Source organism: Micromonospora sp. NPDC085948 (assembly GCF_040686315.1).
Lineage (GTDB): Bacteria > Actinomycetota > Actinomycetes > Mycobacteriales > Micromonosporaceae > Micromonospora.
Genome location: NZ_JBFBJW010000015.1, coordinates 1 through 57,338, shown reverse-complemented (window position 1 = coordinate 57,338; position 57,338 = coordinate 1). Strand labels below are relative to the sequence as shown.

Below are 57,338 nucleotides of genomic sequence, written 5' to 3'. Positions count from 1 at the left end.
GCCTGGCCGTCGGGGGTTTCGTGGCCTCGACGGCCGGTGAGTCGCCGACGCAGCCGGACGCGGCGCTGGCGGCGGTCCGCTACGGCTTCGGGGTGCTGCCGGCGGTGGCGATGCTCGCGGCGCTGCTGCTGCAACGCCGCTACACCCTGGACGCGAGCGCCCGCGCCGCGAGCTGACCCCGCCGCGGTGCGCCGGGCGGCGCCGCCCGGCACTAGACTGCCACCTCGATGGACGCCCAGCCCACCACCACCGAGACCCGCCCGTGCGCCCACTGTGGACTGCCGGTGCCGCAGCGTGTCGGCGCGGGCCGACCGTTTCGGTACTGCCGGGACAACGACGGCGCCTGCCAGCGCGCCTCCCGCAACAGCCGGATGCGCCACCGCAACGCCCCCGGCCTGCCGGGGCAGGTGGCCCGCACCTGGGAGGCGGTGGACCGCCTCGACCAGATCGTCGAGACGTTGACCGAGTCCCTGCACGCCGAGTTGTCACCGGTGGGTGTGCAGCGCCAGATCGCCCAGGCTCGCGCGGAGGCCGCCACCGAGGTCGCGGCGGCGCAGACCGAACGCGACGAGGCCCGCGACGACGCCGAGGCCGCCGCCGCCGACGCGGCGCGGGCCCGGGAGCAGGCCCGCACGGCTCTCGCCGACGCCGACGAGGCCCGGCGACGCGCCGAGCAGGCCACCGAGGCCACCGAGCGGGCGCACCAGCAGGCCACCGCTGCCGACGAGCGGGCGCGGCACGCCGAGGCCGCCCGCGACCAGGCCCGCCACGACGTCAGCGCCGCCGAGGCGTTGCGCGCCCAGGCCGAACGCGACCGGGACCAGGCCCGCGCCGAGGTGCGGGATCTGCGCACGCAACGCGACGCCGAGCGGCAGCGGGCGGCCGACCTGACCGCTGAACGCGACGCGGTCCGCGCCGACGCCGAACGAGCCACCCGGGTCGCCGCCGACGCGACCGAACGGGCCGGCCGGTGGCAGGCCGAGGTGCAGGACGTGCGCCGCCAGATCGAGCAGGCCCGCGCCGACGCCGCGCGCGCCCGCGCCGAGGCCGCCGACGCCACGCGGGCGCGGGAGCAGGCCGACCGGGCCCGCGAGCGCGCCCAGGTCGCCGCCCGCGAGGTCGACGACGCCCGGCAGGAGGTCGCGCAGGTGGCGGCACGGCTGCGCGCGGAACTGGCGGCCACCGAAGCCCAGCGCGACACGCTCACCGCCGAGCTGACCGCCGCCCGGCAGGCGGCGGCCACCGCCGAGAGCCAGGTCACCGCCCTGACGGTACGACTCGACGCGGCTGAAGGCGGCCGGGACCTGGCTCAGCAGCGGGTGGCGCAGCTCGGTGACCAGGTCAGCGACCTGGCGGCGGCGCTGGCCCGGCTCGGCTCGGTGCCGACAACCGGTTGAGCCGCCCGGGGGCGCAACTTCCGCCGCCCCCGGGCGGTTAACCTCCCCGGTGGCAGCGGATCCACACCCCCGTTGCGACAGGCCTGGGGATCACCCGGCCGGGTGCGTGTCCCGGCCGGCTACCCTTGGTCGCGGCCCCACCCGTGGACGCCTCACGCCCTCGGGCGGGAATGGCTCGACGGGAACGCGCCGTTACACCCAGAAGACCAGCACCACGAACGAGGGGAAGTCGATCATGGGCGAGCGTATGCTGCGCGGAAGCCGCCTTGGCGCGGTGAGCTACGAATCCGACCGCAACACGGAGCTCGCGCCGCGTCAGACCCGCGAGTACCTCTGCGCCAAGGGCCATCAGTTCGAGGTGCCGTTCGCCGTCGACGCCGAGGTCCCGATGACCTGGGAATGCAAGTTCGACGGCAGCGTCGCCCGACTCGTCGACGGCAACGAGCCGGAGCAGAAGAAGGCCAAGCCGCCGCGTACCCACTGGGACATGCTGCTGGAGCGGCGTTCGATCGCCGAGCTCGAGGACATCCTCGAGGAGCGTCTGCAGGAGGTTCGGACCCGCCGCGGCCGCGCCTGAGCCGCACGACACACGGCGCCCCCGGGATCATCCCGGGGGCGCCGTCGTGTCCGCGTGTGATGCTGAGGCTAGCGACCGGGCTCGATGATCTCGCCCTCGATGGCCCGACCGCCGTCGACGACCACCGGCTGCTGCGGCTGCGGGGCCGGTTGCGGCGCACCCTGGCGCACCCGCACCGTGCGGGGGCCGAACAGGTCACCGGCGACCATCGACGACACCCGCCGCTCGGTGGCACGTCGCACCCCCGCGCGGGCCAGTCGACGCACCGGAGGCACCAGCAGCAGCAACCCGATCAGCCCGCTGACCAGCCCGGGCGCCGCCAGCAACAGGGCGCCGCCCAACCCGACGAGCCCGTCGGTCACCTGCCCACCCGGTGGTTGCCCGGCCGCCGCGGCGGAGCGGAAACCACGCCAGGCGCGCATCCCCTCCCGGCGCAGCAGCACCAGGCCCAGCAGGGACGCGGCGAACACCAGCAGCACCGCCGCCCCGAACCCCAGCGCCCGTCCGACTCCGACGAACACCGCCAACTCCAGCACCACCGCCAGCAACAGGGCCAACGGCACGAACCTCAGTCCTCGGCGCATCTCACCTCATCGCCATTCCCGCGACACCATGGACGTGTCCCGCTCATCCAGCATGACACGGCCGCGCTCACGACCATCGCGCCTGCGGCGCCTCACGGCCACCGCGCCTGACCGGTGGTGGTGCCATGTAGGCCACGGCGTACCGCCTGCCGCCGGTCCTGCACACCCCAGGCGGTGATCCGCCACAGCGCCTCGGCCACGATCCGCGGGCTCATCTTGCTGTCCCCGTGTTCCCGTTCGGCGAAGGTGATCGGCACCTCCACGATCCGCACCCCGGCCCGGTGCGCCAGCCGAGACAGCTCCACCTGGAACGAGTACCCCTGCGACGTCACCGACTCCAGGTCGATGGCGTCCAACGCGCTGATCCGGTACACCCGGTAACCGCCGGTGGCGTCCGAGACGGGCATGCCCAGGGCGAGGCGCGCGTACAGGTTGCCGCCGCGCGACAGCAGCAGCCGCCGCAGCGGCCAGTTGAGCACCCGCGCGCCGCTGGTCCACCGTGACCCGATCACCACGTCGGCGTCGCGGGCGGCCTCCAGCAGCGCCGGCAGGTCCTCCGGCGCGTGCGAGCCGTCGGCGTCCATCTCCACGACCGCCTGGTAGTCGCGCTCACGCGCCCACCCGAACCCCGCCAGGTACGCCGCTCCGAGGCCCTGCTTGCCCCGGCGGTGCAACACCTGCACGTGCGCGTCGCCGTCGGCGAGGGCGTCGGCGATCGCGCCGGTGCCGTCGGGGCTGTTGTCATCGGCGATGAGGATCCGCACCGCCGGGACGGCACGTCGGACCCGACCCACGATCGAGGCGATGTTGGCCGCCTCGTTGTAGGTGGGGATCACCACCAGCACCCGGCCCACGCCCGGCACCTCGTCCGGGCGTCGGATCGTATCGGTCGCCTGGATCATGGTTCCTCCGCTCCCGCCGGCGTACCGGCTGTTGCTACCCGGGCATGACCCGCTGCCGCCGGCGCAGCACCGCCGCGCCGACCAGGGCCGCCACGGCCAGCGCGGCGAGCGTCACCTCCGGCCACCAGCCGAGGCGGGTGGCGAGGGTACGTCCGTCGTCGAGCCGCAACTGCCGCACCACGACCTCCCGGGTGTTGAACCCGGTGGCATCGCTTACCCGCCCGTCGGGTGCGACGAACCCGGACACGCCGACCGTGGACGCCATCAACGCCGGTCGGCCGTGCTCCACCGCCCGCAGCCGCACCATGGCCATCTGCTGGCGGGCCTCCGCCACGTTGAAGGTGGCGTTGTTGGTCTGCACGACCAGCAGCTGCGCGCCGCCGTCGACGGTGTCGCGGACCACGTGGTCGTAGGCGACCTCGAAGCAGATCACGTCGCCGAGCACGGCCGGGCCGGCGCGTACCACGCCCGGGGTGCTTCCGGGCACGAAGTCGCTGCGGATCAGGTCGACCTGCTTGCTGACCATCCGGGCGATGTCGCGCAGCGGCACGTACTCGGCGAACGGCACGGGGTGGCGTTTGGTGTACAGCTGGTCCAGGTCGGCGCCGGTGCCGGGGTGCCACAGGATGCCCGCGTTGCGGACCTGCCCGGGGCCGGGGCCGAGCAGCACTGCCCCGACGAGGATCGGCGCGCCGATCGTGTCGGCGGCCTGGGAGATCCGCGCGCCGGCCGTGGGGTTGCGCAGCGGGTCGATGTCGCTGGAGTTCTCCGGCCACACCACCAGGTCGGGGCGACGTTCCTGACCGGCGGCGACCCGCGCGGCCAGCTCGATGGTGGCGTCGACGTGGTTGTTGAGCACCGCCTGCCGTTGGGCGTTGAAGTCCAGGCCCAGCCGCGGCACGTTGCCCTGCACGATCGCCACGGTGGTGGTGGCGCCCGACCCGGCGGTGGCGACCGGCACGAGCAGGCCCCCAGCGGTCAGCGCGAGGGCCACGGCGGCCGGTGCGGCCACCGGCGCCCAGAGGCGAGCCGACGTGACCCCCCGCCCGCCGTCGGCGTCCTGGGAGCCCTCAGCGGGCGAGGTGGGGGGACGGGCGGCGGCCCAGCCCCGCCACGCGGCGGTGACCAGCAACCCGCCCACGAGCGCCGTCGTGAAGGTCACCAGCGGCGCGCCGCCCAGCGCGGCCAGACGCAGCAGCGGGGAGGTGTCCTGACTGAACGCCAACCGCCCCCACGGGAACCCACCGAACGGGGTGCGGTCGCGCAGCGCCTCCTGCCCCACCCACAGCAGCCCGGTCAGCACCGGCCACGCCCAGCGGACCCGGTCGGCCAGCGGCGACACCCAGGCGGTGGCCACGCCCAGCAGCGCCAGGTAACCGGCCTGCAGCAACGACAGCAGCACCCACGGCAGGTAACCGGTGTGCAGGTTCGTCCAGGCCAACAGCGGGGCGAACAACGCCACCCCGGTCAGGAAGCCCAGGCCGGCGCCGGCGCGCAACCGCCGCCGGTGTGCGGCGGCGGCCAGCAACGCCACCCCGACCGGCGCGAGCGGCCACACCCCGTACGGGGGGAACGCCACCAGCAGGGCCAGCCCGGCGGCCACGGCCAGGGGCACGGCGACCCGCAGCGGCAGCGGCCGACCGGTCCCGACCGGCTGACTCGGCGCGGCCGGGCTGTGGGTGTCGTCCCGGTCCAGAATCGTCACCGCTTCACCTCGATCACGGGGCGAAGGCTACCTGGCTGGCCTGCGAACCGACCGCATCGGGCCGGCCGGCACAGACCGCCCAGCGGACATGAAATCGGGGCGCGGCTCACGCCGCGCCCCGATGCTCCCAGGCCCTTCCCGGCCGGTGTGGCGAGGATGGGGTACGACGACCTTCGGACCGACCGGACGTGGACTGGCTGCCCCCGCCGGGCCGTTGTCTACTGGCCGTGCACCTCACCCTGCCCGTACACCGGTAACCGCGGCCGGTTCGCGCCGCCCCGCCGACCCCCGCCCGCTGGACCTGGCCGCCGCGACGATGACGCTGAAAATGTCGCTCGGCCAGCGGACGAGAGGACGAAGCGAACAACAGCCGCTTCCCGTGGTAGGACTCAAAGACGGTACGTGCCGACCCCCGTCGGTTGTCAACCCACCCCCGGCCTGTCGTGTGTTGCGACACGGCGTGTCGGGTCGGCGAGTCTCAATGCGTGCGTAGATGGTGGCGCAACAGCGCCCCCGCCGCCGCCCGGTGCTCCTCGGCGAGCAACCCCCCGGCGGCCAGCACGTACTCGGTGTCGACGACCGCGGCGGCGGCGCGCGGCAACGCCCACCCGCCGGCGTGGTCGGCCAGCACCGCCGCCAACACCTGCGCGGACGTGTCCGCCGAGGCGTGCCGCAGCACCCCACCGGAACCCACCAGCAACCGCACGTCGCGCAGGTCCCGCCCGGCCCGTTCACCGGTGGCGGCGCCGCGGGCGTGGCGGCGCAACGCCACCGTCGCCGCGAGGGTGGCGATCCGCCGGTCCACGGCCCGCTCGATGTCGTCGACAGCCAGAAACGCCGGGTCCGCGGCCCGACCCGCCGCGGCGGCGCTCAGGTCGTCGGCCTCGTCCGGGGTGAGCAGCCGCTCCTCGACGGCGGCCCGCACCACCCCGGGCGCACTCCACCGCATGCCCAGGTCACCCTCCACGGTACGGGCCCGCCACAGGTTCCCGGCGACCTGCCGCGCCGGCCCGCTGGCCCGCTCGTCGGGGGTGAGCACCGAGTACACGTCGGTGGTGGCACCACCCACGTCGACCACGGCGAGGTCACCGCCGAGGGTGTCGGCGAGCACCTCCACACCGGTGAGCACCGCGTCCGGGGTGGCCGCGCGCACCAGGCGCGCGAACCGGGTGCCCCTCGACAGTCGTTTGCCCCCGATGACGTGGCGTAGGAACACCGCGCGGATCGCCGCCCGCGCCGACGCCGGGGCGAGCACCCCGATGCGGGGCAGGACGTTCTCCGCGCCGGTCACCGGCACCCCGGCGGCCTCCAGCAACCCGGTCAGCTCGGCGCGCACGTCGGCGTTGCCCGCGTACACCACCGGGACCCGCCACCGGGCGCGGGCCAGGCGGGTCGCGTTGTGGGTGACCGTCTCGGCGTCACCGCCGTCGGTGCCACCGACGAGCAGCACCACGTCCGGGCGGGCCGCCCGCATCGCCGCCAGGTCCACCGCGCCGAGCCGACCGGCCGCCACGTGCACCACGTGCGCGCCGGCGGACAACCCGACCCGCCGGCCCGCCTGCGCGGTGACCAGCGGCTCGTAGCCGACCACGGCCAGCCGCAGCCCACCACCGGCCGACGAGCACACGTACCACGGCGCGTCGCGCACCCCCAGTCCGGCGGTGGCCGCCGCGACCGCGGCGTCCAGGCCGTGCAGCACGTCGGTGCCCACCGTGGTCGGCGCCGCCGCCGCGCCGACCAGCACACCGGCGGCCAGGTCCACCACCGCCACCTTCGTGTACGTGGAACCGACGTCCGCGCAGACCGCCAGGGTCACGAGCCGGCGGGAACGACCACGGTGCCGGTCGCGGTGACCGCCACGATCGGCGGGTCGAGGACCTCGGCGGCGGACGCGGAGCGCTCCGGTCGGCCCCGGCACACCACCGCACAGCTCAACTCCAGGGTGCGGCTGCGGGTGCCCACCCGCGACACCTGGGCGGTGACCTCGATGACGTCACCGGCGTGGATGGGCGCGTGGAAGCGCACGTCGGCGTAGCCGGCGAACAGGCCCTCGTCGCCGTCGGTGCGGATACACACCTCCGTGGCGACGTCGCCGAACAACCCGAGGGCGTACGCCCCGTCGACGAGGTTGCCGGCGTAGTGGGCGTGCGAGTACGGCACATACCGCCGGTGCGTCACCGTCAACCCGAGCCGTGCGTCGGTCATGCGTTCACCTTCCGTTGCGTGATCAGGGCGTGCACGAGGTAACTGGCCACCTCGCCGGGCGTGGTGCCCCGACCGAAGATCCGGTCCACGCCCAACTCGTCGGTCATCGACTCGTCGAACCGGGGACCACCGACGATCAACAGGGGCCGCCGGCCCGCCGGCATCGCCTCCCGGAACGCCGCCGACATCTCCCGGGTGTTGTGCAGGTGCGCATCGCGTTGCGTGACGACCTGCGACACGAGCACCGCGTCGGCCTTCTCCACCCTCGCTGCCTCCACCAACTCCGGCACACTGACCTGCGCGCCCAGGTTGGTGACCTTCAACTCCCGGTAGTACTCCAGGCCCTTCTCCCCCGCGATGCCCTTGACGTTGAGGATCGCGTCGATGCCCACGGTGTGCGCGTCGGTGCCGATGCACGCCCCGACGACGGACAGCTTGCGCCGCAACCGCTGCTTGACCACCGTGTTGACCTCCTTCGCCGACAGCAGCGCGAAGTCCCGTTCCACCACCTGCACCGCGTTCAGGTCGACCAGGTGGTTGACCCGCCCGTAGACCACGAAGAACGTGAACCCGTCACCCATCGGCTTGGCGTGCACCACCATCGCCGGGTCGATGCCCATCTTGTTGGCCAGCTGCACCGCCGCGCCCTCGGCCCGCTTGTCGTGGGCCACCGGCAGGGTGAACGACACCTGCACCATCCCGTCACCGGTGGTGTCCCCGTACGGGCGCACGATCTGCTTGCCGGTTCGCTCGCTGCGCTCGCTCACGCCGCCGCCTCCAGGATGTCGGTGGCCGGATTGCAGTAGTCCGCCTCGTGCGCGGCCACTCCCGACAGGCCCTTGCCCCGGTCCGCGGGCCGCTTCATGATCCCGAAGGTGCCCTCGGCGATGGCCGTGAGCAACGTCTGCTCCCCGATGCGCTCCAGCAGGTCCAGCGCCTCACCGAGAACCTGGTTGGCGCGGCGGCGGATGAACCCATCCGGCGCCGGCACGAAGTCCTCGTGCAGCCCACCGGCGGCGCCCAGCACGTACCGCACGTTCTGCAACGCGATGTCCCGATCCGACAACCACGGTGTCACCACCGCCTCGGTCATCATCCCCACCAGCAGGATGCCCTGACCGGTCAGCGCGCCCGCCAGGTTGAAGAACCCGTCGAGCAGGTTGCCCCGGAACACGTCACCGGTCATGTGCTTCGTCGGCGGCATCCACTTCAACGGCGCGTCCGGGAACAACTCCCGGGCCAGCAGGGCGTGCGCCAACTCCAGGCGGAACGACTCCGGCACGTCCGGGTTGATCTCGAACGCGTGCCCCAACCCCAACTGCCAGTCCGCCAACCCCGCCTCGTGCGCGAAGAACTCGTTGAGCAGCTGCGACACCGTCACCGTGTGCGCCTCGTCGACCGCGTCGGCGGTGGTCAGGTAGTTGTCCTCACCGGTGTTGATGATGATCCCGGCGCGGGCGTGCACCTGCCGGGAGAACCGCTGGTCGACGAACGTGCGCACCGGGTTGATGTCGCGGAACAGGATCCCGTACATCGAGTCGTTCAACATCATGTCGAGGCGTTCCAGCCCGGCCAGGGTCGCCATCTCCGGCATGCACAACCCCGACGCGTAGTTGGTCAACCGCACGTAGCGGCCCACCTCCCTCGACGACTCGTCCAACGCCGCCCGCATCAGCCGGAAGTTCTCCTGCGTGGCGTACGTGCCGGCGAACCCCTCCCGGGTCGCACCCTCGGGCACGTAGTCCAGCAACGACTGACCGGTGGAGCGGATCACCGCGATCACGTCCGCGCCCGCCCGCGCGGCGGCCTGCGCCTGCGGGATGTCCTCGTAGATGTCCCCGGTGGCCACGATCAAATAGATCCACGGCCGCTGCTTCGGGTCACCGTGGCGCTTGATCAGCCGGTCCCGCTCGGCGCGCCGCCGGTCGATGCGCCGAATGCCCGCGCCGACGGCCCTGCGCGCCGCCGACCGGGCGGCCGTGGCGGCCCGCCCGGTCGGCAGGTCGAACCGCACCGACCCGGCGGCGGCCTTCTGCGCCAGCAACGTCACGTCGGTGCCGCCCTCGCGGGCCAGGGCGTCGAACACCGGCACCGCGACCCCGTGACCCAACCCGACGTCCGCGGCAACCGCGTCGACGAGCCGGTTCACCCACGGAATCCCGTCCGGGTCCGCACCGGTCACCCCGGCCAACCGCAGCACCGCCCGCTCCACCGACACGGTGGTGTGGCTGCGGGCCAGGTCCACCACCGGCTGCCCGGCCCGACGCGCCAACTCCCGCGCCCGTGCCACCAGCACCGGATCAAGATCAAGCTTCCCGGTCATGATGACCCTTCCTCGTAGATGACCTCACCGCGCAGCACCAGCCGCCGGCACACCGGCAACGGCGTCGGGTCGTCCGGACCCCGCACCTCCGGATCCTCGGCCAGCAACACCGGCAGTCCCCGCTGCACCCCCGCCGGCGTCGACCACACCGCGAACGTCGCCGGCGCGCCCAACGCGAGGACCCCCTCGACGTCCAGGTGCACCGCCCGCCACCCACCACGGGTGTGCGCGGCGAACGCCGAACGCACACTCATCCGCTGCGTCGGGTTGTGGTGCGCCGCCGCCGCCCGCACCGACCCCCACGGATCCAACGGCGTCACCGGCGAATCCGACCCGAACGCCAACGCCACACCCACCGAGTGCATCGCGCCCATCGGGTTCGACTCCAACGACCGGTCCAACCCCAACCGCGACTCGTACATCCGGCCCGCGCCGCCCCACAACCTGTCGAACGCCGGCTGCATGCTCGCCACCACCCCGAACTCCACGAACCGCGCGATCAACCGCTTGTTCATGATCTCCGCGTGCTCGATGCGGTGCCGGGCCGCGCGCAGCCGCTCCACACCCAACGTCGCCGCCGCCGCCGCGAACCCGTCCAGCACCGTGCCGATCGCCGCGTCACCGATCGCGTGGAACCCACCCTGCACACCGTGCGCCGCGCAGTCCAACAGGTGATCGCGCACCTGCTGGGTCGTCAGGTACCCGTGCCCGCACCCGGCGCCGTCGCCGTACTCCTGGGACAGATGCGCCGTCCGCGAGCCCAACGCGCCATCGGCGAACAGGTCACCACCGGCGCCCACCGCACCCAACTCCCGGGCCCGCGCCGCGCCACCCAACTCACCCCAGTACCCGTACACCTCCGGCAACCCCGCACCCGAGATGCCCAGCAGGCCGGTGAAGTCCTCCTCGTCGGAGATCTCCGGCCCACCACACTCGTGCACCGCCGCGATCCCCAACGACGCCGCGTGCGACAGGGCCACCCGCTGCGCGGCGACCCGCTGCGCCCGACTCACCGACCCCTGCGCCGCGGCCCGCACCACGTGGTGCGCGTCGCGGCGCAACCAGCCCGACGCGTCGTAACCGACCGCCCCGACCACCTCCGGGCACGCCGCCAGCATCGCCGACGACACCAACGCCGAATGCAGCGACGCCTGCGACAGATACACCCGCCGTCCACCAGCCGCCCGGCCCACCGCCGCCGCGTCCGGCAACGTCGCATCCGACCAGCCCGACTCGTCCCAGCCGTGCCCCAGCACCACCGCGTCCGCCGGCAGACCCGCCGCGAACCCGGCCACCGCGTCCAGCAACTGCCCCGCCGACCGCACCCCGGCCACATCCAGCCCGGCCAACGCCAACCCGGTGTCCGTGGCGTGCACGTGCGCGTCGACGAACGCCGGCGTCACCAGCGCCCCACCCAGATCCACCACCCGGTCGGCCGGCGGCGCGTCACCGTCGGTCCCCAACCAGGTGATCCGCCCACCGGACACCAGCAGCGCGGTGGCGCTCGGGTCGGCGGGGCAGTGCAGCACACCGCCGCGGTACAACGTCGAGGGGTTCGTCATGACTCTCAGTCTGCCGCGATCCGCGCCGCGAAAAGCTGACGCACGCCCGGCTCGGCCCGCAACAGGCCCAGCGCCAACTCCGCGTGCCCCGGCACGTACCCGTTGCCCACCAGCATCGTCACGTCCGCCGCCAACCCCTCGGCGCCCAACGCCGCCGCGGAGAAGCTCGTCGCCATCGAGAAAAAGATCACCGTGCCGCCGTCCGCGGTGGCCAACACCGCCCCGTGCTCACACCCCGGCACGTCCACGCACACCACCGTGACGTCCGCCGGCGCCCCCAGGGCCGTGGTCACCGCCGTGGACAACCCCACCGGGTCCCGCGCGTCGGCCAACGCCACCACCGACGCCAGGCCGGCAGCCGTCAGCGCGTCGCGCTCCGCCGCCACCGGCACCACCCCGACGGTACGCGCGGCACCGGCCCGCCGCGCCGCGGCGAGCGACAGCGACCCACTCTTGCCCGCCCCGCCGATCACCGCGACCCGCACCGGCGTCGGGTCACCGAGGCGACCGCGCTCCTCGACGTAGCGCGACACCACCCGGGCGGTCAGCGCGGGCGCCCCGCACACGTCCAGCACCGCCAGGGACAACTGCGGATCCTCGTCGTCGGGCAGCACCGCGGCGATGGACCGCGCGAACAGGATCGCCCACCCGTCACAGGGCACCTGCTCGCTGCGCCCGTCCCAGCGGGCCAACCCGTCGGTGATCACCAGGGGCGTCAGCGTCAACGACACCAGGGTCGCGACCCGCTCCCCCGCCCTGAGCCCGAGCGGGGAACGCCGGCCGGCCTCCTCGACCGTGCCGATCAGCATGCCGCCGGACCCGGTCACCGGGTTCTGCATCTTCCCCCGGGTGGAGATGATCTCCAACACCTCGGCGCGGACCGCGGCGCCGTCCCCACCGTGCTTCTCCGACAACTGCCGGAAGCTCGCCGCGTCCAGGTTGAGCCGCTGCACCCGGATCCGCACCTCGTTCGGCCCGATCGCCGCCGACGCGTCCAGGCGCCACGCCGCCTGCGGCAGCACCCCCGCCGGTTGCACGACACGGTGCAAGCCCACCGGTGACGTCACGCCAACCTCCCCCAGCCGCCGCCCGAAGCCCCCCGGTCAAGGCTCGCGTAACGGGAAAACTTACGGCAGACTAGTTTCTGCACCGAATATTTTCCAGTAGCCTTCGGGCCTTGCTGATCAGCCGTAACACCGAGGAGGGGCCGTGACCCAGACCCAACCGGTTGAGACCATCCCTCAACCCCGTCACGCCCCGGTCGCCGTACCGACCGCCGGGCAGCCCTACGAATACCACCGCCGCCCCCTGGTCGAACCGGACTGGACCCGCTTCCCCGGCTGGCGCCACATCACCCGCGACCAGTGGGAATCCGCCCAGTGGCAACGCGTCAACTGCGTCAAGAACACCAAGCAGCTCCGCGCCGTCCTCGGCGACCTCGTCGACGACACCTTCTACGCCGACCTCGAGGCCGACCAGCAGGCCATGGCCACCATGTCCATGCTGGTGCCACCCCAAATGATCAACACGATGGTGCCGTTCGCGACCCCCACCACCGAGGCGCTGCTCGCCGACCCCATCCGCCGCTACATGATCCCGGTCGCCTCCGACCGACGCACCGACTGGCCCTCACACCCCTACGCCAGCCGCGACAGCCTCCACGAGCACGACATGTGGGTCGCCGAAGGCCTCACCCACCGCTACCCCACCAAGGTCCTCGCCGAACTGCTCTCCACCTGCCCCCAGTACTGCGGGCACTGCACCCGCATGGACCTCGTCGGCAACTCCACCCCCGCCGTCGACAAACTCAAGCTCACCCTCAAGCCCGTCGACCGCTACGACGCCCACATCGCCTACCTCAAGGCCCACCCCGGCGTCCGCGACGTGGTCGTCTCCGGCGGCGACGTCGCCAACGTCCCCTGGCGCAACCTCGAGTCGTACCTCATGCGCCTGCTGGAACTGGAAACGGTCCGCGACATCCGGCTCGCCACCAAAGCCCTCATGGGCCTCCCCCAGCACTGGCTGCAACCCGACGTCGTCGAAGGCCTGGAACGCGTCGCCCGCACCGCCGCCCGCCGCGGCGTCAACCTCGCCATCCACACCCACGTCAACCACGCCCAGTCGCTCACCCCACTGGTCGCCAGGGCCGCCCAGACCGCCCTCGACGTCGGCGTCCGCGACGTCCGCAACCAGGGCGTCCTCATGCGCGGCGTCAACGCCACCACCCCGGAACTGCTCGACCTCTGCTTCGCCCTCCAGGGCGAAGCCGGGATCCTGCCGTACTACTTCTACATGTGCGACATGATCCCCAACGCCGAACACTGGCGGGTTCCGGTCTGGCACGCCCAGCAACTCCAGCACGACATCATGGGCTACCTCCCCGGCTACGCCACCCCCCGCATCGTCTGCGACGTGCCCTTCGTCGGCAAACGCTGGGTGCACATGCTCACCGACTACGACCGCGAGCGCGGCATCTCCTACTGGACCAAGAACTACCGCACCTCCATCGAATCCGCCGACCTGGAGGCGCTCAACAAGCGCTACGCCTACTACGACCCGATCGACACCCTCCCGGCCGACGGCCAGCAGTGGTGGACCGCCCACCGCGACGACTGACGACCGTCAGGCACGGATACCGGCGACGACGAGGTCCGCCACCAGACCGATCACCCGGACGCTCGTCGTCGCCGGCAACCGCCGAAGCGACGCGATGGCCAGCAGCCCGGCCCGGACCTCGTCCGCGCCGACGCCGTCGCGCAGCACACCCGCGGCCCGCGCCCGCACCACCAGCACGTTCAACGCCTGCGCGTGCTCCCGCCGCTCCCGCTGAAACGCCGCACCCAACTCACCCGGCCCCAACAGCACCTCGTTGAGCTCCCGGTCATGGATCTGCCGCTCAGCGAACTCGCGCACCACGCCGGACAACGCCCGCCACGGGTCCGGGTCGTCGAGCGCCCGGCGCATCCGCACACCGCAGTCGTCCACCCGCTCGGCCAGGACCGCCGCCACCAACTCCGTACGCGTCGGGAAGTGCCGGTACAGGGTCGCCACACCAACCCCCGCCCGTCGCGCCACCTCCCGCATGGGCACCTCGAGCCCCGCCGACGCGAACGCCTCCCGAGCCGCCGCCATCACCCGATCACGGTTGAACCGGGCATCAGCACGCCGTATCTGAGACATCCCCGATTCGCCCCACTCTCACTTGACCCCACAGCGGAACAGCTGCTCCGTTTCCGGCCTACGGTACGACTACCACCATGTCAACCAGGCAGAGGAGCCCCTGATGTTCGCCGTGCAGTACAACCAGTTCGGCGGTCCCGACGTACTCCACCTCGGCACCACCGACGCGCCACAACCGCGGGCCGACCAGATCCGCATCCGTGTCCACGCCGCCGGGGTCTCCCCCGTCGACGTCGGCCTCCGCTCCGGCCGCACCCCGATGAGCGCCCAGCTACCGTTGCCACACATCCCCGGCGTCGACGCGGCCGGAATCGTCGACGAGATCGGCGACGACGTCGACGGCGTGACAGTCGGCGACCACGTCTTCGGCATCGTCGAACTGGCCCGGCTCGGCGGCGCCAGTGCACAGTTCGCGGTACTCCAGCTCTGGGCGCACAAGCCCACCGCCATGCCGTGGGCCCAGGCGGGCGCCGCGGGCACCAGCATCGAGACCGCCACCCGGGCCCTCGACCTGCTGGACCTGCGGCCCGGCATGACGCTCCTCCTCGACGGCGCCGCCGGCGGTGTCGGCAGCATCGCCGTCCAACTCGCCGCCGCCCGTGGCGTCCACGTCATCGGCACCGCCCGCGCCGAGAACCACGATTTCCTCCGCCAGCTCGGGGCGACACCGGTCACCTACGGCCCCGACCTCACCAACCGCCTCGACGCCCTGGGAGTGACCCGGATCGACCGCGCCCTCGACGTCGCCGGCGCCGGGTCCCTGAGCGAACTGCTCCGCCTCACCGACGACCCCACAGCAGTGGTCACCCTCGCCGACTTCACCGCCCCCACGTACGGCATCCGCCTGTCCATGGGCCAACTGGCCGGTGAGCCCGACGGCCGGCACGGTCTCGGCGCCGTCGCCGAACTGTTCGCCGAGGACCGGTTCAGGGTGCCGATCGAGGCGACCTTCCCCCTGGAGAAGGCGGCCGACGCACACCAGACGGCCGAGCGCGGATCCCGCCGCGGCAAGATCGTCCTGACCGTCGACGACGTACCGGAAAGCTGAGCCTCAGCCCTTCGCCAGCACCTCGGACAACGGCGCCGGCACCAGCCCGCGCTCCCGCAGCCCGGCCAGGATGTGCGGCAACGCCTCATCGGTCATCGCCGCGTTCGCCTCGGTCACATGCATGATCACGACCGACCCGGGGCGGACGTGGTCCAGGACCGCCCGCACCAGCGGCTTCCACGCGGTCGCGAACGGATCGCCGCTGACCACGTCCCCGTCGACGACAGTCACACCCAGCGGCGCCAGGGCATCCAGGGTCGCCGCGTCGTGGCACAACCCCGGAAAACGGAAGTACCGGGTCTGCCGACCCCCGTACGGCTTGATCACCTCGAACGTCTTCGCCACGTCGGCGGCCAACTTGTCCACCGGCAGCGAGGGCAGGTCGTAGCAGTCAGCGGTGAACGCCGCGTGCCCGTAGGTGTGGTTGGCCAACTCGAAGCGCGGATTGCCGGCGATCCGCCGCGCCACATCCGGATACCGCTGCACCCACTTGCCGGTCAGGAAGAACGTCGCCGGCACCTCTTCCCGCTCCAGCAGGTCGAGGATGCGCAGGTTCGCGTACGACTTCACGCGGCCGGCCCGCAGGCTGGCCAGCATGCCGTCGGTCATGTCCGCGTCGAAGGTCAACGCGACCTTGGCGCCGGTACGCGGGCCGTGATCCACCACCGGTGCCCGGGTCCCCACCCGCGTCGCACCCGGGACAGCCGGTGCGGCGGCGCTGGCCGACGGGGCCGCAGTGGTGGCGGACGAGCCGACGAAGGCCGGGCGCTCCGTCGGGGGCACCCGGGACGCCGAGCACGCGGCGCTGCCGAGGACAGCCGCCGCCACCAGTACGCCCCACCGGAAGCGAAGCCGAGGTCGATTCACGCCGCCGATCATCGCAGAAGCGAAGAACGCTCACCGTCCCCGAAGCGCAGGGCGGCAAGGGTCTCAGGTACCGCGGGGGGCGTACATGATGACCGCCACGCCGAGCAGGCACAGCGCCGCACCGGCCAGGTCCCACCGGTCCGGACGGAAACCGTCGACCACCATCGCCCAGCCCAACGAGCCGGCCACGAACACCCCGCCGTACGCGGCCAGAATCCGGCCGAAGTTCGCGTCCGGCTGGAACGTGGCGACGAAGCCGTAACAGCCCAGCGCCACCACGCCGGCGGCGATCCACCACAGCCCACGCTGCTCCCGCCAGCCCTGCCAGACCAGCCAGGCGCCGCCGATCTCGGCCACCGCGGCCAGCGCGAACAACACCAGGGAACGCAGCACGGTCACCGGCCGACACTAACCGCAGCACGCGACAGGTCCCCGGGCGGTCATGCCGCCCGGGGACCCGTGGACCGCTCAGGTCACTTCGTGAAGGAGTCCTTCATGTTGCGACCGGCGTCCTTGACGTTCTGACCGGCCTGCTTGGCGCGCGCGTCGCTCTCCTGGCTGGCGCCCTCGCCACGCATCCGCTCGTTGTCGGTCATGTCGCCGACGCGCTCACGTGCTGCGCCGGCCATCTGCTCGACCTTGTTCTTGGCCTTCTCGGTGAAGCTCATCGCGCCTCCTCGGTCTGGCGGTTGTCCTCGTTCGCTTGCCCGGTCTCCGGGTGCCGAAACCGGTGGTGCCGGTCGGCACACCCGCTCAGGCATCCTAGGAAGATAGGTTGAGGGAGGGTCGCCTGCCGGCAACGGCCGCGATGGTTAACTGGCCGTATGGGAGAGCTCCTGCTGATCCGGCACGGCGAGACCACCTGGAGCGCCAGCCTCCGGCACACCTCGTACACCGACCTCGAGCTGACCCCCGACGGCGAGCGGCAGGCCCGCACCCTCGCCGCGTTCCTCGCCGGCCGGCGGTTCGCGACAGTGCTGGCCAGCCCCCGCGCCCGGGCGCTGCGCACCGCGCAGCTGGCCGGGCTCACCGTCGACGGGGTCGACGAGGACCTCAGCGAGTGGAACTACGGCGAGTACGAGGGCCGCACCACCGTCGACATCCACGCCGACGACCCGCACTGGAACATCTGGACCGACGGCTGCCCCGGCGGAGAGTCACCCGCGCAGGTGGGCGAACGGCTCGACCGGGTGCTGGCCCGGGTCACCCCACTGCTCGACCGTGGCACCGTCGCGCTTGTCGGCCACGCGCACAGCCTGCGCGTGCTCGGCGCTCGCTGGATCGGCCTGCCCCCGTCCGCCGGCGGACGACTGCGCCTGGAAACCGCCACGGTCAGCGCGCTCGGTCACGAGCACGGCCGGCAGGTCATCCTGCGGTGGAACCAGCCGGCTCCTCCGGCGCCCGGGACCGCGACCGACTCGATACCGCAGCGGTGACCTTCGGCGGCCGGTTCTCGTACGGGGTGGACAGCACCACGGTCGTCCGGGTCGTCACGTTGGCCGAGGTGCGGATCTCCTGCAGCAACCGCTCCAGGTCGGTGGGGCTGGCCACCCGCACCAACAACATGTAGAAGTCCTCCCCCGCCACGGAGTAGCAGGAGTCGATCTCGGGCAGGTGCGCGAGACGCTCCGGCGCGTCGTCCGGCTGCGACGGGTCGAACGGGCGGATCGCCACGAACGCCGTCAGGGGCAGGTCCAGCGCCTCGAACGACACCCGCGCGGCGTACCCCTTGATCACCTCACGCTGCTCCAGCCGGCGCACCCGCTGGTGCACGGCGGACACCGACAGCCCCACCTTCTCGGCCAGGTCGGTGTACGACAGTCGGCCGTCGGCGGTCAGCGCGGCGACGATAGCGCGGTCGATCTCCTCCACGGCGTGCAACCTACCGGGAAAACCGCCGCACGGCGACGCAGCGCCCTACGCGGCACCCGAGCGGCGGGCCGCGGCGGCTTCGCCGCGGCCCCACCAGCACAGGCCGACCTCAGCCCTGGGCGAGGGCCCGGGAGATCACCAGGCGCTGGATCTGGTTGGTGCCCTCCACGATCTGCAACACCTTGGCCTCACGCATGTACCGCTCCACCGGGTGATCGGCCACGTAGCCTGCGCCGCCGAGCACCTGCACCGCGTCGGTGGTCACCCGCATCGCCATGTCGGTGGCGAAGAGCTTCGCCTTGGCCGCCTCGATCGCGTACGGGCGGCCGGCGTCGCGCAGCCGGGCCGCGGCGAGGGTCAACGCGCGGGCGGCGGAGATCTGGGTGGCCGCGTCGGCGAGGAGGAACCCGAGGCCCTGGAAGTCGATGATGGAGCGGCCGAACTGCTGCCGCTCCCGGGCGTAGGACACCGCGTAGTCCAGCGCCGCCTGGGCCAGCCCCACCGCGCAGGCGGCGATGCCCAGGCGACCGGAGTCGAGCGCGGACATGGCGATGGTGAAGCCGGCGCCCTCGCCGCCGATCAGCCGGTCCGCCGGCACCCGCGCCTCGTCGAAGACGATCTGCGCCACCGGCGAGGCGCGCAGTCCCATCGTCCGCTCGGCGGCCTGTGGCTGAATGCCGGCCGTGCCCGCGTCGGCGAGCAGGCAGGAGATCCCCTTCGGCCCGGGTCCCCCGGTGCGGCAGAAGATGTTGTAGAAGTCGGCCGTCCCCGCGTGGGTGATCCACGCCTTGGTGCCGGACACCAGGTACGCGTCCCCGTCGCGAACCGCCCGGGTGCTCAACGCGGCCGCGTCCGAGCCGCCCTGCGGCTCGGAGAGGCAGTACGCGCCCAGCAGCTCGCCGCCGATCATGTCCGGCAGCAGTTTGCGCTGTTCGTCGGTGCCGAACGCGAACACCGGGTAACAGGACAGGGTGTGCACGCTGACCGCCTCGGCGACCGCGAGCCAGCGGCTGGCCAGGATCTCCAGCACCTGCAGGTAGACCTCGTAGGGCTGGGCCGCGCCGCCGTACTCCTCGGGGTAGGGCAGGCCGAGCAGGCCGGCGCGGCCCAGGGTCCGGAGTACGCCGCGGGGGAATTCGGCGCGCTCCTCGAAGGCGGTGGCGTTCGGCGCGAGCTCGCGGTCGGCGAGCTCGGTGGCGAGACCCAGCAGGTCGTGGGCCTCGTCGGTGGGGAGGATCCGGTCGACAGTCATAGCGCGATGAGCTCCGTGGGGGTGGTGTTGAGCCGTTGCACGCCGTCTGTGGTGCAGACGACGATGTCCTCGATGCGGGCGCCGTGCCGGCCCGCCAGGTAGACGCCCGGCTCGATGGAGAACGCCATCCCCGCCTCGATCGGGCGGTCGTTGCCCGCCACCAGGTAGGGCTCCTCGTGACCGTCCAGACCGATGCCGTGGCCGGTGCGGTGCAGGAACGCGCGGCCGTAGCCGGCGGCGGCGATCGGGTCCCGGGCCGCGGCGTCGGCGGCCGTCGCGGTGATCCCAGGCCGCACCGCGGCGACGGCGGCGCGCTGGGCGTCGTGCAGCACCGCGTAGTAGTCCAGGAAGTCCGCCGGCGCCGGCCCGCCCACCACGTAGGTGCGGGTGCAGTCCGAGCGGTATCCCGAGGCCATCGTGCCGCCGATGTCGACCACCACGGGCTCTCCGACGCCGATCGGCCGGTCCGAGGTGCCGTGGTGTGGGCTGGCGCCGTTCGGCCCGGCCGCCACGATGACGAAGTCGACCCGGACGTGTCCGGCGGCCCGGATCGCCGCGGCGATGTCCGTGGCGACCTCGGCCTCGGTGCGCCCCGGGCGCAGCCACTGCCCCATCCGCAGGTGCACCTCGTCGATCGCCGCGCCGGCCTCGGCGAGCGCGGCCACCTCCGCCGGGGACTTGCGCACGCGCAGCTCGCCCAGCACCTCGCCGGCGAGGCGTTGCGCGGCACCGGGCAGGGCGGCCCGCAGCGCGAGGACCTGCTCGGCCCACATCCGGTCGGCCAGCCCCACCGCCGCCGGCGGGCCGTCGAGGGCGGCGACGACAAGCGGGTACGGGTCGGTGCCGTCGAGGTGGTCGACGATGCGGACGCCGGTGGCCGGTGCCGCCTCGGCCGCCGGGCGTTCCAGCGTGGGCACGATGAGGGTCGGCTCGCCCTGGGCGGGCAGCACCAGGCAGGTCAGTCGCTCCCCCGCGTGGGCGTCGTAGCCGGTCAGGTACCGCAGGTCGGAACCGGGGGTGAGCAGCAGGGCGTCCAGCCCCGCAGCGGCGGTGGCGCGCTGCGCGGCGATCAGCCGGTCCGGCGGGTACAGCTCGTCGAGTCCCACGCCATCAGCTTAACGGTCGTTTGGGTAAACCCCCATATCGGCACCAGTGTCGGGGAATTCACAGATGTTGATTGACGCGGACAGTTAACACTCTTTAAGATTTGGCTGCCTCGAGGCCCACCCGTTCCTGCGTCCCGCACCGCCCGTCCGCGACAACCCGCGTGGGCGGGTGTCGTCCCCCGCCCACGGGAAGGCCCCCGATGTCCTCACCACTGCGCCGCGCCCTCGCCGCCGGCTTCCTCGCGCTGGCCACCGCCGGCGCCACCCTCACCGTCACCTCCACCGCCGCGCAGGCCGTGGTGCTGCCGAACAACTTCAAGAGCGTCGGCTACATGCCCTCCTGGGCCGGCAACATCAACACCATCCAGTACAACAAGCTCACCCACATCAACTACGCCTTCATCCTGCCCAACGCCGACGGCAGCCTGCAGGGAGTCGACGGGGGCCGGCTGTCCTCGCTGGTCTCGCAGGGACACGCCAACAACGTCAAGGTCTCGATCGCGGTCGGCGGCTGGAACGACGGCAACGACTCGGCCTTCGAAGCCCTGGCGGCCAACTCCGGCAGCCGGACCAACTTCGTGAACAACCTGGTCAACTTCGTCAACCAGTACAACCTCGACGGCGTCGACATGGACTGGGAGTACCCCGACCCGGGCACCTCGGCCAACAACTACACGGCGCTCATGACGCAGCTCGGCAGCGCCATGCACAGCCGCGGCAAGCTGCTCACCGCCGCCGTGGTCTCCGAGGGCGGCAGCGTGCAGGGCGTGCAGACCGCCGTCTTCAACCAGGTCGACTGGCTCAACATCATGGCGTACGACGGCGGCAGCCCACACGCCAACTACGACTGGTCGATCAACAGCATCAACCTGTGGAAGGCGCGCGGTCTGCCGGCCAGCAAGGCGGTGCTCGGCATCCCCTTCTACAGCCGCCCGGTGTACTACAACTACTCGTACATCGTCGGCCTGGACCCGGCGAACGCCAACCGGGACTGCGCCACCATCGGCGGGTCGCAGCAGTGCTGGAACGGCATCCCGACGGTCAAGCGCAAGACGCAGTGGGCGCTGGCCAACGCCGGCGGCGTGATGAACTGGGAGTTGAGCCAGGACACCAGCGGCTCGACCTCACTGCTCAGCGCCATGTACGACACCATCATGGGCGGCACCACCCCGCCGCCGACCGGGCGTACCGGCCGGATCACCGGCCTCGGCGGCAAGTGCGTCGACGTGGCCGCGGCCAGCACCGCCAACGGCGCCGCCATCCAGCTCTACGGCTGCAACGGCACCACCGCGCAGACGTGGACGGTGGCCGGCGACAGCACGCTGCGGGCCCTCGGTAAGTGCGCCGACATCGCCAGTGGTTCCACCGCCAACGGCGCGAAGGTCCAGCTCTGGGAGTGCAACGGCAGCGGCGCCCAGGTGTGGCAGGCGCAGTCCAACGGCACCCTGCGCAACCCGCAGTCGAACAAGTGCCTGGACGTCACGGACAACAGTTCCGCCGACGGAACCCGGCTGCAGATCTGGGACTGCTTCGCCGGCGCCAACCAGCGCTGGACGCTCCCGGCCTGACCGGCGTGGTCCCCGGTCCCCGGTCGACGCCCAGGCGTCAGCCGGGGACCGCCGCGTGTTCCCGGGCCAGGGTGAGCATCTCCTGCACCGAGCCGGCCGGGTCGGTGACCGGGAACTGCACGGCGCGCACCACCGCCGTCGGGTCGACGAGCAGCGTCAGCCGCTTGAACCGGGTCACCCCGCCGGCCCGGAAGACCGGCAGCAGCAGGCCCGCGGCCAGGCGGCCATCCTCGTCGGACAACAGCGGAAACGGCAGTTCGGCGTACGCGGCGAAGTCGGCGAGCTGGTCCGGGCGCTGGGTGCTGATCCCGTGCACCCGTACCCCGGCGGCCTGGAAGTCCGAGTGACGCGTGGCGTACGTGCGCGACTCCAGGGTGCAGCCCCGGGCGCCGGGGATCTCCCCCCAGCCCGGCGGGTAGCCGGGCGTTCCCGGCGCGTACGCCCCGGGGAAGAGGTAGAGGACCGCCCAGGTGTCCATCGTGGCCAACGCGACCGGCCGACCGCCGGGACCGGGCAGGGCTACCTCGGGCAGTCGCCGCCCGACCAGGTGGTGCGCCCGCTGCGCCTCGGCGGAGTCGGCGTCGGCCGTCGCGGTCAGCTCGCCGTCACCCATGAGATGCCTCGTTCCCCAGTCCTGTAGGGCGATCAGCACCGGCAGCAGCCCCTCGCCCCGAACGGTGAGCAGGTAGTCGTAGCGCGGTGGGTGCCGCGAGTAGGACCGACGCTCCAGCACCCCGTGCTGCACCAGGGCGGCGAGGCGTTCGGTCAACGCCCGCCGGCTGACGCCCAGCTCGCGTTGCAGCGCGTCGAAGCGGGTCGTTCCCCCGGCGACGTCGCGCACGATGAGGAACGTCCACCAATCCCCCAGCACGCCGAGCGCCTGCGCGATGCCGCAGTCCGCATCGGCGAGATCCTCTCGCCGCACCCTTTACCTCCGTCGGTCCCCACCGACTATAGTGCGTTCCAGATTGGAACGCACTGGTTCGACGAACGGGGGCCGACGACATGCGCGTCGACGATCGGGCCGGAGCCTTCTGGCGCTGGTGGACCGCCGGCACGACCAGCATGGTCGGATCGGCGGTCGGCTCGGTGGCCCTGCCGCTGACCGCGCTCACCGTGCTCGACGCCTCCGCGTTCCAGCTGGGCGTGATCACCGCGGCCAGCTACGTCGCCTGGCTCGTGATCGGGCTACCCGCCGGCGTCATCGTGCAACGCCTGCCGCTGCGCGGCGCCCAGGTGGGCGCCGACCTGGCCCGCGCGGTCGCCGTCGCGTCCATACCTCTTGCCTGGTGGTGGGGGCACCTCACCGTCGCCCACCTGGTGGTCACCGCGCTCGTGGTCAGCTTCGCCAACGTGCTCTTCGACGTGGCCAACTCGACCTTCCTGCCCAGCATCGTGGAACGGGAGCAGTTGCAGTCGCGCAACAGCCTCACGTCGGGCACCCACGCCGTGACCCTGCTCAGCGGCCCGTCCCTCGGCGGGCTCGCGGTGCAGACGCTCGGCGCGGTGCCCACCCTGCTCGTCGACTCGGCCAGCTACCTCGTCTCGGCGGCACTGCTGCGCACGCTGCCCGCCGGTCGGGTCGACGCGCCGGACCGCTGGCCGCCGGTCGGCGAGCTGATCCGCGCCGGCTGGCGTTTCGTCGCGCACCACCCGGTGATCGGACCGAGCATGTGGGCCGCGACGGCGATGAACCTCGTCTGCGGCGCACAGTTGGCACTCTTCCCGCTCTACCTCTTCCGCGAGCTGAACGCACCAGCCGGCCTGGTCGGGGTGCTGCTCGCCGTCGAGGGAGTCGGGGCACTGGTCGGGGCCGCGCTCACCACGCTCATCACCGCGCGGATCGGCACCGCCCGAGCATTGCTCGCCGCCGCGTTCACCACGGTCGCCGGTTCGTTCCTGCTCCCCTGGGGCACCGGCTGGCCGGCGTACGCCGCCTTCGCCACCGGCAGCGTCGTCTTCTCCCTCGGGACGGTGGTGCTGAGCGTGACCACCCGGACGTACCGGCAGATCGCCAGCCCGCCCGAGCTGCTCTCCCGGGTGATGGCCACCGTACGGTTCGTCTCCTGGGGCGCGATCCCGGTCGGCGGGCTGGTCGCCGGCGCGCTGGCCGGCCCGCTCGGCGCCCGCGCCACCCTGTTCGTCTTCGCGGCGACACTGGTGTGCGCGCCGCTGGTGCTGTTGCTCTCCCCCGTCCGCCACCTGCGCGACCTCACCGACCACGACGAACCGCGCCCCGTCGCGTCGCCGGTCACCGCCGTTCGGCGGTGAGGGCGGCACCGCAGGAGGCACTCTCGGCCAGCCGCGGCCACGAGGGCCGTGCGGATCACCCGGCGCGCGCCGCCGCCATCCGCAACGCGGTCGCGGAGTCCGGCGGGCCGAGCACGATCCACGACCCGTCCACGAAGAGCAGGGCGAGACGCCCGAGCATGCCGCCGGGCAGCGCGTCGAGGCGGACCAACGACTCCAGACCCACCTGCCAGGCCACCTCCAGTGGCGCGTGGCGGTCCACCGGGCCGGGTCCCTGCCAGGCCGCCCGCACCTGGCTGGCCGCCGCCGACAGGCGATCCCGCAGACCGCCACCGGCGGCCAGCTGCGTCCCGACCGGTCGCGCGCGGCGGCGGAGCACCAACACCCGGCGGTGTGTCAACGCCAGCACGCGCACCACGCTGGGCTCGGGCAACTGCTCGTCCAGCCCGACCGCCAACGAACCCGGCGGACCGCCGAGCACCCCGTTGCGGGCCGCCTCGTACCACTCCACCCCCGGCCCGGTGGATGCGGTCACCCCGACGGCGTCACCGGCCAGCCCTTCCGCCACCCGCAGCGGGTTGAACGCCGCACGGAACACCTCCCCCGCCGACCGGCGGCCCGGGACGCGGCCCACCCAGCACGCCTCCCGCAGGGTCTCGCCCGGGGCCAACACGGCTCGCACCTGAGTGAGCAGCTCTGCTCGGCGCGCCCCCGACTCGTCCATCGACTCTCCCCGCGTCACGGCACCCGGCCGGCTGCCGGGTCCGTCCTGACGCGGCTGCGCGACGAGCGTATCGATGACGATCCGACCTGGCTGCCCCGACGCGACGGCGTGGCCGGGCCACCCACAGGCACCGTGATTTCCCGTTCGAACGGGCGGACGGGGCCATAGCCTGGATCCGGGATGCCCGCGCGGGCGTCGCCGGCCGGGAGGATCACGTGGCACCGAACGAGGAGGACCGGGCGGCGACCCGCCGACGCCGCCAACTGTGGGCGGGAGTGCTCGCGCTCGTCGGCCTGGTCCTGCTGATCATCGGTGTCACCGTGGCCGACGGCGTCGCGGCCTGGGTCGAGGTGCTTGTCGCGATCCTGCTGCTGGTGACCAGTTACGTCGTGCAGCACCTGGCCCGGCGCGCGACCGTCTACCGGCACGACGAGCGGCGCTGACACCGCCGACGGCCGGGCGTACCCCGGATCGTCGGAGGCTTGTGCCAGGCTGTCCGGCGTGGCACACCAACCCCCGATCCTGCTGATCGACGCAGCCAGTCTCTACTTCCGGGCCTACTTCGGCATCCCGGAGTCCACCGCCCGCACCGAGGACGGCACCCCGGTCAACGCGGTGCGTGGCTTCCTCGACATGCTCGCCACCCTCATCCGCGGACGCGGCGCCGACCGGATGGTCTGCGCCCTGGACCACGACTGGCGTCCCGCCTGGCGGGTCGAGCTGTTGCCGTCCTACAAGGCACACCGGGTCGCCCCGCAGGGCGGCGAGATCGTCCCGGACACCCTGTCCCCGCAGGTGCCGATGATCCTGGAGGTGCTCGCCGCGGTCGGCATCACCGCCGTCGGGGCGACCGGCTACGAGGCCGACGACGTGCTCGGCACGCTCTCGGTCACCCAGCCGGGCCCGGTCGAGGTGGTCTCCGGCGACCGGGACCTGTTCCAGCTCATCGACGACGCGCGGCCGGTCCGGCTGCTCTACGTGGGGCGCGGCGTCAGCAAGCTCGACGACTGCGACGACGCGGCGGTCCGGTCCCGATACGGCGTGTCCGCCGACCGGTACGCCGACTTCGCCGCGCTGCGCGGCGACCCCAGCGACGGGTTGCCCGGCGTGGCGGGCGTCGGCGAGAAGACCGCGGCCCGGCTCATCGAGCGCTACGGCGACATCGCCGGCATCCTGGCCGCGCTCGACGACTCCGACTCGTCGTTCGCACCGGGCCTGCGTACCAAGCTGGCCGCGGCCCGCGACTACCTGGCCGTCGCGCCCACGGTGGTCCGGGTCGCGCTGGACGTGCCGCTGCCGGAACTGCCCACCGCGCTGCCGACCGCTCCTGTCGATCCGGACCGGCTGCTCGAACTCGCCGGCCGCTGGAACCTGGCCGGCTCCACCCGCCGGCTGGTGGACGCCCTCGCCGCCCGCGCCGACGCCTGACCGTCGAGGCGGCCGCGCCGACCGCGGGTCAGGCTCGTCGCACTCTATTTGATCTTTCGGGTGGACCGGACCACGATGCCCTCGTACTCCGGGTGTTTGACCAGCCAGTCGGCGAGGAACGGACAGATGGGTACGACCGTCCGCTTCCTGGCCCGTGCGTCGTCCATCACCGCGCGGGCCAGGGTCGAGCCGACGCCCCTGCCCTCGAACGCCGGGTCGACCTCGGTGTGGGTGTAGGCGATGATGCTGCCGGTCAACTGGTAGGTGACAAACCCGGCGATCGTCCCCGCCTCGTCGCGCGCCTCGAATCGCTCCCGCTCCGGCGCGTCTGTCACGGTGATCTGCATCCGGTCATCCAATCACCCGCCCCGCCACCGCTCACCGCGCGGCCGAGGTCAGGTGACGCCGCGCGCATTGTCCCGGCGGTAACGGGAAACGCACCGCCGCCGGTCGAGACGCGGGAGGAGGCGTGCCAGGTGACGAACCCGTCGACAGACCTCGGCTTCGCCGTCGTGGAGATGTTCACCTCGCAGGGCTGCTCGAGCTGCCCTCCCGCGGAAGAGGTGCTGACCGAGATCGAGCGGGACGCCCGGGATCGGGGACAGCCGGTCTTCGCCCTCGGATTCCACGTCGACTACTGGGACGACCTGGGCTGGCCCGACCGTTTCGCGGACGCGGCGTACACCGCACGGCAGGAGGCGTACGCCCGCGCCTTTGGCACCGGGCGTCTGTACACACCGCAGATGGTCGTCAACGGCACCGTCGAGTTCGTCGGATCGGACCGGCGGCGTGCGGCGGGTGCGATCGCGTCCGCCCTGGCGTCGAGCGCCACCACGGCGGTCACGCTCCGGGCGGAGGACCTCGGCGGACGGGTGGCGGTGGACTACCAGAGCGCGCCGCCGCCGGAGGGCGCGGTGCTGCACGTGGCGATCGTGGAACGTGGGCTGGACAGCGAGATCGCCCGGGGGGAGAACGCCGGGCGGACGCTGCGACAGGACAACGTCGTCCGCGCCTTCACGTCGGTGGACCTGCGCGCCGAGCGGGGACGGGTGGAGGTGGCGACACCACCCGATCTCGATCCTCGCGGGGCCTCGGTGGTCGGCTACGTGCAGGAGGACGGTAACCGGGCCGTCCTCGGCGCCACCGCCGTCGACCTGTCCACCGCGTAATCTCGGCACATGCTGATCGTGTGTGGTGCGGGGGGCCTTGGTGGCTGACGCCGACGACGTACGCCGGGTGGCGCTGGCCCTGCCGCACACGGTGGAGATCCCGAGTGACGGCTTCGACTTCCGGGTGGCGGACAAGGGCTTCATCTGGTCCTACCCGGAGCGCGTCCCCGGACAGCCCCGGGTGATCCGACTCGACATCGCCGTGCTGTTCGTCGGCGACGAGGCCGAGAAGCAGGCGCTCGTGCTCGGCGAGCCCGAGCTCTTCTTCACCACGCCCGGCTACGCCGGACTGCCCCTGGTGCTGGTGCGGCTGGCGGCGGTCGATGTCGAGCGGTTGCGCGAGCTGGTGACCGACGCGTGGCGGATGCGCGCGCCCGAGGCGCTCCTGGGCGACCTCGACGACGGCGGCGCGCCGGTCGTCGCGTCGGACGCGGGCGCTGGCGGTTAGCGACATCCGCACGCAACGGGTTTGACACATTGACGGGGATCTAGGTGCTCCACTACCGTTGCCGTGAGAGCGCTCTCTCGCCTGACCTTCTCCCTAATTCAGACGCAACGCGTCGGACCCGGCACCTGCCGCACCCCGGCGCGCGATGGAGGCACCATGAAACCTCCCGTCCCCCACCGCCGCTGGGCCCTGGCCATCGCGACCGCCCTGGCCCTGGTCGTCGGCGGTCTCACGATCCCCGTCAGCCGCGCCGCCGAGGCCGCACCTGTCGGCGCCGGCAGCTACACCACCACCCCGGTCGGCGCGCTCCCCAGCGGCTGCGGCGCGATGGCCAGCAACCCCCGACAGTTCGCCACCGCCAACGCGCCCGCCGGGCCGATCCCCACGAACGACTGGTGGTCCTCGCTGCTGTGGAAGCGCACCGACTGCTCCTTCAGCGAACCACTGCACGCTCACCCGATCTCGTACGACACCTTCACCGACGGCCTGGGCTTCTCCGCCAACTCCACGCCCACCATCAGCGGCACCGCGACCGGCGTCGGTGAGTACCACTACCCGTACGTGCAGGACATCCGGGTCGGCGTGGCCGGGCTCGGCGCACCCCAGGTCAGGGTGGACGGCTGGACCGACTGGACGGTCAGCCCACACTGGAGCGACGGCACCCGCACCATGCGCGCCACCATCGGCCACGGGCTGCCCTTCGCGTACTTCCAGACCACCGGCGGAGACGCGGTGATCGGCACCGCCGGCACCCCCGACGTGTGGTCCGCCAGCGGCGCCACCATCGGGTTCCGGGTCAACGGGCACGACTACGTCGCGTACGCGCCCAGCGGCGCCAGCTGGACCGTCGCCGGTGGCCGGATCTCGTCCACCCTCGCCGGTCGGGGCTACTTCTCCGTGGCCCTGCTGCCACCGACGTCCAGCGCCACGGAGCGCGCCGACCTGGCCGCGACCTACGGCCGGTACGCCCACGCCCACGTGACCGGCACCCAGGTGTCGTACGCGTACAACCCGTCGACCAGCGGCCTGACCACCACGTACGCGTTCACCACGACCGCCCGGGAGGGCTCCGCCACGCAGACCGTGGTCAGCCTCTACCCGCACCAGTGGAAGTCGCTGAGCGGGTCCACCGCCATCACCCCGACCTACCCGTCGGCGCGCGGCCGGATGAAGGTGCTCACCGGCGTCAACCAGTTCCGCACCGCCATGACCTTCCAGGGCGTCCTGCCGGAGCTGCCGGCCGTCGGCGACGGTAGCGGAAGCGACCTGGCCACGTTGAACAGCCAGCTCGCGGCCACCCGCGCGAACCCGATGGACCAGCGCGGCACCGACACGTACTGGACCGGCAAGGGGCTGGGCCGGGCCGCCCGGATCGCCGAGATCGCCGACCAGGTCAACGACACCACGACGCGCGACAGCGCGCTGAACGCCATCCGCGGCACGCTCACCGACTGGTTCACCGCGTCCAGCGGCAAGACCAGCCGGGTCTTCTACTACGACAACAACTGGGGCACCCTGATCGGCTATCCGGCGTCGTACGGCTCCGACCAGGAACTCAACGACCACCACTTCCACTACGGCTACTTCATCGCCGCCGCCGCCACGCTCGCCAAGTTCGACCCGACGTGGGCCACCGCCAGCCGCTACGGCGGCATGGTGGACCTGCTGATCCGCGACGCCAACAACTACCAGCGCGGCGACACCCGTTTCCCCTACCTGCGGGACTTCGACATCTACGCCGGCCACGACTGGGCGTCCGGGCACGGCTCGTTCGGCTCCGGAAACAACCAGGAGTCCTCGTCCGAGGGGATGAACTTCGCCAACGCCCTGATCCAGTGGGGGCAGGTCACCGGCAACACCGCCGTCCGTGACGCCGGTGTCTTCCTCTACACCACGCAGGCCGCCGCCATCCAGGAGTACTGGTTCGACTCCAGCGACCAGAACTTCCCCGCCGCCTTCGGGCACTCCACGGTCGGCATGGTCTGGGGCGACGGCGGCGCGTACGCCACCTGGTTCAGCGGCGAACCGGAGATGATCCAGGGCATCAACCTGCTGCCGGTCACCGGTGGACACCTCTACCTGGGCAACAACCCGGCGTACGTGCGGACCAACTACGCCGAACTGGTCCGCAACAACGGCGGGCAACCGACGGTGTGGCAGGACATCCTCTGGCAGTTCCAGGCCCTCGGTGACCCCGACGCGGCGCTGGCGAACCTCCGCGCGAACCCCGGCTACACCCCGGAGGAGGGCGAGAGCCGGGCACACACCTTCCACTGGATCCGCAACCTCGCGGCCCTCGGGTCCGTCGACCCGACGGTGACCGGCAACCACCCGCTGTCGGCGGTGTTCTCCCGCAACGGGGCACGCACCTACGTGGCCTCGAACCCGACCGCCGCGCCGATCACCGTGACGTTCTCCAACGGCACCAGACTCACCGTGGCGGCGGGCCGGACGGCCACCACCGGGGCGTACACCTGGAGTGGTGGCAACGCGTCCGGCGGCGTACCGCCGACCACCCCACCCACGACCGCCCCACCGACCACGGCCCCACCGACGACCGCCCCACCGACGACGGCCCCACCGACCACCGCTCCGCCGACCACGACGCCGCCGGCGACGGGCGGTCCCACCCGGTACCTGCTGCCCGGGGGCGGGCTGGGCGCGGCCGGTAGCGCGGCCACGACGACGGTCGCGGCAGCCAACGGCAACCACGACGGTACGCCCACCAACGCGCAGGTCTTCACGGCGACCGGCCTGAACCTCGCCTACTCCGGTGGGCAGACCGCGTTCGACCTGCTCGTGGATGCCGGGACGGCGGTCGGCAACGGTGTGCAGGTGCGGATCTCCTACGACCTCACCGGCAACGGCAGTTGGGACCGGGTGGAGACCCTGCGGTACTTCGCCACCGACCCGGTGCCCGGCTACGAGCGCTACACCCAGAGCGCCGGCCTGGCCTCGGCCACCGGCACGTTGGGCACGTTGAGCAACGGCACGGTCCGGGTGGAGATCTGGTCCGCGATCGGCAACAACCCCAGCACCGTGGGCATCGGCAACCAGTCGGTGGTGCGGCTGCCGTACTCCTGATCGGCTCGTGCACCGCGAACGGCCGGTGTGCGGGACCAGGAACGGTCCCGCACACCGGCCGACGGGGACGGGTCGGTCAGTCGTGCTCGGTCAGGAGGCGGCGCAGGTGGGTGTGATGCCAGCCCCGCTGCCGGTGCCCTGGAAGCCGAACTCGGCGACCTGGCCGGCGCCGAGCTGGCCGTTGTAGTTGACGTTGGTGAACCGGACCGTGCCGGTGGAGCCACTGGCCGTCGCACTCCAGGTGTTGGTGACACTCGCACCGCTGGGCAGCGTGACGCTGACGTTCCAGCCGTTCGTGCCGGCCGCGCCGGCGGTGACCTTCACGCTGGCCACGAAACCACCGGTCCACGAGTTCAGTGACACCGATGCCGTGCAACCACCCGGCGGAGGGGTCGTCGGCGGAGGAGTCGTGGGCGACGGGCTCGTCGGCGGAGGGCTCGTCGGCCCCGGGGTCGTCGGCCCCGGCGTCGTGGGCGACGGGGTGATGCCCGGGCCGGCGTTGAGGGCGTTCAGGACGCTCGTGTACGCGGCCTTCTTGTTACCACTGCACTCGAAGAGCAGGGCGTTGTCCGACCCACGCCACGAGTCACAGTCGCGCACACCCCAGGTGGTGATACCGGTGCACCGCGAGACGTTCATGCACGCGCGGGTAACCCCGGCGTAGATGTTGGCCTGGTTGCCGCCACTCATCACGTCCAGCTCGGTGATCTGCACGTCCACACCGAGATCGGCGAAACGCTGCAGATTCGCCTGGTAGTCACTGGACAACGACGTGCCCAGGTGCGACTGGAACCCCACACAGTCGATCGGCACACCACGGGACTTGAAGTCCCGCACCATGTTGTAGATACCCGTCGACTTCGCGTTGATCCCATCGGTGTTGTAGTCGTTGTAACACAACTTCGCACCCGGATCCGCGGCCCGCGCCGCCCGGAACGCCGCCTCGATCCAGTCGTTGCCCGTGCGCTGCAGGTTCGAGTCACGCCGCGCACCGCTGTTACCGTCGGCGAACGCCTCGTTCACCACGTCCCACGAATGGATCTTGCCCTTGAAGTGGGTCGCGACCTGCGTGACGTGGTTCATCATCGCGCTGCGCAACGGACTGCCGGACATGTTCTGCGCCCAACCCGGCTGCTGCTGATACCACAACAGCGCATGGCCCCGCACACTCTGACCATTGGCCTGCGCGTGCGCGACCAGCCGGTCACCACCGGTGTAGTTGAACCGACCCTGCTGCGGCTCGGTCGCGTCCCACTTCATGTCGTTCTCGGCCACGACACTGTTGAACTCGCGGTTCAGAATCGTCACATACGTGCTGTCGGACAGCTTCTGCCCCGCGACGGCCGCGCCGAAGTAACGGCCCTTCTCGGCCGCCGACGCCTTCAGGGTCGTGCCGGCACTGGCCGTGGAGGTCAGCGTCATCGTCATTCCGGCGGCGAGTGCGCCGGTGGCAGCGACGGTCACCGCCAATCGCAGGACTCTCTTGTGATTCATGCGAATTCCTTGTCTGTGGTGGTTCGGTGATGGAGACGGGTCGGCTCGCGGTGGCGACACCAGGACGAACGAGAGCCCGGTCGCCAGCACGGCACCGGTGGTGGGAGACCCCGACACGACGTCCGGCATGCCCTGGGCGGACGTTGTGCTCCGAGGTGCGACCAGCAGGCTCGCCCGGTGAACCACAGGTGCGGCCGCCCTCAAACATCGACTGTGAGCGATAACATGCCGTTCGTCAAGTCGTAACGATCCGCCGTCGCGGGCGGGCCGCTCCGGTCATCCCGGCCGGGGTTGTGCTGCCGGAGCCGTCCGCAGCCGGCTCCGGCAGCACGCGTCACTGGAACGAGGCGTCGTCGACGAGGAGGCTGTCGGTGCCCGCCGCCGTCTCGACGTAGAAGGTCGCGTTGGACAGCGTGCCGCTCCACGACACGGTCGTCGTGCCGGTGAGCAGGGTCCAACCGTTGACGTTCACCCCCACGGCCGGGGTGAGCTGGACGTAGTTCGTCGTACCGTTCGCGGTCAGCGACAGGGTCGCCTTGGCCGACGGCGTGCCGCTCTGCGCCCGTACCCAGACGTTCGTGGTGTAGCTCTTGCCGTTGGTGAGCTTCGAGGTCACGTCCTGGCCGGGGCCGTTCCACGCCCCGGTCCGGCCGGTGATCGACAGCGACCCGCTGCCGCCGTGGGCGACCGACGTGTTCCGGGAGAGCGTCCCGCTGCCGTGCACACCCCAGCCGGTCGTGCCGTTCTCCACGTCACCGTTGGTGAGCACGGTGCCGCTGCCGCCGGTGCCGCCGAACTGCCACCAGTTGATGTTGAACAGGTTGCCGCTACCGCCGGCGAAGCGGAGGTACAGGTCATGGGTGCCGGTGGCGCCGGTGACCGCGCAGGTCGTGCTGGTCCAGGTCTGCCAGCCGCCCGTGCCGCCCACGGTGCAGGTGCCCACGACCGGGCCGCTGGCACTGTCGAGGCGGACCTCGATACGCCCACCGCTGGTGGCCGAGGCGACCCGTGCGGTGAACGACGTCGCGCCCGCGCCGAAGGCGACGCCCTTGACCTTGACGTGGTCGCCGTTCTCGATCCACCCGACGTTCATACCGCCCTCGCTGGCGACCTCCGTCTCGATCCCCGAGCCCCACGCGATCGTCTCGGCCTCCTGGCGCACGTACGGGTTCAGCGTCCCCACCTGCGGCGCACCGGTCGTGCTCATCGTGATCGTCGGGAACATCCCGGTGGAGGTGTAGGAGAACCTCTCCACCGCCACCGACCGGGTGTAACCACTTCCACCGGGCAACGCCCCGTTGTGATAGAAGAAGTACGAGCCACCGTTGAAGTCGACGACCCCGGCGTGATTGGTGAAGCTGGCGCCCTGCCGCGGCATGATCGTCCCCCGGTACGTCCACGGCCCGGTCGGACCGGGGGCCGTCGAGTACGCGATGAACTCCGAACAACACTCCGCCGCGAACACGTTGTAGTACAACCCGCCGCGCTTGAACACCCACGGCCCCTCCTCGTACAGGGTCGGCCGAGAGGCGTTCCCCGTCCGAGTGCCGAAACCCGCGGTCGTCAACGGAATCCGCGTCACGCTGCCCGAGTAGGAGATCATGTCCGCGTTCAGCCGGACGTACCACAGACCCGGATTACCCCAGTACAGGTACGCCTGCCCATCGTCATCGACGAACACGTTCGGGTCGATCTCGTTGTTGCCCACCAGGGGCCGACCGAGCGCGTCCCGGAAGGGCCCCGTCGGGCTGTCCGCCACGCCGACGCCGATCACCATCTGTCCGTTCGACCGCTGCCGGACCGGCACGTACCAGTAGAACTTCCCGTTGCGCGCGACCACGTGACCGGCCCACGCGTTGGCATCCGCCCAGGCGAACGTCGCCAGACTCATCGGCGATCCATGATCGGTCCAGTTCACCATGTCCGCCGACGAGAACACCCGCCAGTCACGCATCGTGAAATTCGTCGACCCGTCCTCGTCATGACCCGTGTACAGATACACCCGGCCGTCGTGGACCATCGGGGCCGGATCAGCGGTGTACACGTGCTGAACGATCGGATTGTCCGCCTTGACGGCGCTGGCCGGGACCAGTGCGAGGACGCAGACGAGGCTCGCCAGCCAGGCGACGGCCCGCCTGAGGGTGGGGGTGGTGGTGGCTCGGGTTCTCACCTTCACGATTACTCCCAGAGAGAGTGCGCTGTGCGCGAGGTCCGCGTCGAGTCGACGAGTCACCGCCATCCGGGTTGCCGGTCGAACGAGCTGCACCGTGCGCGTGGGACGGAGCACGGGCGGCACCCGTGTTAGCGCTAACAGATCTTGGTCGATGCCTTCCTCGGCGGTTGACCTGGACTTTTGGGCGATGCGGAGCGCCCGTCGTAACGACATCGCCGCAAGGATGTAGCGACGACGACATCCAAGATTTACGATGCAACGTACTGAGCCGTGCAGCCGACGTCAACGGGGCGGTCACCGCCCGCCGGCATCGGCTGCCCGTTACGCGCTGTTATCTTCTGGTGGTCAGAAGCCCCATCCGCGTCCATTCCGGACCGACGGCGATCCCCTCGACCGGCGCCGACCAGGGGTCACGGCGTGCTGCCACCGGGCCGAGGCGGCGAGGCGATCGGCGCGGTGCACTCGGGGGTTGCGGGCGTGTTAACGACCAACTATGTTAGCGATCACATCGATGTGCCGCGATAGGCCTCCGGGCAGCCCATCGCGTCCACGGCGACCCTGCTCCACCACCATCGCACCCGCCGTGCGTGTTTTCCGCTGACGACCCGCCGCCATCGATGCGCCGCCACCAGCCGGCCCCCGACCACCGCTCGGGCGGCCACCACACCCGTCCCGCGCCTCGGAAAGGTCGCCTACCGTGCCGCTGACTCGACGCACGTTCACCCAGGACGCTCGGTCCACCGCCAGCGGCGCACCGAGTCTTCCGAGCGCCGCTGTCGCCGCGCCGCCGACCGCCAGCACCGACGCGCACCGCGGCAGCTCACACGCCGCCGACCGCCAGCACGCCACCGTTCGCACCACCCCGTAGCGCACCCGTCCCCGTACCGAATCTTCCCGGAGGTTCCCATGCCATCCCTGCCCCTCAGCCGCCGCCACCTCCTTCAGGCCGCCGGTGCCACCGCGGTGGTCTCCGCGGCCGGCAGCACCCTCGTCGCCGGCAGCGCCGCGGCCGCCGTGGTCCCGCCGGCCCGGGCGGACATCGGCGTCTCGGCGTACGCGTTCGACCTCGGTCAGGTGCGGCTGACCTCCGGCCGTTGGATGGACAACCAGTCGCGGACGCTCAACTACCTGCGGTTCGTCGACGTCGACCGGATGCTCTACAACTTCCGCGCCAACCACCGGCTGTCCACGAACGGCGCCGCCACCAACGGAGGCTGGGACGCGCCGAACTTCCCGTTCCGGACCCACATGCAGGGCCACTTCCTGAGCGCGTGGGCGTACGCGTACGCGGTGCTGGGCGACACCACCTGCCGGGACAAGGCCAACTACATGGTCGCCGAGTTGGCCAAGTGCCAGGCGAACAACGGTGCCGCCGGCTTCGGCGCGGGCTACCTCTCCGGCTTCCCGGAGTCCGACTTCAGCGCGCTCGAGGCACGGACGCTGTCCAACGGCAACGTGCCCTACTACTGCATCCACAAGACCCTCGCCGGGCTGCTCGACGTCTGGCGCTACATCGGCAACACGCAGGCCCGTACGGTCCTGCTGTCCCTCGCCGGCTGGGTCGACACCCGGACGTCGCGGCTCAGCTACAGCCAGATGCAGTCGATGCTGGGCACCGAGTTCGGGGGCATGAACGACGTGCTCGCCGACATCTACCAGATGACCGGCGACAGCCGGTGGCTCGCCACCGCACAGCGGTTCGACCACGCCGGCATCTTCGACCCGCTGGCCTCCGGCCAGGACCAGCTCAACGGCAAGCACGCCAACACGCAGGTGCCCAAGTGGATCGGCGCGGCCCGGGAGTTCAAGGCCACCGGGACCACCCGTTACCGGAGCATCGCCAGCAACGCGTGGAACATCACCGTCGGCGCGCACACCTACGTCATCGGCGGCAACAGCCAGGCCGAGCACTTCCGGCCGCCGAACGCGATCGCCGGCTACCTCACCAACGACACGTGCGAGCAGTGCAACACGTACAACATGCTCAAACTGACCCGGGAACTGTGGCTGCTCGACCCGAACCGAGCAGACTACTTCGACTACTACGAGCGCGCGCTGATGAACCACCTGATCGGCGGACAGAACTCGGCCGACAGCCGCGGCCACATCACCTACTTCACCCCGCTGCGACCGGGTGGCCGTCGGGGTGTGGGCCCGGCGTGGGGTGGCGGCACCTGGAGCACCGACTACAACTCGTTCTGGTGCTGCCAGGGCACCGGCCTGGAGATCAACACGAGGTTGATGGACTCCATCTACTTCTACAACGGCACGACGCTGAGCGTGAACCTGTTCACGCCGTCGGTGCTGAACTGGACCCAGCGCGGCATCACGGTCACCCAGACCACCAGCTTCCCGGTCAGTGACACCACCACGCTGACCCTGTCCGGCTCGATGAGCGGCTCCTGGAGCATCCGGGTGCGGATCCCGTCCTGGACCAGCGGCGCGACGATCACCGTCAACGGCACGGTGGAGAACGTCACCGCCACCCCGGGCAGCTACGCCACGGTCACGCGCACCTGGGCCGCGGGCGACACCATCACCGTACGGCTGCCCATGCAGGTCGCCATCAAGGCCGCCAACGACAACGCCAACGTCGGAGCGGTCACGTACGGCCCCACGGTGCTGGCCGGCAACTACGGCAACACGGCCCTGAGCACCCTGCCCACCCTCACCGTCTCCTCGATCACCCGGACCAGCACCAGCTCGCTCGCGTTCACCGCCAGCGCCAACGGGTCCACGGTGAACCTCGCCCCCTTCTACGACGCCCACGGCTACAACTACACGGTCTACTGGAACACCAGCGGCAGCGGCGGTGGCCCCACCGGCAGCTACCGCCTGGTCAACGTCGGCACCGGGCTGGTCCTCGGCGTGCAGAACATGTCCACCGCCGACGGTGGTCTGGCCGTGCAGTGGAGCGACAGCGGCACCGCCGACCACAACTGGGTGGTCGTGACCGACGGCAACGCGGTCCGGTTCCGCAACGCCCACAGCAACAAGGTGCTGGGTGTGGAGAACATGTCCACCGCCGACAACGCCCGGGTCCTGCAGTGGGCGGACAACGGCACCGCCGACCACCGGTGGATCCTCGTCGACAACGGCGACGGGACCTACAAGATCCGCAACGTCAACAGCAACAAGCTGCTCGCCATCCTGAACGGGTCGACCGCGATGGGAGCGCAGGCGGTGCAGGATTCGGACAACGGCAGCGCGGACAACCGCTGGCGGCTGGTCCGCAACGCCTGACGATCCGCCCAGCTCGCCGGCGCGCCGGCGCGGTCACCCCGAGGACCGCGCCGGCGACGCCGGGCGAGCGGGCGGCGGCGGTCGTACAGTGGCAGGGTCCTGGCCCCAGTGATCGTGGTGGATCTGTCGGCTCGTGCCGCGGTCCGCCCGGAAGGAGCACAGTGAACCGACCTCTTCGGGCCGCGCTCGGCGGTGCCCTGACCGCCGCCCTCCTGACCTGCGTCGCCGTCGCGCCCGCGCAGGCACACCCCGCCGGGCATCTGCCCACCGTCCTCGCCCTGCCCGACGGTTTCGCACCCGAGGGCATTGCCACCGCCGGCCGGTACGCGTATTTCGGCTCCCGCGCCACCGGCGCCATCCAGCGCGTCGACCTGGTCACCGGCCGGGGTACCGCGATCGGCGCACCCACCGGCACCCCGTCGCTCGGCCTCAAGATCGACCCGCGCGGCCGGCTCTTCGTCGCCGGGGGCACCGCCGGCGACGCCCGCGTGCTCGACACCCGCACCGGTGAGGTGCTGGCGCGCTACCAGTTCGCCACCACCCCGACGTTCGTCAACGACGTCATCCTGACCCGCGACGCCGCGTACTTCACCGACTCCAACCGGCCGGTGCTCTACCGGCTGCCGCTCGGTCGTGGCGGCGCCCTGCCGCCCGCCGACACGTTCACCACCATCCCCCTGACCGGGGCGTACGAGCAGGTCGGCACCGGCGTGAACCTCAACGGCATCACCACCACACCGGACGGCAGTGCGCTGATCGTCGTGCAGTCCAACACCGGGACGCTGTACCGGGTCGACCCGGCGACCGGCGCGACCACCGTCGTGGACGTGCCCGGCTACACCTTCACCAACGGCGACGGGCTGCTGCTGCGCGGGCGCACGCTCTACGTCGTGCAGAACAGCCTCAACCAGATCGCGGTGGCCACGCTCAACCACGCGGGCACCAGGGGCACGGTCACCGGCACCATCACCGACCCGAACTTCGACGTGCCCACCACCGTCGCCGAGGCGTTGGGCCGGCTCTACCTGCCCAACGGCCGCTTCACCACGCCACCGACCCCGACCACGCCGTACACCGTCGTCGCGGTCCGCGCCCGCTGAGGTGGACCGAGGGGGTACGCGCACCGCGGGTGCCCCCTCGGCCGGCCGTCAGTAGGATCACGGGCACCTCGGCGACGACTGCCGCCCTCTGCACCCGGAGCCCGCGTGGCCGACCCCCGCTCGCACCGCCTTCTGCGTCGCGCCCTGGCCGTCGGCTGTCTGCTCGCCGCCGCCGCACTGCCCGCCGGGCCGCCGCCGGCCAGCCCGCAGGACCGCACCGGGCCGACGGTCCTGCGGGTGCTCCAGATGAACCTCTGCAACAGCGGCCGCGCCGGGTGTTTCAGCGGCCGATCCCTGCACCGGGCCACCGAGGTGATCAGCACCGAGGCACCCGACCTGGTCACCCTCAACGAGATCTGCCGGGACGACGTGGCCGTCCTGGAGCGGGTGTTCGCGACGGTGCACACCGGGCGGCGGGTCGTCTCCGCGTTCCAGGCCGCCGGTGACCGCCCCAGCGGAGGCGACACGCGGTGCCGCAACGGCCAACCGTACGGCGTGGGACTGCTGACGCGGGCGCGGGCGCCGGACACCGCGCGCGCCGTGTACCGCGGGATCCACCCGACACAGGACCTCGCGGACCCCGAGGAACGAGCCTGGCTCTGCGTCGACGTCGACGCGGTCCTGCTCGCCTGCACCACACATCTGGCGGCCACCGGCTACGCGGTCGCGCTCACCCAGTGCCGCCACCTGCTCGACACGATCCTGCCGCCGATCCGTCGGCGGAGCGGGTACGTGCCCGTCCTGCTGAGCGGCGACCTCAACCTGCGCGCCGGCGGCGACCCCGACGTGCGCTCCTGCGTACCGCCCGGTCACCAGCGGATCGACGACGGCGCGCGGCAACACGTCGTGGCGACGACCGACGTGGGCCTCTGCTGCCGCAGGTCGGTGCCGATGCACGGGACGACCGACCACCCCGGGCTGCTGGCCACCCTCCGGATCGACGGCGGCCGGCCGACGACCTGACCCCGCATCGGCCGTGCCGCGCCCCGATCAGCGGGGTGGGGTGTCCCGGCGGGACGGGAACGGGGTGCCCGGCTGACCGAGGGTGGAGCGGGCGCGCAACCCGACCGGGTCCGGAGCGGCGGCGGGCGGCACCGCGGCAGCCGGCTCCGGGACCCGTCGCCCATCGAGGTACGCGGCGGCGGCCCGGTCGTCGTCGGTCGGGGCGGCGAGCAGGGCGTAGAGCAGACCGACCACGCCGAAGATCACCGCCACCATGATCGGCACCAGCAGGGTGCTCACCTGGGCGCCGGTCACCCCGCCCACGCGTTCGTGCCGGTGCACCGACAGGGCGCTCATCCCGGTGAAGTGCATCCCGTTCACGGCGATGCCCATGACCAGCGCGGAGGCGAAGACCGCCAGCCCTCGGCGGACGGTCATCGCGAGCCACAGCGCGACGGTGGACGCCACGACAGCGATGACCACCGAGAGCACGACCCGGACGGAGTCGTAGCCGAGGCTGCCGTTGAGGCGCATCGCCGCCATGCCGGTGTAGTGCATGGAGGCCACCCCGGCGCCGGTGAAGATGCCACCGGCGACCAGGCGTACCGGATTCAACCGACCGGTGCCCACGATGGCCAGGCCGATACCGACCGCCACCACGGCGATGGCCGTGCTCGCCGCGGTCAGCGGCACGTCGTAGCGGATCCGGGTGCCCTCGACGGCGAAGCCCAGCATGGCCATGAAGTGCATCGCCCAGATGGCGGTGCCGCCCAGCGCCCAGGCCGCCAGCAGGCCCCACCAGGCCCGCTGGCCGGCCGTGCGCGCGGTACGGATGCGCCCCGCGCACACCAGCCCGAGGACCGAACCGAGCACGGACAGCGCGTAACTCAACGCGGGCGTGATCCACCCGTACTCAAAGTGATTGATGTCCGCCACAGCGGTCTTCTCCCCGATCGTTACCGGCGCGTCAACAAAGGCGCTCGGCAATGATCAGGGGTGGCGTGATCAGGCGCAACAGTGCCCCCCAAGCTATTCGGGGGGTGCTGTCGCGGTGACTGTCCGAAGCGCCGATTCGTCGGCGATCGTTACTGAAAGTGACGGTCAGGTGGAGGTGTGGTACGCCAGGACGCCCCGGTTGACGGCCGCGATCGCCTGCCGGGCGGTGGACCGCAACTCCGGCGAGGCGCCGCCGGAGTCGGCGAGCTGACCGAGCAGATCGACCACCTGCCGCGCCCACCGGACGAAGTCACCGGCGGGCATCTCGCCGTCGATCTCGTGACCACTGCCGAGCACCTTGGCCAGCGCCTCGCCCCGGGCCCACCGGTAGACCGGCCAGGCGAAGCCCAGATCCGGCTCCCGGGTCGCGGTCAGCCCGCGGGCCGCCTCGTCGGCCTCGATCTCGCCCCAGAGCTTCACCGTCTCGTCCACCGCGTCGGCCACCGGCCCCCGCGGCAACGACGCCCGCTCGTCGACGTCGCGACGCGCCTCGAAGACCACCACCGACACCGCGGCGGCCAACTCGGCCGGGGACAGGCCGTTCCACACCCCCCGGCGCAGGCACTCGGCGACCAGCAGGTCCGCCTCGGTCCAGATCCGACCGAGCATCCGACCGGCGTCGGTGACCGCGCCGTCGCGAGCGAGGTAACCGCGGTCGGTCAACAGCGCCACGATCCGGTCGAAGGTCCGCGCCAGGGACCCCGTCCGCCCGGAGACGCGCTCGCGCAACTCCTCGGTGTCGCGCTCCAGTCGCCGCCGGCGCTCCGCCCAGCGGGCGTGGTCCTCCCGCTCCGGGCAGGCGTGGCAGGGGTGGTGACGCAGCTCGGTGCGGAGCTGGGCGATCTGGTGATCGTCGCCGGCCGCCTGCCGGGAACGGCCACCCCGCCGGCCGCCGTGCCGGTCCAGGCCGGTGCCGCTGACCTCTGCGGCGAGATCCCGCCGGGCACCCGGTGAACGGTGGTTGAAGTGCTTGGGCACCCGGATCCGGGCCAGCACCTCGGCCGGCGTGGTGAAGTCGCCGGGGCTGACCCGCCCGGCCCACCGGTCCTGGGTGAGCACCAGCGGCCGGGGCTCACCGAACCCGCCGGTCGCCGGGTCCAGGACGACGGCCAGCCCGGCCCGCCGACCCGACGGCACCCGGATCACGTCGCCGATCCGCAGCCGCTCCAGCGACGCCACCGCGGCGGCCTTGCGCTGGGTCTGACCCTGCCGGGCGATCGCCTTCTCCCGGTCCGCGATCGCCACCCGCAACGCGAAGTACTCGTCGAAGTCGCCGTGGTGGCAGGCGGCCTCCGCGCCGTACGCCTCGATGGTCTCGGTGTTGCGCTGCACCTGCCGGGCCAGACCGACCACCGACCGGTCCGCCTGGAACTGGGCGAACGAGGACTCCAGCAGCGCCCGGGCCGGCTCCGCGCCGACCGTGCCGACCAGGTTCACCGCCATGTTGTACGACGGACGGAAGCTGGAGCGCAGCGGGTACGTGCGGGTGGACGCGAGCCCGGCCACGTGCCGTGGGTCGGTCTCCGGGGACCACACCACGACGGCGTGCCCCTCCACGTCGATGCCCCGGCGGCCGGCCCGACCGGTGAGCTGCGTGTACTCCCCCGGGGTCAGGTCGACGTGCGCCTCGCCGTTGTACTTGACCAGCCGTTCCAGGACCACGCAGCGGGCCGGCATGTTGATGCCCAACGCCAGGGTCTCGGTGGCGAAGACCGCCTTCACCAGACCACGGACGAACAACTCCTCGACGATCTCCTTGAACACCGGCAGCATGCCGGCGTGGTGGGCGGCCAGGCCGCGCTCCAGGCCGTCGAGCCACTCCCAGTAGCCCAGCACCGTCAGGTCCTCGCCGGGGATCGCGGTCACCCGCGACTCGACCACCCGCCGGATCTCGGCCCGCTCCTCCGCCGAGGTGAGCCGCAGACCGGCGGCGAGGCACTGCTGCACCGCGGCTGCGCAGCCGGCCCGGCTGAAGATGAACAGGATCGCCGGCAGCAGCCCCTCCCGGTCCAGCCGGTCGACGATGTCCGGGCGCATCGGGCCCCGCCACCGGGGGCCACGTCGACCGGAGCCCGGTCCGGCGCTGCGCCCCTCCCCCAACTCCAGGCGGCGTACCTGGTCCCGGGTGTAGCGCAGCAACTCCGGGTGCACGTCGTGCTTGCGGGCGGCGTCGGCGTCGTGGAACAGGTCGAACATCCGCTTGCCGACCAGCATGTGCTGCCACAACGGCACCGGTCGGTGCTCACTGACCACCACCGCGGTCTCGCCGCGCACGGTGACCAGCCAGTCGGCGAACTCCTCGGCGTTGGACACGGTCGCCGACAACGAGACCAGGGTGACCGAGGCGGGCAGGTGGATGATCACCTCTTCCCACACCCCGCCACGGAACCGGTCGGCCAGGTAGTGCACCTCGTCCATCACCACGTACGCCAGACCCTGCAGGGTGCTGGAGCCCGCGTAGAGCATGTTGCGCAGCACCTCGGTGGTCATCACCACCACCGGCGCGTCGCCGTTTATCGCGTTGTCGCCGGTCAACAGGCCGACCTGCTCGACGCCGTACCGGGCGACCAGGTCGTGGTACTTCTGGTTGGACAGCGCCTTGATCGGCGTGGTGTAGAAGCACTTGCGCCGGGCCGGCGGCTCGTCGCCGGGCACCGGGTCGTCGGGCCGCCCGCGCAACGCCAGGTGGACCGCGAACTCCCCCACCACGGTCTTACCGGCTCCGGTGGGGGCGCAGACCAGCACCCCGCTGCCCCGCTCCAGTGACTGACACGCCTCCCGCTGGAAATCGTCGAGGTCGAACCCCAGATCGAGGGCGAACTCGTCCAGCGCCGGAAACTCTGCGGCCTGTGCGGCCCGGCGGCGCGCCGCTGCGTACCGCTCGGCGGGGCTCGACATGGCACCAAGATTAGTGCGTGCCGGGACGGGACACCCGACAAGGCCGACCCGTTGGGCCATCCGAGGCGGTCGGTAGGGTGCACGGCGTGCCGGACCATGCCGAACCGCCCCAGACTCGTCCGCCGGTCAGCCCCGAGACCGACGCCCCCCGGGCGTCCCGACGGCCCGTCAAGGCGGTGCTCTTCGACTTCCACGGCACCCTGGCCCAGGTCGAGGAGCCCCGGCAGTGGGTGCTGGCGGCCGCGGCGGCGTGCGGGGTCACCCTGGACCGGGTCCGCGCCACCTCGCTGGCCGACCGGCTGCTGACCGCGGGGCGTGCCGGCGGCCCACTGCCTGCGCGGGTGCCACCCCGGCTGGCCGAACTGTGGGCCGACCGGGACCTCTACCAGCACGCCCACCGAGGCGCGTACACCGGGCTGGCCGAGACCGTCGACGCCGGCATCGAGGGCTTCGCCGACGCCCTCTACGACCGGCTGCTGACCGCCGAGGGCTGGCTGCCGTACCCGGACACCGCGCCGACACTGACCGCGCTGCGCGCCGCCGGAGTGCCCGTGGCGGTGGTCAGCAACATCGGCTTCGACGTACGACCGCACTTCGACACCTGGGGGCTGACCGACCTGGTCGACGCGTTCGTGCTGTCGTACGAGGTGGGGCGCTGCAAACCCGACCCGGCCATCTTCTGGCGGGCCTGCGGGATGCTCGGCGTCGACCCGGAGCAGACACTGATGGTCGGTGACACCCCGGCGGACGCGGGCGCGGTGGCGGCCGGCTGCGCGGTGCTGGTGCTCCCCACCGCCGACCCGGGTCGGGAGAACGGGCTGGGCGCGGTGCTCGACCTCGCCCTGCCGGGCTGACCCGCACGTCGTCAGGCCGGAATGTGAATCACCGGTAGCTCGTCGCCGTACCGGTCCTCCCCGGTGAGGATCGAGGCATCGTGCTCGAGGACGGCCAGCGCCGTGGTGGCCAGATCGGCGCGGCCCGTCACCGTGCGCCAGAAGCTGAGTTCGTGCCAGGAGTGCCCCTCGGTCGAGAGCACCTCGCAGGCGTCCAGGCTCAGCAGCCGGTGCAGGGTCGCCCGTTCCTTCGGGTCACTGACGATCGCCAGCGTCTCCGCCGCGGTCACGGCGGTGACGCCGAACCTGTTGCGGTCCTGGATGACCTCGTGCAGCGGCTCCCCGACATGCACCGACCCCGCCAGGTACGCCAGCAGAGCCGACCGGTCCAGCACGAGCCGGACCGGTCGGTCGTCCTCGGTGCTCACGCCGCCGGTTGTTCGCGCGTGCCGGCGGCGGCGTCCCGCGCGTGCTGGCGGGCCCGCTCCCGAAGCGCGCCGCGGCGCTCCGGGGACCAGTCGGCCTCCACGGCGGCACGGCGGGCGCGCGCCTCGGCCACACCCTGCTCGGTGATGGGAATGCCCTGGTGGGCCAACTCCGCGTCCAAGGCGTCCAACCGCATCCGGTCCCGGACGGCCCGGGTGATGTAGGCGCTGGCGTTGGACTCGCGCTCCAGGCGCTCCGCCACGTCGGGTGGCACGGAGATCGACAGCTTCCGCATCGCGCTGGTCATACCAGGAACCGTACGCCGGTAGCACCGCGTTGGCGACCAGGAACGGCCGTGTCGGCCCCGCCGGGGTTCGCATTTCGGCAGGTCGACACCGCCGCGAGGGAGCCGGAACCGACCGCTACCGTCGTGCGCGTGACCGAGACGCTGCTGCCCACGCCCACGCCGGCCGACACGCCACCGGCCCGGCGCGGCGGCGTCGTCGCCGTGGGGCTCGTCCTGGGCGGGGCGCTGTCGGTGCAGTTCGGGTCCGCCGTGGCCGCGCTGCTCTTCCCGCGTACCGGGGTGGCCGGCGCGGTGACCCTGCGGCTGACCATTTCGGCGGTGCTGCTGCTCATGGTGTGCCGGCCCCGACTGCGCGGGTACGACCGGTCGGCCTGGCTCGCGGCGGGCGCGTTCGGGCTGGCGCTGGCCGGCATGAACTCGCTGTTCTACCAGGCCATCGAACGCATCCCACTGGGGCCGACGGTGACGCTCGAGGTGCTCGGCCCGCTGGCGCTGTCGGTGTTCAGCGCCCGACGACTGGCCAGCTGGGGCTGGGCGGGACTCGCCCTGGCCGGGGTGGCGCTGCTCGGGCAGAGCGGCTTCGACCGGCTCAACCCGGCCGGGGTGGCCTTCGCGTTCGGCGCGGGCACCATGTGGGCCGCGTACATCGTGCTGAGCGCCCGGGTCGGCGGCCGGTTCCCGGGCGCGGACGGGCTGGCCCTGGCGCTGACCGTCGCCGCGCTCGTCACCCTGCCGTTGGGCATCGTCGACGGCGGCGCGGTCCTGCTCGACCCGCCGGTGCTGGCGCTCGGCGCCGTCCTCGCGGTGCTCGCCTCCGGGCTGCCGTACACCCTGGAGCTGCTGGCGCTGCGACGGATGTCGACCGCCACGTTCGCGGTGCTGATGAGCCTCGGCCCGGCCGTCGCCACGCTCGCCGGGTGGCTGGTGCTGCGGCAGGCCCTCACCCTGCTGGAGTGCGCCGCCATCGTGCTGGTCATCGCGGCCAGCATCGGAGCGGTACGGGTCAACGCAGCAGCCGCACGGCGCCCGGAACGGCGCTGATCGTCACCGGCAGCTCCAGGGAACGTTCCCCGTCGGCGTACGTGACGATCCCGTCGGCGGCCAGCTCCACGGTGCGGGCCCGGTAACTGGTCACCAGGGGATGGCTCACGTGCGTGCCCTGGTAGATGCGCGGCTTCACCCGGACCAGCGTCCGGCGGTTGACCCGCCCCGCCACCACCACGTCCAGCAGCCCGTCGGTCGGGTCGGCGGCGGGACAGATCCGCATTCCGCCCCCGTACGTCGGGCAGTTGCCCACCGCCACCAGCACCGCGTCGAGGTCGTGCGGCACCCCGTCGAGGCGCAGCGTGTAGCGGCGGGGCCGCAGCCGGGCCAACTCCACCAGGATCGCCAGGTCGTACCGGCGGGGTCCGCGCGGCCAGCGCATCCGGTTGGCCCGCTCGTTGACGATCGCGTCGAACCCCGCCGCCAGGACCGCCCCGAACCACCGCTCGGCGCCGTCAGCCCCGGTCATCCGGGCCAGATCGACGACGTGGGTCCGGCCGGCCCGCAACGCGGACGCGATCACCTGCACCGCCGCCACCGGGTCGGCGGGGAACCCGGTGTCGAGGGCGAAGTCGTTGCCGGTCCCCGCCGGCACCGGACCGAACGGCACGGCGGTGCCGGCGACCGCCTGCATCGCCCGGTGCACGGTGCCGTCCCCACCGATCGCGACAAGCGCACCGATGCCGTCGGCGACGGCGGCACGACAGGCGGCCTCCGCCTCGCCCGGACTGACCGCCGACAGCACGCGGACCGGACGGCCGGCGGCGGCCAGCCCGTCCAACAGCCGGGGCAGCAGGGCCCGGTGCCGCCCCCGACCGGCGGTCGGGTTGGCGAGCACCGCCACGGGGCCACCGGGGAGCGGGGCGCGGTCGGCCGGGGCACCGGCGGGCGGGCCGGGCAGGTGATCGTCTGCGGTCACGGGCAGCACCGTACCGGTCGGACACCCACCGTTTTCCGGGGGCAGGCGCGGACACCACCGGTAACGCGGCGACGCCGCCCCCGGGGAACGGGGACGGCGTCGGCTGACCGGGCGGCGCGGGGCCGTCAGGTCATGTCGTCGTAGCGACGCTCGATCGGTGCCGGTGCGGCGACCGGCTCGGGTACGCCGATCGGCGCGGCCGAGTCGACCCGCTGCCCGGCCACGACCGGGTCCTTGTCGAACTCCAACGGCGACACCTCGTCGTCGTCGATGCCGGCGTAGATCTCCTTGCCCCGCCCCCGTCGCCGGTCGTTGATGAACGCGACCCCGACCGCGGCGAAGTAGAGCGCGGTGAGGCAGAGCGCCAGAGCGGTCATCCCGAACGGATCCGGGGTGGGGGTGACCACGGCGGAGAAGGCGAAGAACACGAAGATCGCCACCCGCCACCAGCTGAGCAGCCGTTTCGCGCTGGCCAGGCCGACGAAGTTGAGCATCAGCACGATCAGCGGGAACTCGAACGCCACACCGAACAGCAGGATCAGGTTGGTGACGAACGAGATGTACCGGGTGACTTCCAGATTCGTCGCGATGTCGTCGCCGGACACGTTCAGCAGGAACTCGAGGCCCTTGGTGGTGACGAAGAAGGCCAGGACCGCGCCGGCCGCGAACAGCGGCGCGGCGAGAGCCGTGAAGATGTACGCGTAACGCCGCTCGTGCCGGTGCAGGCCCGGCGCGATGAACGCCCACAGCTGGTAGAGCCAGATGGGCGCCGCGATGATCAGGCCCACCCACAGACCGATCTTCAGGTTCAGCAGGAAGACGTCCGCGACACCGAGCTGGACGAACTTGCACTTCCCGGTGACCGGGTCGAGCGAGGCGTCGAGGCTGCAGTACGGCTCCGACAACAGGATCCGGACCGGCTTCGCCAGCCAGATGCCCACGCCGAAGCCGAGCATGATCGCCAACGATGCGCGGAACAGACGATTACGCAGCTCGCGGACGTGCTCGATGAGTGTCATCGAGCCATCGGCGGCCCGCTCGAACGCCTTGGGGCCGCGTTTGCGCAGTGCGAAGGCCACGGTGGTGGGGCCCTTCGGTCAGTTGTCGCGGACGCGGTGCACCGGGTCGACGACCGGCTGCTGCGTCGGCGCCTGCTGGTACGGCGCCTGCTGCGGCTGCCCGGCGTACGGCGCCTGCTGCCCGGCGTGCGGCGGCAACGGCTGGTAGCCAGCCTGCGCGTCGGCCTTCTCGGCGAGGTCGCGGTCGTCGTCCTGCAGGCTCTTGGTCTCGGCCTTGATGATCCGCAGCGACCGACCCAGCGAACGAGCAGCGTCGGGAAGCCGCTTCGCCCCGAAGAGCAGGATCAGCACAACCACGAGAACAGCGATGTGCCACGGCTTGAGGGCACCCATGAGAAGCTCCAGTCGGTCTGTGTCCGAGGGGTGGTACGCAGCCCATCGTACGTGCGGATCGGCTGCCTGACACCCGCCGGGTGGGGGTGGTTCGACCCGAAGGGTGAAGTCTTGACCAACGCGCGATGATCCGTCAACCGCCGCCGGGCACCCAGCCCGGCGGGGCGCGATCAGCCCCGCTTGGCCTTGATCACCGCGAGCCGTTGGGACGTGGTGTCGAGCTGGCGTTGGACATCCTCGGCGCGCTGCTGCAACACCTCGGCGGTCTCCCGCAGCGCCTCGGCCTCGGCGGCCCGTCGCTGCAACGCCACCGCGGCGCGGCGCAGCCGAGGCAGCCGGGTCAGCACCGGGCGTACGGCCAGCACGAGCGCCACGAGCGGGAGCAGCACCACCGCGAGCACGATCCAGATCAGCACGGCGGTCAGCCTACTGGGTGCGGCCGGCCACCGCCGGGTCGCCCGCCGGCGCGCTCGTCGCGTCGACCTCGGGCACCCGAAGCTCGGCCGCGGGGGCGGGCACCGCGTAGGCGTCCAACGCGGCGGCCGCCGCCGCTCGGACCTGCTCGGCCAGCTCGGCCGGGGCGACCACGACGGCGTCCGGGCCGAGGCCCAGCACGAACCGGCGGGCCCACCCCAGGTCGGTGACCCGCAGGGAGACCAGCCACTGGTCGCCGTCACCGGCCTCGACCCGCTCGCACGGATAATATTCGGTGATCCACCGCTCGCTCCGGCCGATGCGCAGCGTGATCAGCGGCAGGTCCGGCGAGGGGCGGAAGACACCCTCGGTGAGGTCGTGCGGAACGGCCTGCGGCGGGACGGTGGCCGGCTCGGGCAGCTCGGTGATCGCGTCGATCCGGTCGGCCCGGAACAGGCGGACCGCCTCCGCGCGCCGGCACCACGCCTCCACGTAGGCCCGGCCGCCGACCATCAGCATCCGCAGGGGGTCGATGACGCGGTCGGTGGTCTCGTCCCGGGCGGCGGTGTAGTAGGTGATCCGCAGCGCCCGGCCGCCCTCCACGGCGGCCCGCAGCGCCTCGACCCGCCGGGTGTCGCCGGGCAGCCGGACCGCCACCGGCGCACCCACCAGGTCACCGGCGTCCTCGATCTTGGCCAGGGCCCGTTCGACGGCCTCGCGGTTGGCCACCCCGGGCGTCTCGGCGAGCATCCGCAACGCCACCACCAGCGCGAGGGCCTCGTCCGGGGTGAGCCGCAGAGGCCTGTCGATGCCGGCGTCGTAGGTGATCGTCACCCGATCACCGTCGAACGCCATGTCGATCAGGTCACCGGGACCATAACCGGGCAGCCCGCACACCCAGAGCAACTCCAGGTCCTCCCGCAGTTGGCGCTCGGTGACACCCAGGTCACCGGCCGCCTCGGCGATCTCGATGCCGGGTCGGGCCAACAGGTAGGGCACCAGGTTGAGCAGGCGGGCCAGCCGGTCGGCGGACGTGCGGGAACCGCCCCGGGCAGCCGGGCGGGTCACCGGGCACCGCCGGTGACGGCCAGTTCGTCGTGCCGGACGGCGATCTCCTTGAGTCGTTGGATGACCGCGTCGCGGACCTCCGGTGGGTCGAGCACCCGCACGTCCGGGCCGTAGCCGACGAGGTGGCCGGCCAACCCGTCCGGGTCCGCGTACGGCAGGACCAGGCGGTCGCCGTCCGGCCCGGTCGTCACCTGCACGGCCCAGCGGCGCAGCCCGGCGGCCCGGCCCGCAGCGGCCAGCACGGTGGCCCGGCCGGTGCGCTCCACCGGACCCGACCAGCGGGCCACGTGGCTGATCAGGTCGACGTTCGGCGGCGGCTGGTACGCGCCGGGCACGCCCGTCACCCGGACCGCGCCGACCACCCGGGACAGCCGGAAGCAGCGGGTCGCCGCCCGGTCCAGGTCGTGGCCGACCACATACCACCGGCCGCGCCAGCAGACCACGCCCCACGGTTGCAGCCGCCGCCGGCTGGGCGCGTCCCGGTCGGGCACCCGGTAGTCGAACCCGACCTCGCGGCGGTCCCGGGCCGCGGCCGTCAGCGGCGCGAACGCCGGATCGACGGTCACCATCGGCTCCAGGCCCAGGGTGGCCTGCGGATCCACGTCCACCCCGGCGGCGCGCAGCTTGGCCAGCCCGGACGACGCGGCGGCGGCCAGCCCGGCGTGCTGCCACAGCCGGGCGGCGATGCCCACCGCGGCAGCCTCGTCGGGCTCCAGCAGGATGTCGGGCAGCGCGTACTCGCGGTGGGCGATCCGATAACCCGGCTCGGCGTCGAAGGCGCTCGCCGTGCCCGTCTCCAGTGGCACACCCAGCTCACGCAGCTCGGCCTTGTCCCGCTCGAACTTGCGTTGGAACGCCTCGTGGTCACGCGCGTCGTCCGGGTCGTGCTCGTAGCCGGGCACGGTCGCGGCGATCTGCGCGGCGGTCAGGAACCGTCGCGTGGACAGCAGACAGATCACCAGGTTGACCAGGCGTTCGGTGCGGGTCCGCGACACCCGGTAGACGCTAGCAGCCGACACGCCCGCGACGTGCACCCACGCGGGCGTGCCGCACACTTGTTCGGATCCGGCCTCCCCCAGCGCCTCGCCGTTTCCGGTCATAGGGTGATCCTCATGTCGCAAGCGGAGGACAGGATGTCGCAGGCGGAGGCCAGGCCGGAGAGCGAAAGCGTCGGCACGGTGGTCGTCGCGGGTGTCGCCAACCTCGCCATCGCGATCGCCAAACTGATCGCCGGGCTGATCTCCGGATCGGCCGCGATGCTGTCCGAGGCCGCCCACTCGGTCGCCGACACCACCACCGAGGTGCTGCTCTTCCAGGCGCTGCGCCGGGGCGCCCGGCCGGCCGACCAGCGACACCCCTTCGGGTACGGCAAGGAGAGCTACGTCTGGGCGTTCTTCGCCGCGATGTTCACCTTCGTCGCCGGGGCCGGCTTCGCCGTCACCCACGGCGTCACCACGATCCTGGTGCACGAGCACAGCGGCGACTACCTGGTCTCGTACATCGTCCTGGCGGTGTCGTTCGTCATCGAGTCGATCTCCCTGGCCCGGGCGGTACGGCAGGTCCGCCGCGAGGCGCGGCGCTGGCACACCACGCCGCGGCGGTTCCTGCGGCTGACCGCCGACACCACCGTCAAGGCGGTCTTCCTGGAGGACAGCGCGGCGCTCATCGGTCTGCTGCTCGCCGGGGCCGGCGTCGGCCTGTCGCACGCCACCGGCGACGAGGTGTGGGACGGCGTCGCGTCGATCCTGATCGGGCTGCTGCTACTGACGGTCGCCGGGATCCTCGCCGGCAACAACCTGTCGCTGCTGGTCGGTCGGGCCGTACCGGAGCGGTTGCGCCGCGAGATCGAGCAGGACCTGGCCGGACTGCCCGAGGTGGAGCGCATCGACACCCTGTTGACCATGCAACTCGGCCCGCAGGACATCCTGGTCGCCGCGAAGGTCGACTTCCGCGACGAGGCCACCGGCGCGCAGATCGAGGCCACCGCCGACGAGGCCGAGCGACAGCTCACCGAGCGGTACCCGGAGATTCGCTTCGTCTTTCTCGACCCCACCCGCTCACTGCCGGGGGCCACCGGCACCGCCCGACACACCCAGGCCGGGCCGACCCCGGACGCCGGCGGCCCCGAACCGGCCTGATCCGCCACCACCGCCGTACCCGGGCGCGGGCCGTCGGGTCCGCGCGGCTAGCGTGCCCGTCATGGTGCGATGGCGTACGGGGACGGTGGCGACGCTGCGACGGCAGTGGACCGGGGCGGTGGAACTCGACGTCGACCTGCCCGACGGCACGCGCATGCGGGCGCTGGCCTACCCGGAGCTGGTCGGCACACCCGAGCCCGGCGACCGGGTGCTGCTCAACGCCGGCGCGCTGCTGATGGGTTTGGGCACCGGCGGGTACGCCCTGGTGGTGGCCCTGCCGGACCGACTGCCGCCGGACCCGCCGGAGGTCGGCGACACCCGCGACGCCGGGCACCTGGTCAAGGCCCGCTACACGCCGTTGCAGCCGATCCTGCTCGGCGTCGACGAGGAGGCGTCCCCGCACCGCGCGGTACTCGCCGACGCGGACGACCTCGGCGGCCTGCCGGTGGTCACCGCCGATCTGCACTCGGCGCTGCCGGCGATCCTGGCCGGCATCCGGGCCGACCTCCCGCAGGCGCGGGTGGCGTACCTGCTCACCGATGGTGGGGCCCTGCCCGCCTGGTTCTCCCGCACCCTCGCCGGGCTGCGCGCCGACCTGGCCGGCACGATCACCGTCGGACAGTCCTTCGGCGGCGACCTGGAGGCGACCACGTTGCACGGTGGCCTGCTCGCCGCCCGGCACGTGCTCGACGCCGACCTGGCCATCGTCGCCCAGGGGCCCGGCAACCTGGGCACCGGCACCCGGTGGGGGTTCTCCGGTGTCGCCGTCGGTGAGGCGGTCAACGCGATCGCCACCCTGGGTGGACGGCCGGTCGGCTCCCTGCGGATCTCCGACGCCGACCCCCGCCCCCGGCACCGGGGCGTGTCCCACCACAGCCTCACCGCGTACGGCCGGGTGGCCCTCGCCCCGGCGGAGCTGGTGGTGCCCGACGACCTGGACCCGGCCCTCGCGGCCGAGGTGGACGCGTCGTTGGCCCCCCTCGCCGCCCGGCACCGGATCGTCCGGGTGCCCACCGCCGGTCTCGACGCCGCGCTGCGCGCCAGCGCCGTGCCGCTGTCCACGATGGGCCGTGGTCTCGACGCCGACCACGCGTACTTCCTGGCCGCCGCCGCGGCAGGCCGCCACGCCGCCACCCTGCTGCCCTAACCGCCCGCCCTCCGGCCGTCCTCCGCCCCGTTGATCATGGGGTTATTGCCCGCCGCCTCGCGTGTCAGGGCAATAACCCCATGATCAACGCGAGCATTGCGGGGTGGAGTGGGGTGGGGTGGGGTTAGGCCAGGAAGACCAGGGTTAGCCAGCCGCCGACGATGAGCACCAGCGCCAGCGCCAGCACCCACGTCGGCACGGTGTATTCACCACGGCGGTTACGGTCGACCTCGGCGCGGATCTTCTCCCGCCGGCGTTCGACCCAGTTCTGCCGCTCGGCGCCGCGCTCAGGGCGGTCGGAAGGTCCAGAAGTCGTCATGGCGGACCCAGCTTAGCGGCCACCGCGCCGCCCGCGCCGGTGCGCCCACCGGTAGGCCGGCCCCGTCGGCGGACACCACCGCCGGGGCCGGCAGACCCGTCACATGCTGGCGATCAGCCGCTCCACCCGCTCGTCGTACGCCCGGAACGGGTCCTTGCAGAGCACGGTGCGCTGCGCCTGGTCGTTGAGCTTCAGGTGCACCCAGTCCACGGTGAAGTCCCGCCGCTTCTCCTGGGCGTGCCGGATGAACTCGCCGCGCAGCCGGGCCCGGGTGGTCTGCGGCGGGGTCTCCTTGGCCTCGAAGATCTCCGGGTCGGTGGCCACCCGGTCGACCTCGCCACGCCGTTCCAGCAGACCGTAGAGGCCGCGACCGCGACGCACGTCGTGGTAGGCCAGATCCATCTGCGCCACCCGGGGGTGCGACAGCGGCAGGTCGTGCTTGCGCTGGTAGCGCTCGATCAGCCGCAGCTTGCTGACCCAGTCGATCTCCCGCGAGACCGGCTCCAGGTCACCGGTCTCCACCGCGCTGAGCACCCGGCCCCACAGCTCGACGACCCGCTTGGCGGCCTGGTCGCCGCCGCGCCGCTCGACGAACTCGGTCGCCTTGGACAGGTACTCCTGCTGGATGTCCAGGGCGCTGACCTCCTTGCCGTTGGCCAGCCGCACCTTGCGCCGGCCGGTGATGTCGTGCGACACCTCCCGGATCGCCCGGATCGGGTTCTCCAGGGACAGGTCGCGCATCACCACCCCGGCCTCGATCATCCGCAGCACGATGTCGGCGGTGCCGACCTTGAGCAGCGTGGTGACCTCGTTCATGTTGGAGTCGCCGACGATGACGTGCAGCCGCCGGTAGCGCTCGGCGTCGGCGTGCGGCTCGTCACGGGTGTTGATGATCGGACGGCTGCGGGTGGTCGCCGAGGAGACGCCCTCCCAGATGTGTTCGGCCCGCTGCGACAGGCAGTAGACCGCGCCGCGCGGGGTTTGCAGGACCTTGCCGGCCCCGCAGATCAACTGCCGGGTGACCAGGAACGGGATGAGTACGTCGGCCAGCCGGCCGAACTCCCCGTGCCGGGAGACCAGGTAGTTCTCGTGGCAGCCGTACGAGTTACCGGCCGAGTCGGTGTTGTTCTTGAACAGGTAGATCTCACCCGCGATGCCCTCGTCGTGCAGCCGCTTCTCCGCGTCGACGAGCAGGCCCTCCAGGATCCGCTCGCCAGCCCGGTCGTGGGCGACGAGATCGGTCACCGAGTCGCACTCCGGTGTCGCGTACTCCGGATGCGACCCGACGTCCAGGTAGAGCCGGGCTCCATTACGCAGAAAGACGTTGCTCGACCGACCCCAGGACACCACGCGACGGAACAGATACCGCGCGACCTCGTCCGGGGACAGCCGCCGCTGCCCGCGATAGGTGCAGGTGACGCCGTACTCGGTCTCGAGGCCGAAGATTCGCCGCTCCATGGTGTGACATTAGCCGCCCGGAGGCCCGGTTCGTCACTGTCACACCACAGGTCGTGCCCCGGGGGTGGTCACATACCGGTTGAGTGCGACATTCCGTCCGGACCGAGGCTCGCCACGAACCGCCGGCAGTTGTCGTACTCCGGAAGCAGGCCGCTCTCGCGGGCCTGAGCGAGGGTCGGCGCCGCGTCGTCCCGCGCGGACAGCAACGGAACGTCGGCGGGCCACTCGATGCCCAGCTCCTCGTCCAGCGGGTGCACCGCGTGCTCACCCGTCGGGTTGTAGCTGGCCGAGCAGAGATAGCTCAACGTGGCGTCGTCGGTGAGCGCGCAGAAACCGTGCCCCAGCCCCTCGCTGAGGTAGACCGCCCGACGGTCGGTGTCGTCCAGCCGGACGCCCTCCCAACGGCCGAAGGTCGGCGAGCCCACCCGCAGGTCCACGATGACGTCGAGGACCGCACCGCGCACGCAGGTGACGTACTTGGCCTGCCCCGGCGGAACGTCGGCGAAGTGGATGCCGCGCACCACGCCACGGGCGGAGACCGACAGATTGGCCTGGGCCAGCCGCAGCGGATGCCCCACCACGTCGGCGAGCTTGTCGAAGCGGTACCACTCCATGAACATGCCGCGCGAGTCGCCGTGCTGCTGGGGGGTGATCTCCCAGGCGCCCTCGATGCTCAGCTCCCGGATCTTCACCAGGCCACCCCCTGGCGGCCGCTCGGCTCAGCGAGCAGACCGAGCAGGTAGTCGCCGTAACCGCTCTTGGTCAACGGCGCGGCCAACGCGCGCAGCTGGTCGTCGTCGATCAGGCCGGCCCGCCAGGCCACCTCCTCGACACAACCGATCTTCAGGCCCTGCCGCTCCTCGACCACCCGGACGAACTCGGCCGCCTGCATCATGGAGGCGAACGTGCCCGTGTCCAGCCAGGCGGTGCCCCGATCCAGCACCGTCACCGACAGCTCCCCGGTCTCCCGGTACACCTCGTTGACCGCCGTGATCTCCAGCTCGCCGCGGGCGCTCGGGGTGAGCTTGCGGGCGATGTCCACGACCCGGTTGTCGTAGAAGTACAGGCCGGGCACCGCGTAGCGGGACTTCGGCAGGGCCGGCTTCTCCTCGATCGAGAGCACCCGACCGGCGTCGTCGAAGTCGACCACACCGTATTCCTGCGGGTTGGCCACCTGGTAGGCGAAGACCCGCCCGCCGACCGGGTCGCCGTGGGCCGCGAGCTGCCGGCCCAGACCACCACCGTGGAAGATGTTGTCGCCGAGGATCAGCGCCACCGACTCCGTGCCGATGAAGTCCGCCCCGAGGATGAAGGCCTGCGCGATGCCCTCCGGGCGCTCCTGGCTGACGTACTCCAGCCGCAGCCCGAACTGGCTGCCGTCGCCGAGCAGCCGACGGAACTGGTCCTGGTCGTCCGGGGTCGTGATCACCAGGATCTCCCGCACCCCGGACATCACCAGGGTGGAGAGCGGGTAGTAGACCATCGGCTTGTCGAAGACCGGCATCAGCTGCTTAGACACCGCACGGGTGATCGGCCAGAGCCGAGAACCGGTGCCGCCGGCAAGTAGGATTCCACGCACCGGGGCAGCCTAGCGGCACAGAAGCAGGATGTGCGGGGGGGTCGCGCCCCGCGCAGGGCACCCAACTTCGCGTACACTTCCCGACCCGTGAGGATCCTCGTCACCGGCGGAGCCGGATTCATCGGGTCGGAGTACGTTCGCCTGCTGCTGGGCAAGCCCCTCGGCAGTGCCGACGGC

The 57,338-nt window shown here is 72.1% G+C and carries 56 protein-coding genes (1 of these 56 running past the window's edge); 21 read left to right on the top strand and 35 right to left on the bottom strand.

Translation table 11 applies throughout. The annotated features are described in order from the left end of the window. The 3 genes from AB0O48_RS28575 to AB0O48_RS28565 form a co-directional block, all read left to right on the top strand. Positions 1-176, top strand: the final stretch of a protein-coding gene (locus AB0O48_RS28575; protein ID WP_365069228.1) for an MFS transporter. The gene continues 1,216 nt to the left of window position 1, outside the view; only the last 176 of its 1,392 coding nucleotides appear in the window; the start codon falls outside the window, past its left edge; the stop codon is at positions 174-176. 51 nt (positions 177-227) lie between these two features. After that, a complete protein-coding gene (locus AB0O48_RS28570) occupies positions 228-1,397 on the top strand; it encodes a hypothetical protein (protein ID WP_357572825.1) in 1,170 nt (389 codons plus the stop codon). A gap of 235 nt (positions 1,398-1,632) precedes the next feature. After that, on the top strand, positions 1,633-1,974 hold the full coding sequence (locus AB0O48_RS28565) for an RNA polymerase-binding protein RbpA (protein ID WP_030489777.1): 342 nt from the start codon (positions 1,633-1,635) through the stop codon (positions 1,972-1,974). Positions 1,975-2,042: 68 nt separating this feature from the next. On the opposite strand, the gene AB0O48_RS28560 is transcribed toward AB0O48_RS28565, so the two are convergent. The 9 genes from AB0O48_RS28560 to AB0O48_RS28520 form a co-directional block, all read right to left on the bottom strand. After that, positions 2,043-2,558 (bottom strand): FxsA family protein, encoded by a 516-nt coding sequence (locus AB0O48_RS28560; protein WP_357572826.1) that lies wholly within the window; start codon positions 2,556-2,558, stop codon positions 2,043-2,045. A 92-nt stretch (positions 2,559-2,650) separates the two neighbouring features. Beyond that, positions 2,651-3,460, bottom strand: coding sequence for a polyprenol monophosphomannose synthase (locus AB0O48_RS28555; RefSeq protein ID WP_357249502.1), 810 nt, complete (start codon positions 3,458-3,460; stop codon positions 2,651-2,653). Between the two features lie 34 nt (positions 3,461-3,494). Further along, on the bottom strand, positions 3,495-5,093 hold the full coding sequence (gene lnt, locus AB0O48_RS28550) for an apolipoprotein N-acyltransferase (RefSeq protein WP_365069273.1): 1,599 nt from the start codon (positions 5,091-5,093) through the stop codon (positions 3,495-3,497). Positions 5,094-5,643: 550 nt separating this feature from the next. Then, positions 5,644-6,981 carry a glutamate mutase L gene (locus AB0O48_RS28545; protein WP_357572827.1) on the bottom strand — a complete coding sequence of 446 codons (1,338 nt, stop codon included), beginning with the start codon at positions 6,979-6,981 and terminating at the stop codon, positions 5,644-5,646. After that, the gene (locus tag AB0O48_RS28540; protein ID WP_365069227.1) at positions 6,978-7,370 is read right to left on the bottom strand and encodes a hotdog domain-containing protein; all 393 of its coding nucleotides are present in this window, start codon (positions 7,368-7,370) and stop codon (positions 6,978-6,980) included. The genes AB0O48_RS28545 and AB0O48_RS28540 overlap by 4 nt, the downstream gene beginning before the upstream one ends. Next, on the bottom strand, positions 7,367-8,137 hold the full coding sequence (locus AB0O48_RS28535) for an OAM dimerization domain-containing protein (RefSeq protein ID WP_357572828.1): 771 nt from the start codon (positions 8,135-8,137) through the stop codon (positions 7,367-7,369). Before AB0O48_RS28535 ends, AB0O48_RS28540 begins: the two co-directional genes overlap by 4 nt. After that, a complete protein-coding gene (locus AB0O48_RS28530; RefSeq protein WP_365069226.1) occupies positions 8,134-9,693 on the bottom strand; it encodes a lysine 5,6-aminomutase subunit alpha in 1,560 nt (519 codons plus the stop codon). The genes AB0O48_RS28535 and AB0O48_RS28530 overlap by 4 nt, the downstream gene beginning before the upstream one ends. Next, positions 9,690-11,255 carry an amidohydrolase family protein gene (locus AB0O48_RS28525; protein WP_365069225.1) on the bottom strand — a complete coding sequence of 522 codons (1,566 nt, stop codon included), beginning with the start codon at positions 11,253-11,255 and terminating at the stop codon, positions 9,690-9,692. The genes AB0O48_RS28530 and AB0O48_RS28525 overlap by 4 nt, the downstream gene beginning before the upstream one ends. Before the next feature lie 5 nt (positions 11,256-11,260). Beyond that, positions 11,261-12,310 carry a zinc-binding alcohol dehydrogenase gene (locus AB0O48_RS28520; protein ID WP_357249690.1) on the bottom strand — a complete coding sequence of 350 codons (1,050 nt, stop codon included), beginning with the start codon at positions 12,308-12,310 and terminating at the stop codon, positions 11,261-11,263. A gap of 154 nt (positions 12,311-12,464) precedes the next feature. On the opposite strand from AB0O48_RS28520, the gene AB0O48_RS28515 reads away from it, so the two are divergent. Continuing rightward, positions 12,465-13,871: a lysine 2,3-aminomutase gene (locus AB0O48_RS28515; protein ID WP_357249520.1), complete on the top strand. Its 1,407-nt coding sequence runs from the start codon at positions 12,465-12,467 to the stop codon at positions 13,869-13,871. A gap of 6 nt (positions 13,872-13,877) precedes the next feature. Here AB0O48_RS28515 and AB0O48_RS28510 read toward each other — a convergent pair whose 3' ends face one another. Beyond that, positions 13,878-14,387, bottom strand: coding sequence for a helix-turn-helix domain-containing protein (locus tag AB0O48_RS28510; protein ID WP_357572847.1), 510 nt, complete (start codon positions 14,385-14,387; stop codon positions 13,878-13,880). 151 nt (positions 14,388-14,538) lie between these two features. Here AB0O48_RS28510 and AB0O48_RS28505 point away from each other — a divergent pair, with 151 nt between their 5' ends. Beyond that, the gene (locus AB0O48_RS28505; protein WP_357572831.1) at positions 14,539-15,483 is read left to right on the top strand and encodes an NADP-dependent oxidoreductase; all 945 of its coding nucleotides are present in this window, start codon (positions 14,539-14,541) and stop codon (positions 15,481-15,483) included. Positions 15,484-15,486: 3 nt separating this feature from the next. Here the strand turns inward: AB0O48_RS28505 and AB0O48_RS28500 are convergent, their stop codons facing one another. From AB0O48_RS28500 to AB0O48_RS28490, 3 genes are all read right to left on the bottom strand, one after another. Continuing rightward, positions 15,487-16,350 carry a polysaccharide deacetylase family protein gene (locus tag AB0O48_RS28500; protein ID WP_357572832.1) on the bottom strand — a complete coding sequence of 288 codons (864 nt, stop codon included), beginning with the start codon at positions 16,348-16,350 and terminating at the stop codon, positions 15,487-15,489. A gap of 63 nt (positions 16,351-16,413) precedes the next feature. Continuing rightward, on the bottom strand, positions 16,414-16,749 hold the full coding sequence (locus AB0O48_RS28495) for a YnfA family protein (RefSeq protein WP_357249529.1): 336 nt from the start codon (positions 16,747-16,749) through the stop codon (positions 16,414-16,416). Positions 16,750-16,823: 74 nt separating this feature from the next. Continuing rightward, entirely contained in the window at positions 16,824-17,018 is a 195-nt protein-coding gene (locus tag AB0O48_RS28490; protein ID WP_124856785.1) for a CsbD family protein, read from the bottom strand. Positions 17,019-17,174: 156 nt separating this feature from the next. Between AB0O48_RS28490 and AB0O48_RS28485 the strand changes: the two genes are divergently transcribed. Further along, on the top strand, positions 17,175-17,786 hold the full coding sequence (locus AB0O48_RS28485) for a histidine phosphatase family protein (RefSeq protein ID WP_357249533.1): 612 nt from the start codon (positions 17,175-17,177) through the stop codon (positions 17,784-17,786). On the opposite strand, the gene AB0O48_RS28480 is transcribed toward AB0O48_RS28485, so the two are convergent. The 3 genes from AB0O48_RS28480 to AB0O48_RS28470 all read right to left on the bottom strand — a co-directional run bounded on the left by AB0O48_RS28480 (position 17,716) and on the right by AB0O48_RS28470 (position 20,580). Beyond that, a complete protein-coding gene (locus AB0O48_RS28480; RefSeq protein ID WP_357249536.1) occupies positions 17,716-18,222 on the bottom strand; it encodes an Lrp/AsnC family transcriptional regulator in 507 nt (168 codons plus the stop codon). The genes AB0O48_RS28485 and AB0O48_RS28480 overlap by 71 nt on opposite strands. A 109-nt stretch (positions 18,223-18,331) precedes the next feature. Then, positions 18,332-19,474: an acyl-CoA dehydrogenase family protein gene (locus tag AB0O48_RS28475; RefSeq protein WP_357249539.1), complete on the bottom strand. Its 1,143-nt coding sequence runs from the start codon at positions 19,472-19,474 to the stop codon at positions 18,332-18,334. Then, complete coding sequence (locus AB0O48_RS28470; protein WP_357249542.1) at positions 19,471-20,580, bottom strand: Xaa-Pro peptidase family protein; 1,110 nt, start codon at positions 20,578-20,580, stop codon at positions 19,471-19,473. The genes AB0O48_RS28475 and AB0O48_RS28470 overlap by 4 nt, the downstream gene beginning before the upstream one ends. A 200-nt stretch (positions 20,581-20,780) precedes the next feature. On the opposite strand from AB0O48_RS28470, the gene AB0O48_RS28465 reads away from it, so the two are divergent. Next, entirely contained in the window at positions 20,781-22,148 is a 1,368-nt protein-coding gene (locus tag AB0O48_RS28465) for a glycosyl hydrolase family 18 protein (protein ID WP_357572833.1), read from the top strand. A gap of 37 nt (positions 22,149-22,185) precedes the next feature. On the opposite strand, the gene AB0O48_RS28460 is transcribed toward AB0O48_RS28465, so the two are convergent. Further along, the gene (locus AB0O48_RS28460) at positions 22,186-23,073 is read right to left on the bottom strand and encodes a winged helix-turn-helix transcriptional regulator (protein WP_357572834.1); all 888 of its coding nucleotides are present in this window, start codon (positions 23,071-23,073) and stop codon (positions 22,186-22,188) included. An 80-nt stretch (positions 23,074-23,153) separates the two neighbouring features. On the opposite strand from AB0O48_RS28460, the gene AB0O48_RS28455 reads away from it, so the two are divergent. Beyond that, on the top strand, positions 23,154-24,419 hold the full coding sequence (locus AB0O48_RS28455; RefSeq protein ID WP_357572835.1) for an MFS transporter: 1,266 nt from the start codon (positions 23,154-23,156) through the stop codon (positions 24,417-24,419). 55 nt (positions 24,420-24,474) lie between these two features. Here AB0O48_RS28455 and AB0O48_RS28450 read toward each other — a convergent pair whose 3' ends face one another. Further along, entirely contained in the window at positions 24,475-25,122 is a 648-nt protein-coding gene (locus AB0O48_RS28450) for a hypothetical protein (RefSeq protein ID WP_357249553.1), read from the bottom strand. Between the two features lie 215 nt (positions 25,123-25,337). Here AB0O48_RS28450 and AB0O48_RS28445 point away from each other — a divergent pair, with 215 nt between their 5' ends. After that, positions 25,338-25,565 carry a hypothetical protein gene (locus AB0O48_RS28445; RefSeq protein ID WP_357249556.1) on the top strand — a complete coding sequence of 76 codons (228 nt, stop codon included), beginning with the start codon at positions 25,338-25,340 and terminating at the stop codon, positions 25,563-25,565. Between the two features lie 58 nt (positions 25,566-25,623). Then, positions 25,624-26,550 (top strand): 5'-3' exonuclease, encoded by a 927-nt coding sequence (locus AB0O48_RS28440; RefSeq protein ID WP_357572836.1) that lies wholly within the window; start codon positions 25,624-25,626, stop codon positions 26,548-26,550. A gap of 44 nt (positions 26,551-26,594) precedes the next feature. Here AB0O48_RS28440 and AB0O48_RS28435 read toward each other — a convergent pair whose 3' ends face one another. After that, positions 26,595-26,897, bottom strand: a complete 303-nt coding sequence (locus AB0O48_RS28435; protein WP_357572837.1) for a GNAT family N-acetyltransferase — start codon at positions 26,895-26,897, stop codon at positions 26,595-26,597. Between the two features lie 129 nt (positions 26,898-27,026). Here AB0O48_RS28435 and AB0O48_RS28430 point away from each other — a divergent pair, with 129 nt between their 5' ends. The 3 genes from AB0O48_RS28430 to AB0O48_RS28420 all read left to right on the top strand — a co-directional run bounded on the left by AB0O48_RS28430 (position 27,027) and on the right by AB0O48_RS28420 (position 31,251). Continuing rightward, positions 27,027-27,719, top strand: a complete 693-nt coding sequence (locus tag AB0O48_RS28430; RefSeq protein ID WP_357249564.1) for a DUF1223 domain-containing protein — start codon at positions 27,027-27,029, stop codon at positions 27,717-27,719. Between the two features lie 40 nt (positions 27,720-27,759). Next, entirely contained in the window at positions 27,760-28,167 is a 408-nt protein-coding gene (locus tag AB0O48_RS28425; protein WP_357572838.1) for a hypothetical protein, read from the top strand. Between the two features lie 156 nt (positions 28,168-28,323). Then, entirely contained in the window at positions 28,324-31,251 is a 2,928-nt protein-coding gene (locus tag AB0O48_RS28420) for a glycosyl hydrolase (protein WP_357572839.1), read from the top strand. A 90-nt stretch (positions 31,252-31,341) separates the two neighbouring features. On the opposite strand, the gene AB0O48_RS28415 is transcribed toward AB0O48_RS28420, so the two are convergent. After that, positions 31,342-32,679 (bottom strand): endo-1,4-beta-xylanase, encoded by a 1,338-nt coding sequence (locus AB0O48_RS28415; RefSeq protein WP_357572848.1) that lies wholly within the window; start codon positions 32,677-32,679, stop codon positions 31,342-31,344. A gap of 400 nt (positions 32,680-33,079) precedes the next feature. After that, positions 33,080-34,864 (bottom strand): family 43 glycosylhydrolase, encoded by a 1,785-nt coding sequence (locus AB0O48_RS28410; protein WP_357572849.1) that lies wholly within the window; start codon positions 34,862-34,864, stop codon positions 33,080-33,082. Between the two features lie 751 nt (positions 34,865-35,615). Here AB0O48_RS28410 and AB0O48_RS28405 point away from each other — a divergent pair. The 4 genes from AB0O48_RS28405 (at position 35,616) to AB0O48_RS28390 (ending at position 40,224) form a co-directional block, all read left to right on the top strand. Further along, positions 35,616-35,786, top strand: a complete 171-nt coding sequence (locus AB0O48_RS28405) for a hypothetical protein (RefSeq protein ID WP_357249579.1) — start codon at positions 35,616-35,618, stop codon at positions 35,784-35,786. 38 nt (positions 35,787-35,824) lie between these two features. Then, positions 35,825-38,161 carry a beta-L-arabinofuranosidase domain-containing protein gene (locus tag AB0O48_RS28400; RefSeq protein ID WP_357572840.1) on the top strand — a complete coding sequence of 779 codons (2,337 nt, stop codon included), beginning with the start codon at positions 35,825-35,827 and terminating at the stop codon, positions 38,159-38,161. Between the two features lie 161 nt (positions 38,162-38,322). Beyond that, entirely contained in the window at positions 38,323-39,261 is a 939-nt protein-coding gene (locus AB0O48_RS28395; protein WP_357572841.1) for a superoxide dismutase, read from the top strand. Between the two features lie 105 nt (positions 39,262-39,366). Further along, a complete protein-coding gene (locus tag AB0O48_RS28390) occupies positions 39,367-40,224 on the top strand; it encodes an endonuclease/exonuclease/phosphatase family protein (RefSeq protein ID WP_357572842.1) in 858 nt (285 codons plus the stop codon). Between the two features lie 27 nt (positions 40,225-40,251). On the opposite strand, the gene AB0O48_RS28385 is transcribed toward AB0O48_RS28390, so the two are convergent. Further along, positions 40,252-41,139 carry an MHYT domain-containing protein gene (locus AB0O48_RS28385; RefSeq protein ID WP_357249589.1) on the bottom strand — a complete coding sequence of 296 codons (888 nt, stop codon included), beginning with the start codon at positions 41,137-41,139 and terminating at the stop codon, positions 40,252-40,254. 165 nt (positions 41,140-41,304) lie between these two features. Continuing rightward, a complete protein-coding gene (locus tag AB0O48_RS28380; RefSeq protein ID WP_357249592.1) occupies positions 41,305-44,097 on the bottom strand; it encodes a DEAD/DEAH box helicase in 2,793 nt (930 codons plus the stop codon). An 86-nt stretch (positions 44,098-44,183) separates the two neighbouring features. Between AB0O48_RS28380 and AB0O48_RS28375 the strand changes: the two genes are divergently transcribed. Continuing rightward, entirely contained in the window at positions 44,184-44,951 is a 768-nt protein-coding gene (locus AB0O48_RS28375; RefSeq protein WP_357249595.1) for an HAD-IA family hydrolase, read from the top strand. Between the two features lie 11 nt (positions 44,952-44,962). On the opposite strand, the gene AB0O48_RS28370 is transcribed toward AB0O48_RS28375, so the two are convergent. Then, on the bottom strand, positions 44,963-45,358 hold the full coding sequence (locus tag AB0O48_RS28370; protein ID WP_357249598.1) for a PIN domain-containing protein: 396 nt from the start codon (positions 45,356-45,358) through the stop codon (positions 44,963-44,965). After that, positions 45,355-45,663 (bottom strand): hypothetical protein, encoded by a 309-nt coding sequence (locus AB0O48_RS28365; protein ID WP_357249601.1) that lies wholly within the window; start codon positions 45,661-45,663, stop codon positions 45,355-45,357. The genes AB0O48_RS28370 and AB0O48_RS28365 overlap by 4 nt, the downstream gene beginning before the upstream one ends. A 123-nt stretch (positions 45,664-45,786) precedes the next feature. Between AB0O48_RS28365 and AB0O48_RS28360 the strand changes: the two genes are divergently transcribed. Beyond that, complete coding sequence (locus AB0O48_RS28360; RefSeq protein WP_357572843.1) at positions 45,787-46,704, top strand: EamA family transporter; 918 nt, start codon at positions 45,787-45,789, stop codon at positions 46,702-46,704. Here the strand turns inward: AB0O48_RS28360 and AB0O48_RS28355 are convergent. The 6 genes from AB0O48_RS28355 to AB0O48_RS28330 all read right to left on the bottom strand — a co-directional run bounded on the left by AB0O48_RS28355 (position 46,667) and on the right by AB0O48_RS28330 (position 51,515). Then, positions 46,667-47,608 (bottom strand): diacylglycerol kinase family protein, encoded by a 942-nt coding sequence (locus AB0O48_RS28355; protein ID WP_357249705.1) that lies wholly within the window; start codon positions 47,606-47,608, stop codon positions 46,667-46,669. The two genes, AB0O48_RS28360 and AB0O48_RS28355, sit on opposite strands and share 38 nt — an antisense overlap. Before the next feature lie 143 nt (positions 47,609-47,751). Then, positions 47,752-48,705, bottom strand: a complete 954-nt coding sequence (gene tatC, locus AB0O48_RS28350) for a twin-arginine translocase subunit TatC (RefSeq protein ID WP_357249606.1) — start codon at positions 48,703-48,705, stop codon at positions 47,752-47,754. Between the two features lie 18 nt (positions 48,706-48,723). Then, positions 48,724-49,038, bottom strand: coding sequence for a Sec-independent protein translocase subunit TatA (gene tatA / locus AB0O48_RS28345; protein ID WP_355031473.1), 315 nt, complete (start codon positions 49,036-49,038; stop codon positions 48,724-48,726). Between the two features lie 170 nt (positions 49,039-49,208). Further along, positions 49,209-49,454 carry a hypothetical protein gene (locus AB0O48_RS28340; protein WP_357249610.1) on the bottom strand — a complete coding sequence of 82 codons (246 nt, stop codon included), beginning with the start codon at positions 49,452-49,454 and terminating at the stop codon, positions 49,209-49,211. A gap of 10 nt (positions 49,455-49,464) precedes the next feature. Next, positions 49,465-50,520, bottom strand: coding sequence for a YafY family protein (locus AB0O48_RS28335; RefSeq protein ID WP_357572844.1), 1,056 nt, complete (start codon positions 50,518-50,520; stop codon positions 49,465-49,467). Further along, positions 50,517-51,515, bottom strand: a complete 999-nt coding sequence (locus AB0O48_RS28330; RefSeq protein WP_357572850.1) for a WYL domain-containing protein — start codon at positions 51,513-51,515, stop codon at positions 50,517-50,519. The genes AB0O48_RS28335 and AB0O48_RS28330 overlap by 4 nt, the downstream gene beginning before the upstream one ends. 117 nt (positions 51,516-51,632) lie before the next feature. On the opposite strand from AB0O48_RS28330, the gene AB0O48_RS28325 reads away from it, so the two are divergent. Together AB0O48_RS28325 and AB0O48_RS28320 are read left to right on the top strand one after the other, a co-directional pair. Beyond that, positions 51,633-52,658 carry a cation diffusion facilitator family transporter gene (locus AB0O48_RS28325; RefSeq protein ID WP_357249616.1) on the top strand — a complete coding sequence of 342 codons (1,026 nt, stop codon included), beginning with the start codon at positions 51,633-51,635 and terminating at the stop codon, positions 52,656-52,658. Between the two features lie 61 nt (positions 52,659-52,719). Beyond that, positions 52,720-53,805: a DUF3866 family protein gene (locus AB0O48_RS28320; protein WP_357572845.1), complete on the top strand. Its 1,086-nt coding sequence runs from the start codon at positions 52,720-52,722 to the stop codon at positions 53,803-53,805. A gap of 124 nt (positions 53,806-53,929) precedes the next feature. Here the strand turns inward: AB0O48_RS28320 and AB0O48_RS28315 are convergent, their stop codons facing one another. The 4 genes from AB0O48_RS28315 to rfbA form a co-directional block, all read right to left on the bottom strand. After that, positions 53,930-54,124 (bottom strand): hypothetical protein, encoded by a 195-nt coding sequence (locus AB0O48_RS28315; RefSeq protein ID WP_357249621.1) that lies wholly within the window; start codon positions 54,122-54,124, stop codon positions 53,930-53,932. 99 nt (positions 54,125-54,223) lie between these two features. Beyond that, positions 54,224-55,582, bottom strand: a complete 1,359-nt coding sequence (gene pafA, locus AB0O48_RS28310) for a Pup--protein ligase (RefSeq protein WP_357249624.1) — start codon at positions 55,580-55,582, stop codon at positions 54,224-54,226. A 68-nt stretch (positions 55,583-55,650) separates the two neighbouring features. Beyond that, entirely contained in the window at positions 55,651-56,274 is a 624-nt protein-coding gene (gene rfbC / locus AB0O48_RS28305) for a dTDP-4-dehydrorhamnose 3,5-epimerase (protein ID WP_357249627.1), read from the bottom strand. After that, positions 56,271-57,161 carry a glucose-1-phosphate thymidylyltransferase RfbA gene (gene rfbA / locus AB0O48_RS28300; RefSeq protein ID WP_357249630.1) on the bottom strand — a complete coding sequence of 297 codons (891 nt, stop codon included), beginning with the start codon at positions 57,159-57,161 and terminating at the stop codon, positions 56,271-56,273. The genes rfbC and rfbA overlap by 4 nt, the downstream gene beginning before the upstream one ends. Positions 57,162-57,338: the final 177 nt, after the last annotated feature.

Coding starts and splice junctions, on each gene's coding strand:
- AB0O48_RS28570 (WP_357572825.1), top strand. CDS start 228: ATGGACGCCCAGCCCACCACCACCGAGACCCGCCCGTGCGCCCACTGT.
- AB0O48_RS28565 (WP_030489777.1), top strand. CDS start 1,633: ATGGGCGAGCGTATGCTGCGCGGAAGCCGCCTTGGCGCGGTGAGCTAC.
- AB0O48_RS28560 (WP_357572826.1), bottom strand. CDS start 2,558: ATGCGCCGAGGACTGAGGTTCGTGCCGTTGGCCCTGTTGCTGGCGGTG.
- AB0O48_RS28555 (WP_357249502.1), bottom strand. CDS start 3,460: ATGATCCAGGCGACCGATACGATCCGACGCCCGGACGAGGTGCCGGGC.
- AB0O48_RS28540 (WP_365069227.1), bottom strand. CDS start 7,370: ATGACCGACGCACGGCTCGGGTTGACGGTGACGCACCGGCGGTATGTG.
- AB0O48_RS28530 (WP_365069226.1), bottom strand. CDS start 9,693: ATGACCGGGAAGCTTGATCTTGATCCGGTGCTGGTGGCACGGGCGCGG.
- AB0O48_RS28525 (WP_365069225.1), bottom strand. CDS start 11,255: ATGACGAACCCCTCGACGTTGTACCGCGGCGGTGTGCTGCACTGCCCC.
- AB0O48_RS28510 (WP_357572847.1), bottom strand. CDS start 14,387: ATGGCGGCGGCTCGGGAGGCGTTCGCGTCGGCGGGGCTCGAGGTGCCC.
- AB0O48_RS28505 (WP_357572831.1), top strand. CDS start 14,539: ATGTTCGCCGTGCAGTACAACCAGTTCGGCGGTCCCGACGTACTCCAC.
- AB0O48_RS28490 (WP_124856785.1), bottom strand. CDS start 17,018: ATGAGCTTCACCGAGAAGGCCAAGAACAAGGTCGAGCAGATGGCCGGC.
- AB0O48_RS28485 (WP_357249533.1), top strand. CDS start 17,175: ATGGGAGAGCTCCTGCTGATCCGGCACGGCGAGACCACCTGGAGCGCC.
- AB0O48_RS28475 (WP_357249539.1), bottom strand. CDS start 19,474: ATGACTGTCGACCGGATCCTCCCCACCGACGAGGCCCACGACCTGCTG.
- AB0O48_RS28465 (WP_357572833.1), top strand. CDS start 20,781: ATGTCCTCACCACTGCGCCGCGCCCTCGCCGCCGGCTTCCTCGCGCTG.
- AB0O48_RS28455 (WP_357572835.1), top strand. CDS start 23,154: ATGCGCGTCGACGATCGGGCCGGAGCCTTCTGGCGCTGGTGGACCGCC.
- AB0O48_RS28450 (WP_357249553.1), bottom strand. CDS start 25,122: ATGGACGAGTCGGGGGCGCGCCGAGCAGAGCTGCTCACTCAGGTGCGA.
- AB0O48_RS28435 (WP_357572837.1), bottom strand. CDS start 26,897: ATGCAGATCACCGTGACAGACGCGCCGGAGCGGGAGCGATTCGAGGCG.
- AB0O48_RS28420 (WP_357572839.1), top strand. CDS start 28,324: ATGAAACCTCCCGTCCCCCACCGCCGCTGGGCCCTGGCCATCGCGACC.
- AB0O48_RS28415 (WP_357572848.1), bottom strand. CDS start 32,679: ATGACGATGACGCTGACCTCCACGGCCAGTGCCGGCACGACCCTGAAG.
- AB0O48_RS28400 (WP_357572840.1), top strand. CDS start 35,825: ATGCCATCCCTGCCCCTCAGCCGCCGCCACCTCCTTCAGGCCGCCGGT.
- AB0O48_RS28380 (WP_357249592.1), bottom strand. CDS start 44,097: ATGTCGAGCCCCGCCGAGCGGTACGCAGCGGCGCGCCGCCGGGCCGCA.
- AB0O48_RS28365 (WP_357249601.1), bottom strand. CDS start 45,663: ATGACCAGCGCGATGCGGAAGCTGTCGATCTCCGTGCCACCCGACGTG.
- tatA (WP_355031473.1), bottom strand. CDS start 49,038: ATGGGTGCCCTCAAGCCGTGGCACATCGCTGTTCTCGTGGTTGTGCTG.
- AB0O48_RS28325 (WP_357249616.1), top strand. CDS start 51,633: ATGTCGCAAGCGGAGGACAGGATGTCGCAGGCGGAGGCCAGGCCGGAG.
- AB0O48_RS28320 (WP_357572845.1), top strand. CDS start 52,720: ATGGTGCGATGGCGTACGGGGACGGTGGCGACGCTGCGACGGCAGTGG.
- AB0O48_RS28315 (WP_357249621.1), bottom strand. CDS start 54,124: ATGACGACTTCTGGACCTTCCGACCGCCCTGAGCGCGGCGCCGAGCGG.
- pafA (WP_357249624.1), bottom strand. CDS start 55,582: ATGGAGCGGCGAATCTTCGGCCTCGAGACCGAGTACGGCGTCACCTGC.